The organism is Burkholderia sp. Ac-20349 (genome assembly GCF_017104865.1).
Classification (GTDB): domain Bacteria; phylum Pseudomonadota; class Gammaproteobacteria; order Burkholderiales; family Burkholderiaceae; genus Burkholderia; species Burkholderia aenigmatica.
Genome location: NZ_JAAGPM010000060.1, coordinates 1 through 48,726, shown reverse-complemented (window position 1 = coordinate 48,726; position 48,726 = coordinate 1). Strand labels below are relative to the sequence as shown.

39 protein-coding genes and 2 tRNA genes are annotated in these 48,726 nt (G+C 66.3%); 31 read left to right on the top strand and 10 right to left on the bottom strand.

Annotated features, from left to right (window positions below; translation table 11 throughout):
• From G3N61_RS20445 to G3N61_RS20390, 12 genes are all read left to right on the top strand, one after another.
• On the top strand, positions 1-1,459 hold a 1,459-nt coding region (locus G3N61_RS20445), incomplete at its 5' end, for a FimV/HubP family polar landmark protein (RefSeq protein ID WP_277405110.1).
• Positions 1,459-2,271, top strand: a complete 813-nt coding sequence (truA, locus tag G3N61_RS20440; protein ID WP_175025305.1) for a tRNA pseudouridine(38-40) synthase TruA — start codon at positions 1,459-1,461, stop codon at positions 2,269-2,271. The genes G3N61_RS20445 and truA, both read left to right, overlap by 1 nt.
• On the top strand, positions 2,268-2,969 hold the full coding sequence (locus G3N61_RS20435) for a phosphoribosylanthranilate isomerase (RefSeq protein ID WP_043177600.1): 702 nt from the start codon (positions 2,268-2,270) through the stop codon (positions 2,967-2,969). The genes truA and G3N61_RS20435 overlap by 4 nt, the downstream gene beginning before the upstream one ends.
• Before the next feature lie 55 nt (positions 2,970-3,024).
• A complete protein-coding gene (trpB, locus tag G3N61_RS20430; protein WP_043177597.1) occupies positions 3,025-4,218 on the top strand; it encodes a tryptophan synthase subunit beta in 1,194 nt (397 codons plus the stop codon).
• A 9-nt stretch (positions 4,219-4,227) separates the two neighbouring features.
• Positions 4,228-5,079 (top strand): site-specific DNA-methyltransferase, encoded by an 852-nt coding sequence (locus tag G3N61_RS20425; protein WP_089474484.1) that lies wholly within the window; start codon positions 4,228-4,230, stop codon positions 5,077-5,079.
• 89 nt (positions 5,080-5,168) lie between these two features.
• Complete coding sequence (gene trpA, locus G3N61_RS20420; RefSeq protein WP_089453358.1) at positions 5,169-5,984, top strand: tryptophan synthase subunit alpha; 816 nt, start codon at positions 5,169-5,171, stop codon at positions 5,982-5,984.
• Positions 5,985-6,048: 64 nt separating this feature from the next.
• A complete protein-coding gene (accD, locus tag G3N61_RS20415) occupies positions 6,049-6,921 on the top strand; it encodes an acetyl-CoA carboxylase, carboxyltransferase subunit beta (RefSeq protein WP_043177592.1) in 873 nt (290 codons plus the stop codon).
• A 100-nt stretch (positions 6,922-7,021) separates the two neighbouring features.
• On the top strand, positions 7,022-8,332 hold the full coding sequence (gene folC / locus G3N61_RS20410) for a bifunctional tetrahydrofolate synthase/dihydrofolate synthase (protein WP_043177589.1): 1,311 nt from the start codon (positions 7,022-7,024) through the stop codon (positions 8,330-8,332).
• Positions 8,333-8,361: 29 nt separating this feature from the next.
• Entirely contained in the window at positions 8,362-9,204 is an 843-nt protein-coding gene (locus G3N61_RS20405; RefSeq protein ID WP_205823429.1) for an SPOR domain-containing protein, read from the top strand.
• Between the two features lie 6 nt (positions 9,205-9,210).
• Entirely contained in the window at positions 9,211-9,705 is a 495-nt protein-coding gene (locus tag G3N61_RS20400; protein ID WP_027782633.1) for a CvpA family protein, read from the top strand.
• Between the two features lie 51 nt (positions 9,706-9,756).
• On the top strand, positions 9,757-11,289 hold the full coding sequence (gene purF, locus G3N61_RS20395) for an amidophosphoribosyltransferase (RefSeq protein ID WP_043177580.1): 1,533 nt from the start codon (positions 9,757-9,759) through the stop codon (positions 11,287-11,289).
• Positions 11,290-11,534: 245 nt separating this feature from the next.
• Positions 11,535-12,725 carry an O-succinylhomoserine sulfhydrylase gene (locus G3N61_RS20390; RefSeq protein ID WP_089453356.1) on the top strand — a complete coding sequence of 397 codons (1,191 nt, stop codon included), beginning with the start codon at positions 11,535-11,537 and terminating at the stop codon, positions 12,723-12,725.
• Between the two features lie 108 nt (positions 12,726-12,833).
• On the opposite strand, the gene G3N61_RS20385 is transcribed toward G3N61_RS20390, so the two are convergent.
• Genes G3N61_RS20385 through G3N61_RS20375 form a run of 3 tightly spaced genes read right to left on the bottom strand, consistent with a single transcriptional unit; the run spans position 12,834 to position 15,938 of the window.
• The gene (locus G3N61_RS20385) at positions 12,834-13,805 is read right to left on the bottom strand and encodes an NAD-dependent epimerase/dehydratase family protein (protein WP_205823428.1); all 972 of its coding nucleotides are present in this window, start codon (positions 13,803-13,805) and stop codon (positions 12,834-12,836) included.
• Positions 13,792-14,838, bottom strand: coding sequence for a GDP-mannose 4,6-dehydratase (gmd, locus tag G3N61_RS20380; RefSeq protein WP_043177574.1), 1,047 nt, complete (start codon positions 14,836-14,838; stop codon positions 13,792-13,794). The genes G3N61_RS20385 and gmd overlap by 14 nt, the downstream gene beginning before the upstream one ends.
• A gap of 35 nt (positions 14,839-14,873) precedes the next feature.
• Positions 14,874-15,938 carry an acyltransferase gene (locus G3N61_RS20375; RefSeq protein ID WP_205823427.1) on the bottom strand — a complete coding sequence of 355 codons (1,065 nt, stop codon included), beginning with the start codon at positions 15,936-15,938 and terminating at the stop codon, positions 14,874-14,876.
• A gap of 497 nt (positions 15,939-16,435) precedes the next feature.
• Between G3N61_RS20375 and G3N61_RS20370 the strand changes: the two genes are divergently transcribed.
• Positions 16,436-18,628: a hypothetical protein gene (locus G3N61_RS20370; RefSeq protein WP_205823430.1), complete on the top strand. Its 2,193-nt coding sequence runs from the start codon at positions 16,436-16,438 to the stop codon at positions 18,626-18,628.
• A gap of 26 nt (positions 18,629-18,654) precedes the next feature.
• The gene (locus G3N61_RS20365) at positions 18,655-20,121 is read left to right on the top strand and encodes an oligosaccharide flippase family protein (protein WP_043177567.1); all 1,467 of its coding nucleotides are present in this window, start codon (positions 18,655-18,657) and stop codon (positions 20,119-20,121) included.
• A gap of 13 nt (positions 20,122-20,134) precedes the next feature.
• Here G3N61_RS20365 and G3N61_RS20360 read toward each other — a convergent pair whose 3' ends face one another.
• Complete coding sequence (locus G3N61_RS20360) at positions 20,135-21,187, bottom strand: RNA-guided endonuclease TnpB family protein (protein WP_043177564.1); 1,053 nt, start codon at positions 21,185-21,187, stop codon at positions 20,135-20,137.
• 86 nt (positions 21,188-21,273) lie between these two features.
• Here G3N61_RS20360 and G3N61_RS20355 point away from each other — a divergent pair, with 86 nt between their 5' ends.
• Positions 21,274-23,739, top strand: a complete 2,466-nt coding sequence (locus G3N61_RS20355) for a glycosyltransferase family 4 protein (protein ID WP_205823426.1) — start codon at positions 21,274-21,276, stop codon at positions 23,737-23,739.
• 460 nt (positions 23,740-24,199) lie between these two features.
• On the opposite strand, the gene G3N61_RS20350 is transcribed toward G3N61_RS20355, so the two are convergent.
• Entirely contained in the window at positions 24,200-25,375 is a 1,176-nt protein-coding gene (locus G3N61_RS20350; RefSeq protein ID WP_205823425.1) for an acyltransferase, read from the bottom strand.
• A gap of 217 nt (positions 25,376-25,592) precedes the next feature.
• Between G3N61_RS20350 and G3N61_RS20345 the strand changes: the two genes are divergently transcribed.
• A complete protein-coding gene (locus G3N61_RS20345; protein WP_006479318.1) occupies positions 25,593-25,736 on the top strand; it encodes a hypothetical protein in 144 nt (47 codons plus the stop codon).
• 230 nt (positions 25,737-25,966) lie between these two features.
• Positions 25,967-26,854, top strand: a complete 888-nt coding sequence (gene galU, locus G3N61_RS20340) for a UTP--glucose-1-phosphate uridylyltransferase GalU (RefSeq protein ID WP_034185830.1) — start codon at positions 25,967-25,969, stop codon at positions 26,852-26,854.
• Positions 26,855-27,413: 559 nt separating this feature from the next.
• On the opposite strand, the gene G3N61_RS20335 is transcribed toward galU, so the two are convergent.
• Positions 27,414-28,532, bottom strand: coding sequence for an acyltransferase (locus tag G3N61_RS20335; protein WP_205823424.1), 1,119 nt, complete (start codon positions 28,530-28,532; stop codon positions 27,414-27,416).
• A gap of 257 nt (positions 28,533-28,789) precedes the next feature.
• Between G3N61_RS20335 and G3N61_RS20330 the strand changes: the two genes are divergently transcribed.
• The 3 genes from G3N61_RS20330 (at position 28,790) to G3N61_RS20320 (ending at position 30,312) form a co-directional block, all read left to right on the top strand.
• Complete coding sequence (locus G3N61_RS20330) at positions 28,790-29,239, top strand: HU family DNA-binding protein (protein ID WP_011355701.1); 450 nt, start codon at positions 28,790-28,792, stop codon at positions 29,237-29,239.
• Positions 29,239-29,391, top strand: coding sequence for a hypothetical protein (locus tag G3N61_RS20325; protein WP_179258824.1), 153 nt, complete (start codon positions 29,239-29,241; stop codon positions 29,389-29,391). The genes G3N61_RS20330 and G3N61_RS20325 overlap by 1 nt, the downstream gene beginning before the upstream one ends.
• Positions 29,392-29,499: 108 nt before the next feature.
• Positions 29,500-30,312, top strand: a complete 813-nt coding sequence (locus G3N61_RS20320; RefSeq protein WP_205823423.1) for an AadA family aminoglycoside 3''-O-nucleotidyltransferase — start codon at positions 29,500-29,502, stop codon at positions 30,310-30,312.
• A 139-nt stretch (positions 30,313-30,451) separates the two neighbouring features.
• On the opposite strand, the gene G3N61_RS20315 is transcribed toward G3N61_RS20320, so the two are convergent.
• The 3 genes from G3N61_RS20315 to G3N61_RS20305 all read right to left on the bottom strand — a co-directional run bounded on the left by G3N61_RS20315 (position 30,452) and on the right by G3N61_RS20305 (position 33,826).
• Positions 30,452-30,925 carry a VOC family protein gene (locus G3N61_RS20315; protein WP_205823422.1) on the bottom strand — a complete coding sequence of 158 codons (474 nt, stop codon included), beginning with the start codon at positions 30,923-30,925 and terminating at the stop codon, positions 30,452-30,454.
• A 387-nt stretch (positions 30,926-31,312) separates the two neighbouring features.
• Complete coding sequence (locus tag G3N61_RS20310) at positions 31,313-32,476, bottom strand: porin (RefSeq protein ID WP_043177552.1); 1,164 nt, start codon at positions 32,474-32,476, stop codon at positions 31,313-31,315.
• 402 nt (positions 32,477-32,878) lie between these two features.
• Complete coding sequence (locus tag G3N61_RS20305) at positions 32,879-33,826, bottom strand: YihY/virulence factor BrkB family protein (protein ID WP_089453332.1); 948 nt, start codon at positions 33,824-33,826, stop codon at positions 32,879-32,881.
• A 141-nt stretch (positions 33,827-33,967) separates the two neighbouring features.
• Here G3N61_RS20305 and fdnG point away from each other — a divergent pair, with 141 nt between their 5' ends.
• The 9 genes from fdnG (at position 33,968) to G3N61_RS20260 (ending at position 44,524) form a co-directional block, all read left to right on the top strand.
• Positions 33,968-37,039 carry a formate dehydrogenase-N subunit alpha gene (gene fdnG / locus G3N61_RS20300; RefSeq protein ID WP_080741410.1) on the top strand — a complete coding sequence of 1,024 codons (3,072 nt, stop codon included), beginning with the start codon at positions 33,968-33,970 and terminating at the stop codon, positions 37,037-37,039.
• 10 nt (positions 37,040-37,049) lie between these two features.
• Positions 37,050-37,964, top strand: coding sequence for a formate dehydrogenase subunit beta (gene fdxH / locus G3N61_RS20295; protein ID WP_043177545.1), 915 nt, complete (start codon positions 37,050-37,052; stop codon positions 37,962-37,964).
• Positions 37,961-38,587 carry a formate dehydrogenase subunit gamma gene (locus G3N61_RS20290; RefSeq protein ID WP_039370262.1) on the top strand — a complete coding sequence of 209 codons (627 nt, stop codon included), beginning with the start codon at positions 37,961-37,963 and terminating at the stop codon, positions 38,585-38,587. Before fdxH ends, G3N61_RS20290 begins: the two co-directional genes overlap by 4 nt.
• Positions 38,588-39,006: 419 nt before the next feature.
• A complete protein-coding gene (gene fdhE / locus G3N61_RS20285) occupies positions 39,007-39,942 on the top strand; it encodes a formate dehydrogenase accessory protein FdhE (protein ID WP_179258823.1) in 936 nt (311 codons plus the stop codon).
• Between the two features lie 75 nt (positions 39,943-40,017).
• Positions 40,018-41,457: an L-seryl-tRNA(Sec) selenium transferase gene (gene selA / locus G3N61_RS20280; RefSeq protein WP_205823421.1), complete on the top strand. Its 1,440-nt coding sequence runs from the start codon at positions 40,018-40,020 to the stop codon at positions 41,455-41,457.
• Positions 41,454-43,379, top strand: a complete 1,926-nt coding sequence (gene selB, locus G3N61_RS20275) for a selenocysteine-specific translation elongation factor (protein ID WP_205823420.1) — start codon at positions 41,454-41,456, stop codon at positions 43,377-43,379. Before selA ends, selB begins: the two co-directional genes overlap by 4 nt.
• A 32-nt stretch (positions 43,380-43,411) precedes the next feature.
• Positions 43,412-43,507: transfer RNA gene (locus G3N61_RS20270), tRNA-Sec, on the top strand.
• 56 nt (positions 43,508-43,563) lie between these two features.
• Positions 43,564-44,319: a Fic family protein gene (locus G3N61_RS20265; RefSeq protein WP_205823419.1), complete on the top strand. Its 756-nt coding sequence runs from the start codon at positions 43,564-43,566 to the stop codon at positions 44,317-44,319.
• Positions 44,320-44,427: 108 nt separating this feature from the next.
• Positions 44,428-44,524, top strand: a tRNA-Sec gene (locus G3N61_RS20260).
• A 479-nt stretch (positions 44,525-45,003) separates the two neighbouring features.
• On the opposite strand, the gene G3N61_RS20255 is transcribed toward G3N61_RS20260, so the two are convergent.
• A complete protein-coding gene (locus G3N61_RS20255) occupies positions 45,004-45,198 on the bottom strand; it encodes a hypothetical protein (protein ID WP_205823418.1) in 195 nt (64 codons plus the stop codon).
• A 214-nt stretch (positions 45,199-45,412) separates the two neighbouring features.
• Between G3N61_RS20255 and G3N61_RS20250 the strand changes: the two genes are divergently transcribed.
• Both G3N61_RS20250 and G3N61_RS20245 read left to right on the top strand, forming a co-directional pair.
• Positions 45,413-46,414 carry an FHA domain-containing protein gene (locus G3N61_RS20250; protein WP_043179519.1) on the top strand — a complete coding sequence of 334 codons (1,002 nt, stop codon included), beginning with the start codon at positions 45,413-45,415 and terminating at the stop codon, positions 46,412-46,414.
• A partial coding sequence (locus G3N61_RS20245) for a TOMM system kinase/cyclase fusion protein (RefSeq protein ID WP_205823417.1) occupies positions 46,411-48,726 on the top strand: 2,316 nt, incomplete at its 3' end. The genes G3N61_RS20250 and G3N61_RS20245, both read left to right, overlap by 4 nt.

The window sequence follows — 48,726 nt, the reverse complement described above, 5'->3', positions numbered from 1 at the left end:
CCTGATCCTGGTGCGCGTACCGGCGAGCGACGGGAAGCAGGCAGCGCGCGATGCGTTCTACTCGCTGGTGTCGATGGCCGGATGGACGACCGTGGCAGCCACGCTCGCGTGCGTGCTGGTGTTCGCGGGTGCGTCGCAGCCGCGGCCGTCGAGCCTGCAGCAACTGCTGGCGCTGAAGAACCGCGTGCTGATGGAATTGCAGAAGCACGGCATCGGCAAGCCGGCCACGACGAACGACGCCGCGCCGGCTCCGTCCCCGGCACGCGCGCCCGTCGCGCCTCCGGCCGCGAACGAGGCAGGTGCATCCGCTGCCGCGCCGACGGCAGGCGAAGCCGCGTCCGGCGTCGCCGCCAGCGCGGTGCAGCCGGCCTCGGTATCGGCGCCCGCGCAACCGGTCGCACCGGAGGCGGCGCCTGCACGCAGTAGCGAGATGGACTGGCGTCCGGCCGCGGTAGCCGGTGCGGCCGTGATCGTCCTCGCGGCCGGTTTCGCGTGGCGCAAGCGCCGGAAAGGCCGGGGCACGGAAGAGGCGGGCACGGGTGCGACGGCTGCCGCGTCCGTAGCGGGCGGTGCCGCGGCTGCGGAAGCCGCAGTCGCGCCGACCGTCGAACCTGAACTGCCGATCCGGCCTGAAATGCCGGTCGCGCGTGACGCGGCTTCCGACTTGAGCCTTGCTGCGGCGACCGCCGCGGCGGCGGAGACGGTCGAGCCGCCCGACACGGATGTGTCGCCGGTGCAAGAAGCGGCGAAGCCGTATGACGAGCCGCCCGCGCACGCCGCAGTGCCGCCCGCAAGCGAGGCGGCGCCGGCTCCGCGCGATGCCGAGCCGGTAGAGCAGATCGCTGCCGAAAAGCCGGCGGAAAAGGCTGCCGAGACGCCGCTTGCACCCGTGGCAGCCGAAGCGCAGCACGCGGCGTTGATGCAGAACGCGATCAGCGCGCTCAGCAGCCTCGACATGCCGCTGCCGCCGCGCACATCCGACGAGTCGGCGACGGACGAGCCCGCTGCACGGGCAGGGCAGTCCGACACCGATAAAATTGCAACTAACGGTCAAGCCGCGCGGCACCTGCCGATGGGCTCGACCACGCCGGCCCCGGAACATCCGGCCGACCAGGACGACGAGTTCGATTGGGATCCGGACGCGGCGACGCCTGCCGTCCACACGGGCAGCCCGTTCGCGACGTCGTCGCTGCCGCCGCTCGGCGGCGCGCAGTTCGGTGCGCTGAAGCTCGATTTCGATCTCGACCTGCCGTCCGCGCCGGGCGCCGCATTGCCGGCGCTGACGCCGGACGAGCTCGCCCGCATCGCGCGCAACAAGCTCGATCTCGCATCCGAGTACGTCGAGCTGGGCGACCTGTCCGGCGCGCGGACGCTGCTGCAGGAAGTGGTCGACGCGAACGACGCCGCGACGCGCGACGATGCGCGCGCGCTGCTTGCGAAACTGGCGGACGAGGCGTGATGCGGATCGCGCTCGGCATTCAGTACGACGGCGCCGCGTTCTGCGGCTGGCAGGCGCAGCCGCACGGCAAGACCGTGCAGGATCGGCTCGAGCACGCGCTGGCCGAGTTCGCGCGCGTGCCGCTGCATACGACGGTGGCCGGGCGGACCGACACGGGCGTGCACGGGCTCGGCCAGGTCGTGCACTTCGATACCGACCTCGATCGCGAGGTGTTCTCGTGGGTGCGCGGCACCAACGCGTTCCTGCCGTCGACCGTGGCGGTGCAGTGGGCGAAGCCGATGCCGGAGACGTTCCACGCGCGCTTCTCGGCGTTCGAACGCACGTATTACTACACGCTGTACGTCCATCCCGTGCGCTCGCCGATGCTGGCGGGGCGCGCGGGCTGGATCCACACGCCGCTCGACGACGATGCGATGCGTGCCGCCGCCGCGCACCTGATCGGCGAGCACGACTTCTCGTCGTTCCGGTCGTCGGAATGCCAGTCGAAGACGCCGGTCAAACACCTGTACCAGATCGACGTGCGGCGCGTGGGCCACTTCATTCATTTCCGCTTCCGCGCGAACGCGTTCCTGCACCACATGGTGCGCAACCTGATGGGCTGCCTCGTCGCGGTCGGTCGTGGCCGCTATCCGGCCGACTGGCTGGCCGACGTGCTGGCCGGGCGCGACCGCAAGCTTGCGGCGCCCACGTTCATGGCCGACGGGCTGTACCTTGCCCACGTCGGCTACCCGGCGGAATTCGCCGTCCCGCCCGCGCAGCTCGGCAGCGTGCCGTGGAGCAGCGTCTGGGCCGATCTGGACCCTCAATCATGACGGATCACGCCGTGTCTCCCTCGACTTTCGCCGCGGCCGGCCTGCCGCCGCGCACGCGCATCAAACTGTGCGGGCTGTCGAAGCCCGAGGACGTGCTGCACGCGGCCGCGCTCGGCGCCGACGCGATCGGCCTCGTGTTCTACCCGAAGAGCCCGCGCGCGGTGTCGATCGCGCAGGCGGCCGAGCTGGCGCGCCTCGCGCCGCCGTTCGTGTCGGTGGTCGGGCTGTTCGTGAACGCGACCGAGGCCGAGATCGAGGCCGTCGTGCGCGACGTGCCGCTCACGCTGCTGCAGCTCCATGGCGACGAGACGCCCGAGCAGTGCGACGCGCTTGGCCGCGCGGCACGCCTGCCGTGGCTGCGCGCGGTGCGCGTCGGCCCCTCGACGCAATCGGCCGATTTGGTAGAATCGGGTCTTCATTATTCGAAAGCGCGCGGCCTCCTGTTCGACACCCTGGTGCCGGATTACGGTGGTAGCGGCAAGGTCTTCGATTGGTCTCTTATTCCCGCAGAGCTCGCGCATCGGGCCGTTTTGAGTGGTGGCTTGAGCGCGCAAAACGTCGGTGATGCGATTCGCCAGTTGCGCCCGTTTGCTGTCGATGTCTCGAGTGGCATCGAAGTGGAGGGCGCGAAGGGCGTGAAGGATCACGCCCGGATGGCGGCGTTCGTACGCGCGGTGCGCGAAGCGGACGCCGGGTGATGCAAGCCGGCGCAGCCCCGAAAGCGGGGTGCACCGACCGATCGAGAGAGACACCATGTACAACCTTCCTGATGACCGCGGCCACTTCGGCCCGTATGGCGGCACGTTCGTCGCCGAGACGCTGATTCACGCGCTGGACGAGCTGCGTGCCGCGTATGAAAAATTCCAGAACGATCCCGATTTCGTCGCCGAATTCGAGCGCGAGCTGAAGCATTTCGTCGGCCGTCCGTCGCCGATCTATCACGCGCAGCGCTGGAGCGAAACGCTCGGCGGCGCGCAGATCTACCTGAAGCGCGAAGACCTGAACCACACGGGCGCGCACAAGATCAACAACGTGATCGGCCAGGCGCTGCTCGCGAAGCGCATGGGCAAGAAGCGCGTGATCGCCGAGACGGGCGCCGGCCAGCACGGTGTCGCGACCGCGACGATCTGCGCGCGCTTCGGGATGGAGTGCGTCGTCTACATGGGTTCGGAAGACGTGCGCCGCCAGGCCGCGAACGTCTACCGGATGAAGCTGCTCGGCGCGACGGTGGTGCCGGTCGAATCGGGTTCGCGCACGCTGAAGGATGCGCTGAACGAAGCGATGCGCGACTGGGTCACGAACATCGAGAACACGTTCTACATCATCGGCACGGTCGCGGGCCCGCACCCGTACCCGATGATGGTGCGCGACTTCCAGCGCGTGATCGGCGACGAGTGCAAGGTGCAGATGCCCGAGCTCGCGGGCCGGCAGCCCGACGCGGTGATCGCCTGCGTCGGCGGCGGTTCGAACGCGATGGGCATCTTCTATCCGTACATCGACGACACCTCGGTGCAGCTGATCGGCGTCGAAGCGGCCGGCGACGGCCTCGACACGGGCCATCACGCGGCGTCGCTGATCGCTGGCAGCCCGGGCGTGCTGCACGGCAATCGTACCTACCTGCTGCAGGACGACGACGGCCAGATCATCGAGACGCATTCGGTGTCGGCGGGCCTCGACTATCCGGGCGTCGGCCCCGAGCATGCGTGGCTGAAGGACAGCGGCCGTGCGCAGTACGTCGGCATCACCGACGAGGAAGCGCTGAAGGCGTTCCATGACTGCTGCCGGATCGAGGGGATCATTCCCGCGCTCGAGTCGAGCCACGCGATTGCGTATGGCGTGAAGCTCGCGCCGACGTTGCCGAAGGACAAGATCCTGCTCGTCAACCTGTCGGGCCGCGGCGACAAGGACATGCACACGGTCGCCGAGCGATCGGGCATCGAGCTCTGACCCCGACCGATGCGTGACCTGATCGAAGAACCGGGCGGCGGTGCCGCGAGCGAGGCGGGGGCGGTTCAGCCTGCCGCTGCCGAGCCGCGCGCGCTGCCGTCCGGTATCGAACTGCATAACCGCGATTTCCTGACCCATGCCGCGCACCTGCCGGACGCGTCGATCGACCTGATCGTCGCCGATCCGCCGTACGGGCTCGGCAAGGACTACGGCAACGACTCGGACAAGCGTTCGGGCGACGATTTCCTCGCGTGGACGCGCGAGTGGCTCGAGCTCGCGATTCCGAAGCTGAAGCCGAGCGGGTCGATGTACATCTTCTGCACGTGGCAGTACGCGCCGGAAATCTTCAGTTTCCTGAAGACGCAACTCACGATGGTCAACGAGATCATCTGGGACCGGCGCGTACCGAGCATGGGCGGCACGACGCGCCGTTTCACGTCGGTGCACGACAACATCGGCTTTTTCGCGGTTTCCAGGGCGTATTACTTCGATCTCGATCCGGTCCGCATCCCGTACGACGCCGACACGAAGAAGGCCCGCTCGCGCAAGCTGTTCGAAGGCAGCAAGTGGCTGGAGATGGGCTACAACCCGAAGGACGTCTGGTCGGTCTCGCGCCTGCACCGGCAGCACGCGGAGCGCGTCGATCATCCGACCCAGAAGCCGCTGGAAATCATCGAGCGGATGGTGCTCGCAAGCTGCCCGCCGGGCGGCCGCGTGCTCGATCCGTTCATGGGCAGCGGCACGACCGCGGTGGCCTGCGCACGGCAGGGGCGCGACTTCGTCGGCTACGAGATCAACGAAAGTTATTGCGCGATCGCGCATGAGCGCGTGAACGCGCTCGCTGCGCCGGCGTGCGCGTGAATCGCGCCGCCGCATCGCCGAACGCTACTTTGTATGGGACCGGAGTAAGCGCTAAAGCGCCAACTCCGGATCGACATAGGAAAATTGCCATGAATCGAATTCAGCAGACCTTCGCCGCGCTCGCCGAACAAGGCCGTAAGGGCTTGATCCCGTTCATCACGGCCGGCGACCCCGATCCCGCCAAGACCGTCGAATTCATGCACGCGCTCGCCGAAGGCGGCGCGGACGTGATCGAGCTCGGCGTGCCGTTCTCGGACCCGATGGCCGACGGCCCCGTGATCCAGCGCTCGTCGGAACGCGCGCTTGCGCGCGGCGTCACGCTGAAGAGCGTGCTCGCCGACGTGAAGCGCTTTCGCGAAACCGACCCCAAAACCCCCGTCGTGCTGATGGGCTATGCGAACCCGATCGAGCGGATGGGCGTCGACGTGTTCGCGGCCGAAGCACAGGCGGCCGGGGTCGACGGCGTGCTCGTCGTCGACTATCCGCCGGAAGAGGCGGGCGTGTTCGCCGAGAAAATGCGCGCCGCGCAGATCGATCCGATCTTCCTGCTCGCGCCCACGTCGACCGACGAACGCATCGCCGACGTCGGCAAGATCGCGAGCGGCTACGTGTATTACGTGTCGCTCAAGGGCGTGACCGGCGCGGGAAATCTGGATGTTTCGAGCATTGCGGGTAAAATCCCGGCCATCAAGTCGCGCGTGCCGGTTCCGGTCGGCGTCGGCTTCGGTATCCGCGACGCCGAAACGGCGCGCGCGGTGGCCGAGGTATCGGACGCCGTCGTGATCGGCAGCCGCCTCGTGCAGCTGCTCGAAAGCGCTGCGCCGGAGGGGGCTGCCGCCGCGCTGAAGACTTTCATCGCCGAGCTGCGCGCCGCCCTGGACGGCGCGGGCAAGACGGCGCGATAAACACAACACAGGAAGCGGGAGCGGGCCATGCGGCCCGGCCCGCCACGGAACAGGAAACCATACGATGAGCTGGCTCGACAAACTGTTGCCGCCGAAGATCAAGCAGACCGACCCGAAAAGCCGCAAGGGCATTCCGGAAGGCCTGTGGGTCAAGTGCCCGTCCTGCGAGGCCGTGCTGTACCGCAACGACGTGGACGCGAACCTGCACGTGTGCCCGAAGTGCGATCACCACATGCGCATCGGCGCGCGTGAGCGCCTCGACGGGCTGCTCGATGCGGAAGGCCGCTACGAGATCGGCCAGGAAATCGTGCCGGTCGACACGCTGAAGTTCAAGGACAGCCGCAAGTACCCGGATCGTCTGAAGGAAGCGATGGACGACACCGGCGAAACCGACGCGATGGTCGTGATGGGCGGTGCGATCCACACGCTGCCGGTGGTCGCGGCCTGCTTCGAGTTCTCGTTCATGGGCGGCTCGATGGGCTCGGTGGTCGGCGAGCGCTTTGCACGCGGCGCGCAGAACGCGCTCGAACAGCAAGTGCCGTTCATCTGCTTCACCGCTTCGGGCGGTGCACGGATGCAGGAAAGCCTGCTGTCGCTGATGCAGATGGCGAAAACCACCGCGATGCTGACCAAGCTGGCCGAAGCCAAGCTGCCGTTCATCTCGGTGCTGACCGACCCGACGATGGGTGGCGTGTCGGCGAGTTTTGCATTCCTCGGCGACGTCGTGATCGCCGAACCGAAGGCGCTGATCGGCTTCGCCGGCCCGCGCGTGATCGAGCAGACGGTTCGCGAGAAGCTGCCGGAAGGCTTCCAGCGCGCCGAATTCCTGCTGAAGACGGGCGCGATCGACATGATCGTCGACCGCCGCAAGATGCGCGACGAGATCGCGCAGCTGCTCGCGCTGCTGCAGCGTCAGCCGGCCGACGCGCTGGCTTGACCGGCGCAAGGTTGTGAATACTGCGCGTCGCCTGGCTTCAGCGCCAGGCGGCGCGCTTCGTTTTTTGGCGTAGTGGCGGTCCCGATCCAGATTTGATCCGATGAGCACTTTTCCCACTCTCGACGCGTGGCTTTCGCATCTCGAACGCGCGCACCCGGTCGGCATCGACATGGGCCTGACCCGCATCGGGCAGGTCAAGGCGGCGCTGCAGCTCGAATTCGCGTGTCCCGTCATCACCGTCGGCGGCACGAACGGCAAGGGCTCGACCTGCGCATTCCTCGAGACGATCCTCGTGCGCGCCGGCTACAAGGTCGGCTGCCACACGTCGCCGCACCTGCTCGAATTCAACGAGCGCGCGCGTGTGAATGGGCAGAACGTCACCGATGACGAACTGCTGCCGCACTTCGAGGCCGTCGAAGCCGCGCGCACGTCGCTGCCCGAGCCGGTGTCGCTCACGTATTTCGAATTCACGACGCTCGCGATCCTGCACCTGTTCGCATCGCGCGGGCTCGATGCGGTGATCCTCGAAGTCGGCCTCGGCGGCCGGCTCGACGCGGTCAACATCATCGACACCGACTGCGCGATCATCACGAGCATCGACATCGACCACACCGAGTATCTCGGCGACACGCGCGAGAAGATCGCGTTCGAGAAGGCCGGGATCTTCCGTCCGGGCAAGCCGGCGGTCTGCGGCGATCCGGCCGCGCCGCAGACGCTGATCGACCATGCGGAAGCGATCGGCGCGGATCTGTGGCTGGTCGGCCGCGATTTCCGCTACGAGGCGCAGGCAGGCGCCGAGCGCCAGCAGTGGAGCTACCTCGGCCGCGAGAAGCGCTATCCGGCGCTCGCGTATCCGGCGCTGCGCGGGGCGAATCAGCTGATCAATGCGTCGGCCGCGCTCGCCGCGCTCGAAGCGCTGCGCCCGGTGCTGCCGGTGTCCGCGCAGGACATCCGGCTCGGCCTCGCGAACGTCGAGTTGCCGGGGCGCTTCCAGGTGCTGCCCGGCAAGCCGGCGATCGTGCTCGACGTCGCGCACAACCCGCATGCGTCGGCCGTGCTCGAGCAGAACCTCGGCAACATGGGCTTCTTCCCGTACACCTACGCGGTGTTCGGCGCGATGCACGACAAGGACATCGATGGCGTGCTGCAGCACCTGAAGGGCGAGATCGACCACTGGTGCGTGACCGACCTGCCGCTGCCGCGCGCGGCCTCCGCGGAGCAGCTCGAAGCCGCGCTGCGCAAGGCCGGCGTGGAGGAGGGGCCCGATTCGAGCGTGACGCGTTATACGTCGCCCGCAGAAGCGTTTCGCGATGCACTAAAAAGAGCATCCGAGAATGATAGAATCGTGGTTTTCGGCAGTTTCCATACGGTTGCCGGCGTGCTGGCCTACCGTAAATCGCAGCAACACTGACTGACGGGCAGTTTCGGACTCAGCCATTCATGGGAATTTTCTCGTTCGGCAAAAAAGACGACGACGCGCCCCCGCGGCGCGGCGGTCGCACCGGGACCTCCCGGAACGTGCGCACGGAGCGCACTGAACGCGTCGAGCGACGCTCGCGCCGCACGGAGCGTCCGGAATCGGATGCCCTGCTCCTCGATCCGACCCTTCCAGAAAAGCAACGCGCGCGCCGTCGCCTCGTCGGCGCGATCGCGCTCGTCGTCGCCGCCGTGATCGTGCTGCCGATGGTGCTCGATTCGCATCCGAAGCCGGTCACGGACGACATCGCAATCGACATTCCGAACCGGCCCGCGCACCAGGCGGTCGCACCGCGCGACGATGACGCCTCCGACGTGCAGGCAGGCGTCGCGCACGACGAACCGCCGGCATCCGAGGTCGACGTTGCGGCTGCACCGGCTCCGGTGCCGAAGAGCGCCGACAAGCCGGCCGCGAAACCCGATACCACGACCACGGCGAGCGTGACGCCGCCGAAGCCCGCGCCGAAACCGGCTGCCCCCGTGGCGAAGCCGGCTGCGCCGAAGCCTATACCCGCGCCCGCGGCCGTCGCGAATGTCGACGCCGCGAGTCCGGACAGCGGCGATGCGTCGTCGCCGTCGTCGCCGGCCGGTGCGCGCTTCGCGGTGCAGCTCGGGTCGTTCAAGGACGACGCGACGGCCCGTTCGTGGGCCACCAAGTTGAAATCGGCGGGCGTGCCCGCATATGTCGAGCATCGCAAGCAGGCAGACGGCAGCACGGCTACACTGTTGCGTGCGGGCCCGTTCGCGGATCGCGCGGCGGCTTCCGCCGCGATCGCGAAGGTGCGCGAAGCCGGTCTGACGCAGTAACGCACGATGCTGACGGCTTTCGACTACGCTGTATTGGCGGTGATCGTGTTGTCGGCGCTGCGCGGTGCGTGGCGCGGCTTCGTGTCCGAGATTTTCGGGCTGATCGGCTGGATCGCGGCGATCGTGATCGCGGGCCGCTACGTCGGACTCGTCGTGCCGTATATTCCGGCGAACTGGCCGGGCGGCGCGCTGACGCAGTGGGTGATCGCCTTCGCGTTGCTCGTGATCGGCGTGGTGCTGGTCGCCGGTGTCGCAAACGCGCTGCTGTCGCGGATCGCGCAGGCGAGTGGCCTGGGCGGCGTCGACCGCTCGCTGGGCATGATGTTCGGGCTCGTCCGCGGCTGCGTGCTGGTGGTGCTGCTGGTCGCGGCGGCCGGGCTGACCGAGCTGCCCAAACAGGATTTCTGGCGCAATGCGCTATTGCGTCCTTTCGCCGAACAGGGCGTGCACGAGCTGAAGCAGCTCCTGCCCGACGGCATGGCCCAGTACGTACGCGTGTGACGACGCGGCCGGGCAGGACGGAACCGATTTTGTCATTCTGAAGGACATGCCATGTGCGGCATCGTAGGCGTTATCTCCCAATCCCCGGTCAACCAGCTGATCTATGACAGCCTGCTGCTGCTGCAGCATCGCGGTCAGGACGCGGCGGGCATTGCGACGGCGGACGGCAGCAATTTCCACATGTACAAGGCGAACGGCATGGTGCGCGACGTGTTCCGCACGCGCAACATGCGCAGCCTGCCCGGCACCTACGGCATCGGCCAGGTGCGTTACCCGACCGCCGGCTCGGCGTCGAGCGAAGCCGAGGCGCAGCCGTTCTACGTGAACGCGCCGTTCGGGATCATCCTCGCGCACAACGGCAACCTGACGAACTGGCAGCAACTGAAGGACGAGATGTTCCGGATCGACCGCCGGCATCTCAACACCAATTCCGACAGCGAAGTGCTGCTCAACGTGTTCGCGCACGAGCTGCAACTGTCGACCACCGGCCTGGAGCTCGATCCTGCGTCGGTGTTCAAGGCCGTCGCGGGCGTGCATCGCCGCCTGCAGGGCTCGTACGCGATCGTGTCGCTGATCGCCGGCTACGGCCTGCTCGCGTTCCGCGATCCGTTCGGCATCCGCCCGCTGTGTATCGGCAAGCTCGAAACCGAGCACGGCACCGAGTGGATGGTCGCATCGGAGTCGGTGGCGGTCGAAGGCATCGGTTTCGAATTCGTCCGCGACGTGCAGCCGGGCGAAGCGATCTTCATCGATCCGGCCGGTAACTTCCACAGCCAGCAGTGCGCGGAGCAGCCGACGCTGAACCCGTGCATGTTCGAATACGTGTACCTCGCGCGTCCGGATTCGTGCCTCGACGGCGTGCCGGTCTACAACGTGCGCCTGCGCATGGGCGACTATCTCGCCGAGAAGATCAAGCGCGAACTGCCGAACGTGCCGATCGACGTCGTGATGCCGATTCCCGATTCGTCGCGCCCGGCTGCAATGCAGGTCGCCGCGAAGCTCGGCGTCGAGTATCGCGAAGGCTTCTTCAAGAACCGCTACGTCGGCCGTACCTTCATCATGCCGGGGCAGGCCGTGCGCAAGAAGTCGGTGCGCCAGAAGCTCAACGCGATGAGCATCGAGTTCAAGGACAAGAACGTGCTGATCGTCGACGATTCGATCGTGCGCGGCACGACCTCGCATGAAATCGTGCAGATGGCGCGCGATGCAGGCGCGAAGTCGGTGATCTTCGCGTCGGCGGCGCCGCCCGTGAAGTTCCCGAACGTGTACGGCATCGACATGCCGACGCGCGGCGAGCTCGTTGCGCATGGCCGCACCGATGAAGACGTCGCGAAGATCATCGGCGCCGACCACCTGATCTACCAGGACGTCGACGATCTGCGCCGCGCGGTGCGCGACATCAACCCGAAGCTCGAAGGCTTCGAGGCGTCGTGCTTCGACGGCAACTACATCACCGGCGACGTGACGCCCGAGTATCTCGATGCAATCGAGCGCGCGCGCCTCACGCCGGCATCGCAGGCCGATCGCGATACGGCTGGCGATACCGAACGCTCGCAGATGAACCTGCAGCTGTCGGTCGAGTGACACCGGCGCACGCTTCTGACGAGGCGTGATAGGATGTGGCCTTGCGTCGATTTGATATCAGCTTGCGGACGCGGGGCGACTTCCCAAAACAGCTAAAGCGAAGGCCGGTGGCAACCGGCCCGAGTCGATCGCTGTCGTACCGCACCGAAGCCCGCTGATGCCGACGCATAGCGGGCTTTTTGTTTTGGCCTGGTTTTGACTGGGTTCGCGCCACTCGCGCGGCCATCGAATACGGAAAACGGAACATGGACGACTCCCTCAACTTCGACACGCTTGCCGTGCGCGCGGGCACGCTGCGCAGCGACTTCAACGAGCATTCGGAAGCGCTGTTCCTCACGTCGAGCTTCTGCTTCCAGAGCGCGGCCGACGCGGCCGAGCGCTTCGCGAACTCGGAAGACTACTTCACCTATTCGCGCTTCACGAACCCGACCGTCACCATGTTCCAGGAGCGTCTCGCGGCGCTCGAGGGCGGCGAGGCGTGCATCGCGACGGCGTCGGGCATGGCCGCGATCATGTCGGTCGTGATGGCCGCGCTGCAGGCGGGCGATCACCTCGTGAGCTCGCGCAGCCTGTTCGGCTCGACGCTCGGGATGTTCTCGCAGATCTTCAGCAAGTTCGGGATCACGACGACCTTCGTCGACCCGACCGACCTGAACGCATGGCAGGAAGCCGTGCGTCCGGAAACGAAGATGTTCTTCCTCGAGACGCCGTCGAACCCGCTGACCGAACTTGCCGACATCGAGGCGATCGGCAAGATCGCGAAGGCATCGAACGCGCTGTTCGTCGTCGACAACTGTTTCTGCAGCCCGGTGCTGCAGCAGCCGCTGAAGCTCGGCGCGGACGTCGTGATGCACTCGGCCACCAAGTTCCTCGACGGCCAGGGCCGCGTGCTCGGCGGTGCGCTGGTCGGCTCGAAGGAATTCATCATGGGCAAGGTGTTTCCGTTCGTGCGCAGCGCGGGCCCGACGCTGTCGGCGTTCAACGCGTGGGTGCTGCTGAAGGGGATGGAGACGCTGTCGCTGCGCGTCGAGAAGCAATCGGCGAACGCGCTGGAGATCGCGCGCTGGCTCGATTCGCATCCGGCCGTCGCGCGCGTGTTTCATCCGGGCCTCGAATCGCACCCGCAGCACGAACTCGCGAAGCGTCAGCAGAAGGCGGGCGGGGCGATCGTGTCGTTCGAGCTGAAGGGCGACACGCCCGAACAGCAGCGCGCGAACGCGTGGCGCGTGATCGACAACACGAAGCTGATCTCGATCACCGGCAACCTCGGCGATACGCGCACGACGATCACCCATCCGGCGACGACCACGCACGGCCGCATCACGCCGGAAGCGCGTGCGGCAGCGGGGATCAGCGAAGGGTTGATCCGCTTGTCGGTTGGCCTGGAAGATGCGGGCGACCTGCGCCGCGATCTCGCGCGCGGGCTGGAAGGCTGAGCGCGGCACGTCACGCCTGCCGTGACGTGATTTGACGTGACGATGGACGAAGGGCCGTTCGCTTGCGCGAACGGCCCTTCGTTTTGGTGTCGATGCCAATCGCCCGACTTACCCGGCGGGATGCCCGCCCGCATGCGCGTCGCTGCGCATCGCGTCCACCATCCATCGCAGCGTTTCGTCGAGCGGCGTGACAGGCAGCTCGCCCACCGCGCGCCGCAGCTTGTCGCGCGACCCGCTCAGGCTCTTCACCTCGTTGTGCCGCACGAAACGCGGATCGATCGTCACGTCGATCACGTAGCCGGCGATACGCGACAGCATCGCCAGCACTTCCTTCAGCGAATACGCGCGCTCCGAGCAGACGTTGAACGTCTCGCCGGCCGGCGCGGCTTCGACCAGCTTCAGGTACGCGGCCGTCACGTCGCGCACGTCGGAGAAATCGCGGCTCACGTCGAGATTGCCGAGCGAGATCCGTGGTGCGTTGCGCGCGTAGTGCGCGACGAGCTTCGGCAGCAGGAACGCATCGCTCTGGCCGACACCCGTGTAGTTGAACGGCCGCGCGATCACGATCGGCAGCCGGTCGGCCCACAGCTTCGCCGCGTATTCCATCGCGAGCTTGCTGACCGCGTAGTCGTTCGCCGGGGCGGGCGCGACGGTTTCGTCGAGCACGCCCGCCGTCGAATTGCCGTAGATGTTCGCGCTGCTGGCGAGCAGCACGGCCGACGGGCGGCGGTCGAGGCCCGCAAGCGCGGCCAGCAGGTTCCGCGTGCCGACGATGTTGACCGCGTAAGTCTGCGACGGCTCGTCCTGTGCGACATGCGCGCGGGCGGCGAGATGCACGACCGCATCGGGCCGGGCGTCGGCGGCCGCCGCGCGCATGGCCTCCGCGTCGAGCAGGTCGACCGGCAGCAGCGTGCAGTGCGCGAAGGCCGGATCGTCGGGCTGCGCCACGCCAGGCGCGACCGTGCCCCAGACGTCATAGCCGGCCGCCTGCAGGCGCTCGGCCATGTAGCGGCCCGTGAAGCCCGTCAGGCCCGTGACGAACGCACGGCGCGACGGGCGTCCGGCTTCAGAACGTGTCATGGTGTTGATTCCGCGTCAAATCCGCTTCGACCATCATCTGGCAAAGTTGTTCGAGCGTCGTCTTCGGTTCCCAGCCGAGTTTGCTTTTCGCCTTGTCGGCGCAGCCGATCAGCAGGTCGACCTCGGCAGGGCGGTAGAACTTCGGGTTCACTTCCACGAGCACGTTGCCGTTCGACGCGTCGAGGCCGCGCTCCTGCTCGCCCTTGCCGGTCCATTCGATCTGGTAGCCCGCGGCCGCGAACGCCATCCGCACGAAATCGCGCACGGTCTCGGTGCGGTTGGTCGCGAGCACGTAGGTGTCGGGTTCGTCGGCCTGCAGCATGCGCCACATGCCTTCAACGTACTCGAGCGCGAAGCCCCAGTCGCGCTTCGCGTCGAGGTTGCCGAGCTCGAGGCGGGTCGCCTTGCCGAGCTTGATCTTCGCGATGGTGTCGGTGATCTTGCGCGTGACGAACTCGCGGCCGCGCAGCGGCGATTCGTGGTTGAACAGGATGCCGCTGCTGCCGAACAGGCCGTACGACTCGCGGTAGTTCACCGTCATCCAGTGCGCATACAGCTTCGCGACACCGTACGGGCTGCGCGGATAGAACGAGGTCGCTTCCGTCTGCGGAATCGACTGCACCTTGCCGAACATCTCGGAGGTCGAGGCCTGGTAGAAGCGCGTCTTCGGGCTCACGACGCGGATCGCCTCGAGCAGGTTCAACGGGCCGATGCCGGTCACTTCGGCAGTCGTCGCCGGCTGGTCGAACGACACGCCGACGAAGCTCTGCGCGGCCAGGTTGTACAGCTCGTCCGCCTGCACGCGTTCGAGCAGGCGCAGGCTCGAGCCGGCGTCGGTCAGGTCGTGCTCGACGAGCGAGAGATTCGGGTGCGTGTCGACGCCGAGCTCGGCGATGCGCCAGAAATTCACCGAGCTGGTGCGGCGGTAGGTGCCGGTGACCTCGTAGCCCTTGTCGAGCAGCAGCTTGGTCAGGTAGGCGCCGTCCTGCCCCGAAATCCCGGTAATGATGGCCTTCTTGCGAGTTTGGCTCATGACGTTGTCCTGGTAGAAACGATGGATGATGAAATTCAGGCGGTCGTGCTGGCGGCGGCCGGCAGCACGCGGCGCGCGGGGCCGCGCGTCAGGCGCCGTTCGAAGCCGTACCAGCTCACGGTTGCGTACGCGAGCGTGATCGCAAGCGCCAGCGCGGCCGTGACGAAGCGGTTCAGGTGCAGCGGCCACAGCGCATACAGCACGCTGAGGTGGATCAGGTACACGGTGTAGCTGACGGTGCCCACGTAGACGAGCATCGGGTTCGTCAGCACGCGCTGCACGATGCCGCGGCCGCGCAGGGCGATCACGACGATCGACGTGCACAGCAGCAGCGAGATGCTGTAGAGCGCGGCATTCGACAGCGGCGTGTTCGCGGCGCGAAAGCGCGGGAACGACAGGTGCAGCCAGCCGAGGATCGCGAGCGACACGAGCGCGCCGACGATCGCGAGCGGGTAGAACGGCTCCAGCGCGCGCCGGTCGCGGCGCAGCACGATCGCGAGCAGCGCGCCCGCGGCGAGCAGGTCCATCCGGAACGGCGTCAGGTAGTAGATCGGCCAGAACGAGTCGAACCACGGCGTCGCGATCGCGCGCAGCACGGGCGCGGCGACGATCAGCGCGGCGGCGACCCACAGCAGCGCGCGCTCCGAACACCACAGCACGACGAACGGCCAGAAGATATAGAACTGCTCCTCGACCGCGAGCGACCACAGCACGTTCAGGCTGTCGTGGCCGATGCTGCCGAGCGACAGCCCGATATTGGTCGAGAAGAACGCGAACCATGGCCAGTGCGGCAGCCAGCTCGCGCCGAACAGGATCGTCGACACCACCAGCAGCAGCACGTACGGCGGCAGGATGCGGCGCACGCGGCGTGCGTAGAAGTGGCTGAAGTACGACTGCCCGCGCGCCTTGCGATCGAGCAGGATGCCGGTGATCAGCAGGCCGCTCAGCACGAAGAACAGGTCGACACCCATCCAGAGCGGCGCCTTCAGCGCGTGCTGCAGGAACACGGCGCCCACCGCGATCGCGCGCAGCCCGTCGAGCTGCACGATACGGCCGTGTTGCGGCGGGGTGAGGTTCGCGGGTCGCGAGATGCCCGTCATCGCGCCGCTCCTTCGCGACGCGCGGCGTGAGCCGGGGCGTGTCGCACATCCGATGCGTAAACGTGAACGTAATGCATGCCATTAAATGAAATATCGAATCGAAATCGATTCTAGGGAAAAGAAATCGGTAAAAAAACGCGCGTCATTTATCTGATGGAAAACATTCAAATGCCGATTATTCCGGTCGCGGAATGAAAGGTTGCCGCCCGGACAGCCCCGGCAGGCGGCGCAAAGCGGCATTTTCTACGGGCTGGAAAGCGAAAGGCGGTCGTTATTGCCGCTTTTGAGTGTTTTTTCGACCCTGTTCCGGCTCGATATTTCAGGCGGAAACATCCCCAAATATTTCCAAATTTCTTGTGATTATTTTTGCTTGTAACCTGCATCGCGACGTTTGAAACCCACACGCGACAGGACGGTCGGGCGGCCATGCGCCGCGGTCCCGGTCGCTTATGCATCGAGTCTGGAGAAGCGCATTGCGACGTCTGATTCTGGTAGGCATGACGGTAGGTGCGGCGCTGCTGGCGAGCGCCGCATCGGCCGAAACGGTGTTGCCCGCGACGACGTCGTGGATCGGCAACACGTTCGGCTATGGCGACGGCAGCTGGACGCAGATCGACATCCGCGCGATCGCGGTGACGCCTGAAGGCAAGGTGTATACGAATGCGCCGTGGGACGAGAGCGGGGCCGAGGCGAGTGTCTACCAGGACGGGAAGATGCTCGGCTTCGCCGGCGGCACGCACGGCTGGGGCAACCTCGGCGGCAGCGCGATCGCCGTGAACAGCAAGTATGTGTACGTCGCGATCGGTGTCGGCAACGAGCGCGGCCACCTGCAGTCGCCCGGCATCTGGCCGGACAAGGGCAAGCAGTGGTTCGGCATCTCGCGCCGCACGATCGGCGACATGAAGCAGCCCGCGCCGTTCCGCGCGGCGCCGCAGGTGGCGCCCGGCGGACGTGCCGATGCCGGCCGCGCGCGGATGGCCGCGAGCTTCATGATGATGAACGAGGTGCCGGCGCCCGCGCGCTCGGAAGTGGGCGAGCAGAAGGCGGAAGTCGGCGGCCTCGCGGCCGACGACAAGACGCTGTTCGCGACGAATCCGTCGCGCGACGCGGTGGACGTGTACGACGCGGAGACGATGCAGCAGAAGGGCACGTGGAGCGTCCATGAGCCGGGCCGCATCGCGCTCGCGGGCGACGGCACGCTGTGGCTGCTCACGGACACGATCAACGGGCCCGCGCACCTGGTGCACGTGCGTGCCGACGGCCGCAAGCTCGACGACGCGCCCGCGCTGCCGGAAGGCACCGATGCGGTGGACGTGGCCGTCGACGCGAAAGGGCGCGTACTGATCGCGGACAACGGGCCGCGCCAGCAGATCCTGATCTTCTCGAAAGGCGGCAAGGGCTATGCGCAGTCGGGCACGCTCGGCGAGCGCGGCGGCATTTTCGCGGGCCCGGTGCCGGGCCGGCCGGGGCCGCAGCGTTTCAACGGGCTGACGGGCGTCGGCGTCGACCGTGCGGGCAACATCTATGTATCGATGAACGGCATCGGGCCGCGTCACGCCACGATCGGCGCAGGGCTCGGCGCGGTGCTCGACAGCTACACGCCCGACGGCAAGCAGCGCTGGCAGGTGCAGGGGCTGCTGTTCGTCGATGGCGCATGGCTCGACCCGGCGCGGCCGAACAGCGTGTACACGGGCAACAAGCGCTTCGAGCTCGACCTGTCGAAGCCGCCGGGCCAGGACTGGAAATACGTCGGCTTCCTGTCGAACCGCTTCAAGTATCCGGACGACCCGGTGTTCCATACGGACCAGTGGCCCGGCATGCCGATCGCGCGTCGCCTCGACGGCCGCACGTTCCTGTACCTGACCGACATGTACGCCGATCACCTGAAGATCTACCGCTTCGACGCGAAGCGCGACGGCGAAGTCGCGATTCCGTCCGGGCTGATCGCGGGCCGTGCGCGGCCGGTCGACAACGTGCCGAACAAGCCGCCGGGCGGCGACTGGCTGTGGCGCGATGCGAACGGCAACGGCCGGCTGGATGCCGACGAGTTCACGATCAACACGACCGGCAAGGCGAAGGCGGGCGGCTGGGGCTGGTGGGTCGACACGAAGGGCGACATCTGGCGCACCAGCGACGTGCGCGGGATCCACCGCTTCCAGTACGGCGGCGTCGACAAGGCCGGCAACCCGATCTACTCGTATGACAAGGTCACGACCTACCCGATGCCGCAGCCGTTCACGCAGCTGCGCCGCTCGATCTACGACGCGCAGACGGACACGCTGTACGTGACCGGTTACACGGCCGACGCACCGCCGCAGCCGGGTATCAACAAGGAAGTGGGGCGCGTGCTGGTGCGCTTCGACAAGTGGTCGACGGGTTCGCCGGTCGTGCGCTACCAGGTCGCGCTGCCGTGGCAGCTCGACGCGAAGCCGATCTTCGACCTGATCGGGCTCACGGCCGAGGGCCGTTACCTGTTCGGGGTGGAGCCGGTCGGCAAGATCCACGTGTACGACAAGGAAACCGGCAAGGAAGTGGGCGTGATGAGCCCGGGCACCGAGGTCGGCAAGGCATCCGGCTGGGTCGACGTGCCATTCGGCATCAGCGCATTCCGTCGCGAGAACGGCGAGTACCTCGTGTTCGTCGAGGAAGACGCGCGCGGCAAGGTGCTGATGTATCGCTGGAAACCGTGACGAGCGGTGTCACACAAGGCAGAAGCATGGACAAAGGCATACTCAAGAACGTTTCGATCAACTTCATCGGGCTGATCCTGCCGACCTTCGTGTCGCTGGTGACGGTGCCCGCCTATATCCACGCGCTCGGCGTCGAACGCTACGGCGTCGTCAGCCTCGTGTGGACGCTGATCGGCTATTTCGGGATCCTCGATCTCGGGATGAGCATGGCGGCGCAGAACCACATCTCGAAGGCGCTCGCGAGCGGCAACGCCGACGAAAGCGCACGCGTGTTCTGGAGCGCGTTCTGGCTGAACCTCGGCACCGGCATCGTGGGCGGGCTGCTGATCTATTTCGGCGCGTTCATCTATACCGCGTACTTCACGAAGGTGTCGGCGGCGATGCAGCACGAGGTGTATCTCGCGCTGCCGTGGCTTGCGCTCGCGATTCCGCTCGCGAACGTGTCGTGGGTGTTCGCCGGCGCGATCAACGGCGCCGAACGCTTTGGCGTGTTCAACACGAACCAGACGATCGGCACGTTTCTGTTCCAGCTGTTGCCGCTCGGCGCCGCGTGGTGGATCGCGCCGAACCTGCAGACGGTGCTCGCCGCGGCGGTCGTCGCGCGCCTGGTCGCGGCGGTGATGCTCGGCCACGCCAGCATCAAGGTGCTCGGGATCCGGCGCATCGATCCGCCGCAGTGGGGCACCGCGAAAGGGCTGTTCAACTTCGGCGGCTGGATGCTGATCGCGAGCACGACGAGCATGATCGCCGACACGCTCGACCGCGTGATGCTCGGCGCCGGCATGGGCGCGAAGTTCGTCACTTACTACACGGTGCCGCAGAACCTCGTCACGCGCCTGAACATGCTGCCGAACGCGCTCGTGCGCACGCTGTTCCCGCGCCTGTCGGCCGTCGGTCGAGACCACGCGGACACGCTTGCGCGCCAGTCGCTCGAATTCCTGAACGGCGTGTTCACGCCGGTCGGCATCGTCGCGATCTTCGCGCTCGCGCCGTTCCTCACGTTGTGGGTCGGCTCGGATCTCGCCGCCCATTCGGCGCCGGTCGGCCGCGTGCTGGTGATCAGCGTGTGGCTGGTCGGCCAGGCGAGCGTCACGCGGATCCTGATCCAGTCGCAGGTCAACCCGGCCCGCGCGGCGTTCGCCGGGCTCGTCGAGATGCCGTTCTTCGTCGGCGGCCTGTGGTACGGCATCCATCACTTCGGGCTGATCGGCGCGGCGGTGGTCGTCGCGGCGCGCGCGCTCGTCGACTACGGCGTGCTGCTGTATCTGTCGGCGATCCGGATGCGCGCGATCGTGCTCGACATGCTCGCGCATCTCGCATTCCTGCTGGCGAGCCTGTTTCTGGCGCAAGCGTGGCCGGGGCTCGTCGAGTCGATCGGCATGTGCGCGGTCGTGCTGCTGTTGAATGTTGCGTGGTCGCTCACGATGACACCGGGGTTGCGTGCGCTGGTGCGCGACCTGTTCGTCCGTCTCAATGCGAGGAAAACTGCTTGACGTCCTCCCCCAACTAACGGCGGGAGATTCCCACACCTGGCGATGCACGTCCGCATCGGAGAATGTTCAAAGCAGCGTTGGTATCACGATCATGTACGACACCACAGTCACCGCATGCCCACTCTCTTATTCGCAGTCCCGCGATACCTTTCGGCCGCGTTGTGCTGTCTTTCGACCCGCACGCCGAACAGGACTGGGTAGAACCGCTTTCGTCGACTTCCTCGAACGTGGCTCCGTGCGCGATCGCCTTGTAGCGGAGCTTGTTTCGGAAGGACGACCAGGCTGCGTCGTAGACGCTCTTCGCCATCCTGGTTCTGGCGAGCGTGGCAGCCGACACGTTGCCGACCGCGATGTAGTCGAAGCGTCTAATCAGATCGAGCGCGAGCTTGTGCTGGAAATCAGCCCGGGCATTCACAACTTTGGCGTGCAGCTTCGCGATATGCCGCTTGTGCTTTCGCGCGCGTTGGGCTTTCGCCAGCTTTTCGGCCGCACGGTGACCAAACCGGTCGTTGGGCAGCTTTTCGCCGGTCGAAAGTGTGGCGAAATCTTTCAGGCCGAGATCGATACCCACGCCGGCACCGATCGGGCGCGCCCGGACATCGGGCATTTCGATCGCGATATTCAGGAACCAGTTGCCGCGCGCGTCCTGTGCGAAATTGGTTCCGTCCTTGATCTTGCCGTCGGGAAGCGGGCGACTGTTGAACACGCGAAAGGTATTGCCGGCAAAGCGAAACGCGTCACCCTCACGCTTCAGGTCGCGGCCCTTCAGAGGCACCCAGCCAAGCGATTTCTTGCCGCGATAACGCAGGTAAGGCCGACGGTATTGGTTGCGCGACTTCGCGAATTGCTCGCACGTTGCGTTGACGGTGCCCGAGTGGATACCGAGCTCCTTGCTGCTACCGGTCGTCAGCACGTTCAGGTCGAAACCCGTCGGCCACTTCTTGCGCCACTTGAGCGCGTGCTTTTGCGTGTCATTGCAGAAGTTCCAGACGTAGTTCACCGCACGGCTCTGCTTGTTAAGCAGTCCGTTAAGCGATTTCACCCGGTAGCGGTAGACAAGAATCATACCGGTCACTCTAACGTTGGATTGCCGCCTGTCAACGGCACTCCGTTCCTTCCCGCCATCAATGGCAGGGTTTCATGGAGCGACTGATGAATCGCGATCTGGCGGAACACGCCGTATTGAATCTCGCCACCGCCGATGCGGCCGTGGCCGAAGCGGGCGACGCCGCCGCGCTGCGCCGGTCCGTGCCGGCCGAACGCGCCGGCGCGCGCCATGCGTCGCGCACGCTGCGCGTGGCGATCGTCCACGACTGGCTCGTCACCTATGCGGGCGCCGAGCGCGTGCTCGAACAGATCGTCGCGTGCTTTCCCGACGCCGACCTGTTCAGCCTCGTCGATTTCCTCGACGATCGCGCGTTCGTGCGCGGCAAGCCGGTGACGACATCGTTCATCCAGAAGCTGCCGTTCGCGCGCACCAAGTACCGCAGCTACCTGCCGCTGATGCCGCTCGCAATCGAGCAGCTCGACGTATCGGAGTACGACCTGGTGATCTCGAGCAGTCACGCGGTCGCGAAGGGCGTGCTGACTGGGCCGGATCAGGTGCATATCAGCTACGTGCATTCGCCGATCCGCTACGCGTGGGACCTGCAGCACCAGTACCTGGAACAGTCGAACCTCACGCACGGGCCGAAATCGCTGCTCGCGCGGATGATCCTGCATTACATCCGCAACTGGGACACGCGTACCGCGAACGCTGTGGACGGCTTCGTCGCGAACTCCGCGTTCATCGCGCGGCGCATCAAGAAGGTCTATCACCGCGACGCGGCGGTGATCTTCCCGCCGGTCGACGTCGACGCGTTTTCGCTGAATGCGGAGAAGGAGGACTTCTACCTGACCGCGTCGCGGATGGTGCCGTACAAGAAGATCGACCTGATCGTCGAGGCATTCTCGCGCACGCCGGAACGCAAGCTCGTCGTGATCGGCGACGGCCCCGAGATGCAGAAGATCCGCGCGAAGGCCGGCCCGAACGTCGAGATCATGGGCTACCAGCCGTTCGCGGTGCTGCACGACCGGATGCGGCGCGCGAAGGCGTTCGTGTTCGCGGCCGAGGAGGATTTCGGGATCTCGGTCGTCGAGGCGCAGGCGTGCGGCACGCCGGTGATCGCGTACGGCAAGGGCGGTGCGCTCGAAACCGTGCTCGATCCGCAATCGAACCTGAACCCGACCGGGCTCTTTTTCGAAGAACAGACGCCGCACGCGATCGTCGCGGCCGTCGACGATTTCGAGCGCGCGCCGCAGCGCTTCACGCCGAACGCATGCCGCACGAATGCGGAGCGATTTTCTGCCGATAAATTCCGCCGGCGCTTTCTTGATTATGTGGAAGCGGCGCTGCCCGGCTCGACCGCGCAGCGCGGCACGGCCATCGCGCCGATGCCGGCCGCGCGCGGCCCGGCGACGCTCGTGCTCGACCAGAGCGGTGTGCTCGGCGGCGCCGAGCTGTCGCTGCTCGAGATCATGAAGCACATGCGCGCGAACGCCGACGTGCTGCTGTTCGACGACGGCCCGTTCCGCGCGGCGCTCGACGAGATCGGCGCGCGCGTCGATGTGGTCGACCAGGGCGCGCTCGCGGGCGTGCGCAAGCAGGGCGGCGTGTCGGTCGGCGCGGTGAAACAGCTCGTGCGGCTGGTGCGCGACGTCGCGCGGCGCGCGCGCCGCGCCGAGGTGATCTACGCGAACACGCAGCGCGCGATGGTGGTCGCCGCACTGGCCGGGCGGCTCGCCCGCAAGCCGGTGGTGTGGCACCTGCGCGACATCGTCAGCACCGACCATTTCGGCAGCAAGCAGTTGCTGGCGATCAAGTACTGCGCGCGGCTCGGCGTCGCGCGCGTGATCGCGAATTCCGACGCGTCCGCGCAGGCGTTCCGCGCGCTGACGGGCTTCACGCCGCAGCACGTCGACGTCGTGTTCAACGGCATTTCGGCCGAACCGTTCGACGCGCTGGAAGGCGTCAGCCAGGCCGCGCTGCGCGCGCGGCTGGGGTTGCCCGAGCACGCGTGGCTCGTCGGCTCGTTCAGCCGCCTCGCGCACTGGAAGGGGCAGCACGTGCTGCTGGAGGCCGCCGCGCGGCATCCCGACATGCACGTGGTGCTGGTGGGCGCGCCGCTGTTCGGCGAGGACGAATATGCCGCGCAGTTGCGCGAATACGTCGCGCGGCACGGGATGGGCGGGCGCGTGCATTTCCTCGGGTTCCAGCGCGACGTGGCCGCGTGCATGACGGCGGTCGATGTCGTCGCGCACACGTCGATCACGCCGGAGCCGTTCGGGCGCGTGATCGTCGAGGGGATGCTCGCGCGCCGGCCGGTCGTCGCAGCCCGTGCGGGCGGCGTCGTCGAGATCATCGAGGACGGCGACAACGGGCTGCTCTGCGCGCCGGGCGATGCGACCGCGCTGGCCGATGCGCTGGATACGCTGAAGCGCGACGGCGCGCTGCGCGAGCGGCTCGTCGCAAGCGGGCGCGCGACGGCGGTACGCCGGTTCGGCACCGAAACCTACGTGGAGCGGGTCGAGAAGATCCTCGCGGATACGGCGAAGGCCGCGAAGGCGAAGAAGCAGTAGCCGGCGCGAGCCGGCGGGAAATTGGCCCTCATGCGGCGGTGTGCTGCGTGGGGGCTTTGTTTTTTGGCGCCGGGGGCCTTTGTCGGGCGGGTGGTGGGCAGGTTGTCGCGTGCGGTGTAGGGCGCGTGCTTGACCGGTCATCGGTTGGAGGGGAGCGGTTGGTGACGCGAGAGGGCGATGCCAAGAGGCGATGCCAGAAGGTGATGCCAGAAGGTGACGCCAGAAGGCGATGCCAGAAGGCGATGCCAGAAGGCGATGCCAGAAGGCGATGCCAGAAGGCGATGCCCAGGCAGTCCCGGTGGTGAAAGTCGGTCGAGGACGGCTCATGCGGGCTGTGGCGCGGCCCGATGCCGGAAGGCTATCCCATCCGCCAACCCGGCATACCAACGCGCTCAGGCCATGAAAAAGCCCCCGCGCAGCGGGACGCCGCGCGGGGGCTCGGGAAAGCGGACCTGTCGGGTCAGATGGCCCGTTCGGGCGCCGGCGTGACGACGTGGGCGGGGCGGGTCGGCTTGAAGCTGGCCGACCACGTCATCGCGGGCCGTTCGAACATCCGGTAGAACAGGTACGCGACCGGGATCGCGGCGGCCATGAACGCGAACGACGGCCAGATCGACAGCTGCAGCTCGGAATGGAACAGCACCGAGCCGAGGCAGACGAACAGCGGCAGGTGGATCAGGTACAGCGAGTAGCTGAAGTCGCCGAACCAGCTCAGCACGCGCAGCGGCGGCGTCGGCCGCGGCGGGCGGGCAAGCGCGCGGTACAGGAAGCACGCGAAGCCGGCCGACCAAAGCTGGAACGCGCCGTACTGGCCGAAATGGAACGCGCCGCAGCCGGCGGCGAGCAGCACGGCGGCCGCGCCGTACCACGCGCGCGACGGCACGGTGGCCGCGCCGCGCGCCTGCTGCGCGCGCACGTCGGCGATCCACGCGCCGATCGTCCAGGACAGCCAGTACGACGTGAAGAACTGCAGGTCATGCCGTTCGAGCAGCCACGCCGACGCGACGTTGACGAGCGCGACCGCGGCCACGACCGCCGGCATGCCGATGCGCCGGCGGATCGCGAACAGCAGCGGATAGATCGCGTAGAACTGCACTTCGAGCGACAGCGTCCACAGCGCGCCGTTCGACCCGTACGTGTAGCCGGCGACGCCCTGCAGCGAGAACAGGTTCACGAGGAACGCGATCAGGCCGACGTCGCGGATCTTGTGGCTGACCGGCTCGATTTGCAGGCTGACCGAGTCGAGCGCGAGCGTAAACAGCAGCGCGGCGAGCAGCACCGGGTAGATGCGCGCGAACCGACGCACCCAGAAGTTCGGTGCGTCGAGCCGGTACGCGGGATTGGCCGAGAGCTTGAGCGCCGCGTTGCGGTGGATGCAGTAGCCGCTGATCACGAAGAAGATCGGCACGCCGGCAGAGCCCCACGCGAACGGGAAGGTCAGGTAGCCGGCGATTGCGCTCGGCGTAAGCGCATGACCGTAAGCGTGATGGAAGCTCTGCATGCCGACCCAGACGACCTGGCGGCAGTGGAAATAGGCGACGAGCAACGCCGCGAAGCCGCGCATCGCGTCGATCACGTGTTCCTTGTGATCGGCGACGGGCGGCGCGGTCAGAGACGATCCGCTGAAAGCTTGCATGCGATTCGATTCCTTGCGACGGATGGACGGGAAGTTTCATCCAATCGTAATGCGCAAGAATTCGATCAATGAATAAAAAAATCTCGCCGGGAAATATCGGAATTCCACATCATGGTTTTATCGCGTTCCGAAAGCGGTTCCGCGAGGCGGGTCAATTATTTGCCGATTTTTTTCTGATAGTTTGAAGCTCCAGTTGATTGATGCAAGGAGCGGCAAGATGGACATGCATTGGATCGCGAGCGCTGCAGTACTGCTGGTCATGGCCGTGCTGTCGGCGTACCGCGAGGCGCTGAAGAACGAACCGATTCGCCCGGGTCTCGAACGGGGCGGCGTGCCCTATATCGAGGAATTCGAATCGTAAGAATTTGTATCTGGAAAATCGGTAATTTGTTTCTGCTTCGATACTCGGTTCGGCAATATCGACCGGGTTGAAGGGATTATATTTTTTCCGGAATCATTGGGCAATCAGTCCATATCGAAAATGAGCGGAGTCGAATTGGCAGTACCGTCGATTCTCGATATGCCGTTCGGAACACAATCGCGCCGGGTCGCTGGTCGACGCGGCGTAGTCAACGCAATCAGGATGCGAACATGTTGAAAGTCACCAAGGCCGTGTTCCCCGTTGCCGGTCTCGGCACGCGGTTCCTCCCGGCAACGAAGGCGAGCCCGAAGGAAATGCTGCCCGTCGTCGACAAGCCGCTGATTCAGTACGCGGTCGAGGAAGCGATCAACGCCGGTATCACCGAGATGATCTTCGTCACCGGGCGCAGCAAGCGCGCGATCGAAGATCACTTCGACAAGTCGTACGAGATCGAGGCCGAGCTCGAGGCGCGCGGCAAGGAAAAGCTGCTCGAGCTCGTGCGCGGCATCAAGCCGAGCAACGTCAACTGCTTCTACGTGCGCCAGCCGGAAGCGCTCGGCCTCGGCCACGCGGTGCTGTGCGCAGAGAAGCTGGTGCACGGCGAGCCGTTCGCGGTGATCCTCGCCGACGACCTGCTGCACGGCGAGCAGCCGGTGCTGAAGCAGCTCGTCGACGTGTTCGACCACTATCACAGCTCGGTGATCGGGGTCGAGACGATCGCGCGCGAGGACAGCCGTTCGTACGGCGTCGTCGAAGGCCGCGAATGGGAAGAGGACGTCATCAAGCTGTCGGGCATCATCGAGAAGCCGGCACCCGAGGATGCGCCGTCGAATCTCGGCGTGGTCGGCCGCTACGTGTTCATGCCGACGATCTTCGATCACCTGCGCAAGCTCAAGCCGGGCGCCGGCGGCGAGCTGCAGCTGACCGATGCGGTCCAGTCGCTGCTCGCGAACGAGCAGGTGCTCGCGTATCGCTACTTCGGCACGCGCTTCGACTGCGGCAGCAAGATCGGCTATCTCAAGGCCACCGTCGAGCTCGCGCTCCAGCATCCGGAAGTGAGCCGCGAATTCGAGGCCTACCTGCGTACCTGCTTGCCCGCGCTGGCTGCTGTCGCCTAAGCAGCCGCGCGCTCCGTTGTTTCAGGTGGTGGTTGTTCCGTTGGCCCCGGCCGCTCGCGCGCCGGGGCTTTTTTGCGTGTGCCGGTGCCGGGTGCGTGATCGTGGTGCGCGCCGTCGGCGAGTTTGCGGTGGCGGGTTTGCTTCGAGAGCGGAGCGGGGCGCTCCGACAAGAACGGGCGCAACGTCTGAAACCGGTGCCGCGGCGATCGACCGGATCGGCGGTTCGGTTGCGCGATGCGCACCGACAGTCGTGACCGCACGGATTCTGTCGGCGCCGATCGACGGCGCGACGCCACGTCTCATTGGCCGAGTGTCAGCTTCCGCGCGTGGCCAGAACCGCGTTTTTCCGTTCGACTGTTGCCGCGTCCGTGCAGCGTTCAACGCGCCGAGGTGCTTGGCCGCCCGACGAAATGCCGGGCCAGTGTCGCGGCAACCGGTTTCTTGAAGTCGAGCAGCCGCTTTATGACGCGACGCCGCGTCTCGTCCGCCGAGTGTTGGCTCCCGGTTGTGGCCTGAATCACGGTTTCCCCGTTCGATCGTTGCCACATCCGTGCAGCGCTCAACGCGCCGACGTGCTCGGCCGCGCGACGAAATGCCGGGCCAGCCTCGCGGCAACCGGTTTCTTGAAGTCGAGCAGCCGCTTTTCAAGATAGCGCCAGGACAGGTGCGCGAGCAGCACGGCGAGCGCGAACTGCAGCATCTCGGATAGCGCTTCGCGGGCGATTTCCGGAATGGCCACGTGCGCGACGTGTGCGGGCAGCAGGCCGAAGCGCGCCGGAATCAGGTTGTGGAACAGGTAGAAGCCGTAGCTGATCGTGCCGAGATAGACGAGCGGCGCCCAGTCGAGCAGCGCCACGACGGGATGCTCGGGTTCGCTGACGATCCACAGCAGCAGCGCGCCGAGCGATGCGGACAGGCCGAGATCCGCGAGCCCCGCGATCGCGTCGGGCAATGCCGTGCAAGCGGGCAGCACGAGGAAGAACACGACGCCTGCGGCGCCGAGCCAGCCGGGCGGAATCCGCCGCAGGGCGGCCGCGCCGCGATCGGCGAGCGCCATCGCGCCGACGCCGCCGAGCGCGATCAGCGCGAAATTCCACGGCGAAAACGCATAGATCAGCACCGGCGACGCGTCGGACAGGTAGAGCGCGAGATGCGCGACCGCGCACAGCGCGACGGCCGCGATGCCGAGCGCGACATGTCGCGCGGCGGGCACCGCGAGCAGCGCGAGCGGTGCGATCAGATAGAACTGCTGTTCAACCGCGAGGCTCCAGAAGTGCGACGTGGAACCCGGCCAGCCGTCCTTGACGACGCCGATCCAGTAATTCGACAGGAACACCGCGTGCCACGCGAGCCCGAGGTTGACGCCGCGCTGGTAGAACAGCGTGTGCGCGATCGCGAGCGCGGCGAGCAGCAGGTAATACACGGGAAAGATCCGCAGCGCGCGCTTCGCGAGGAACAGCGCGAACGCATGGCGGCGCGTCATGGTGCCGCACTCGACCGCCTGACGATTGCGATGCAACTCGCCGACGATCAGGAATCCGCTGATGAGGAAAAACGTCCACACGCCAAGCTTGCCGACGTCGACGGCAAGGACATGGCCCTTGTGGGACAGGAAAACGAGGATGACGGCGAGGGCTCGCAGGCCGTCGAGTCCTTTGACGTATCTGGCTTCGCGCATGGCGGCATCCGGGCATTGAGCGAGCCCAGTATAGGTGCGCAAATATCGAACGTAATTCGCATTTGGGTGCCTACGTGAAGGCGTTTTTTGATGCTGGAGCGTCGATGAAATCGGTCGCATGCAAAAAAACCTGCGGGAAACCCCGCGAAAACGCACAAAAGTACTCCACGAAGCGTCAAGGCGCTTGTAGAATCCGGCGTTGAAGCGCGCGCGTTGCACGCTTCGTGTATCCAACGACCACACCTGGTAGGAGAAACATGGCGACTTCCGCAAAAAAGGTGGCCAAGAAGGCTGCCGCACCGGCCACCAAGAAAGTGGCTGCCAAAAAGGCTGCGCCCGCGAAGAAAGTAGTGGCCAAGAAGGTTGTCGCGAAGGCGGCACCGGCCGCTCCGACGCCGCTGAAGGACAAGTTCACGAAGGCATCGCTCGCAACGCACATCGCTGAGCGCGCAGCTGTCGAAGTGAAGGCGGTCAAGGCAGTGCTCGTCGCACTCGAGAACGTCGTGCTGGGCTCGGTCCACAAGAAGGGCGCGGGCGAGTTCACGCTGCCGGGTCTGCTGAAGATCACGGCACAAGTCGTGCCGGCGAAGAAGAAGCGCTTCGGCAAGGATCCGTTCACGGGCGAAGAGCGTTGGTTCCCGGCGAAGCCGGCCAGCGTGCGCGTGAAGGCACGTGCGCTGAAGAAGCTGAAGGACGCAGCAGCGTAATGCTGCGCAACGGCGCCGAATGCATGTCGGCAGCCGTTGCGATGTCCGACGATCCCCGTACGCGAAAGCGTGCGGGGATTTTTATTGCGCTGCGCCAATCGCGCGGCAGCGACCGTGCAGCAGCGCAAGGGCGCATGCCCGTCGACGCGTGATGCACGCGGGATGACGAACGGCAATCCTCGTCCGTGCTCGCGGTCGATCCGTCGCGGCCCGTCACGCTCGCTGCACGGGTTGCGCGACCATCGCGAGACACTCGCATCGTGACTGACTCCATTCCCGACGAAATCGCGGTGCAGGTTGCCGCCGCATGCGACACGATCGAGCGGCATCTCGGCACGACGCTGAAGGCGATCCACCTGTTCGGATCGGCGCTCGATGGTGGACTGAAGCCGCGCAGCGACATCGACCTGCTGGTGACGGTGTCGGCCCGGCCCGACGACTCGACGCGGCGCGCGCTGATGCTCGACCTGCTCGCGGTATCGGCGCCGCCTGGTCGCGCCGGCGGCCTGCGCGCACTGGAAGTGACCGTCGTCGCGCACGATGAAGTCGTGCCGTGGCGTCATCCGGCGCGGCGCGAACTGCAGTTCGGCGAGTGGCTGCGTCTCGATCTCGAAGCCGGTATCGTCGAACCGGCGCTCGTCGATCACGATCTGGCGATCCTGTTGACGAAGGTGCGACAGCACAGCGTCGTGCTGGCCGGCCCGTCGGCCGCCACGCTGCTCGAGCCGGTGCCCGCACTCGATTTTGTCGCCGCGCTGCTGGCGACCGTTGCGCAGTGGGATGCCGAACCCGACTGGCGCGGCGACGAGTGCAACGTGGTGCTCGCGCTCGCGCGCATCTGGTACAGCGCCGCGACCGGCAGGATCGCGCCCAAGGACGTCGCCGCGGCATGGGTGCTGGCGCGCCTGCCGGACACGTACCGGCCGGTCGTAGCGGCGGCGCGCGCCGCCTATCTCGGCGGCGAGGAACACGCGGCGATCCTGTCGGGCGAACCGCTCGCCGCATTCATCGGCTATGCGCGGCGGACCGTCGAATCGATGCTGTCGACGTCGCGACAGATGCCGCGAACGTGATCGGCTTGCGGGCGACACCGATGAGGATCACGAGCCCTTACCCGGCAGCCGCACACGCACACGCATGCCGTCGAGCCGGACGTTTGTCGGCGGCCCGGTGCGTCATCGCGCAGGCGCTGTCGTCGTGCCGCGTGCTTCGTCAGCCCGCCGTACCGGCATAGGCGGCTTTCAGCGCGGTGTCGTCGAGCTTGATCATCTGCATCATCGCGGCGGCCACGCGCGCGGCCTTGACCGTGTCCCGGTCGGACACCATCGGGATCAGCGCTTCCGGAACGATCTGCCACGAGACGCCATAGCGGTCTCGCAGCCAGCCGCAGGCGTCGGCCGTGCCGCCGTTGTCGAGCAGGGCGCTCCAGTAGCGGTCGAGTTCCGCCTGGTCGGCGCAGCTGACCAGCAGCGAGATCGTGTGATTGAACGTCTCGGTGCGCGGGTGGCTCATCGCGAAGAACGGCTGCCCGAACAGCTCGAACTCGACCATCCGCGTGCCGTCGGTGCCGGGCACCGCCGTGACGCGCACGACGCGCGAATCCGGAAAGATGCCCGCATAGAAGGCGGCCGCTTCTTCGGCTTCCGCCGCGTACCAGAGGAAAGGCGTGATCTTCTGAATCGTCATGGCGAATCTCCTGTCTGTATGGGCCGGGGCGCACATCGCGTGCCGACCTCGATACGACGGATGAAAGCCGTCGAAATCGACACGCCGGGGCGAACGGCCGTCGCACCGGATTCGTGGCACCGACAGTGCGGATGGTAGTCGTCCGGCGCGCAAACAGCGAGAGAGGCCGGCATCGGGAAAGCGCGTTTCCGGCGCATGGCGGTCGTCAGGCGCCGCTGCCGGCCGATGGACATGCATCGTGTTCGGCGATCGACCGGCGGCCGCTGCAGGCCGTGCCGGCCCGCGGGCGACGGACGAAAAAAAGCCAGCCACGGCCGAAACCGATGACTGGCTTTCCAGTTCGGCGACAAGGCGTCGGAGACGCCATGCACGCCGGGTACGTCGTTTTTAGAACTTGTGACGCAGGCCGAGTGCGACCAGCTCTTGCGAGCTCTTGCCGGCGATACCGTACGAGCCGATCGACGCTTGTGCATCGCTGCCGTCCGCGTTCTTGCCGCTTGCGTGCTGGTACGCGCCAACCAGGTAGATGTCCGTGCGCTTCGACAGCGAGTAGTCCGCGCCGAGCGAAACCTGGTGGTACTTGCCGTTGTTGTCGCCGTTACCCTTCGTGTAGATGTAGCCGAGGCCCAGCAGCAGCGGTGCCGATGCCTGGTACGTCACGAATGCGCGACCGGTGTTGTACTTCTGGTTCGTGCCGAACGTCGAGTTGCCGTCCGCCTTGTACTGCGCGTTGCTGTAGCCGAGGCCGAACGTCACCGGGCCGAACGCGTACTGGCCGGCCACTTGCGCGATGCCGATCGACGTCGACGACGTGAACGCGTTGTTGATGAACGTCGTGCCCGTATCGCCGTCGAAGATTGCGTCCGACGAGCCGGCCCAGCCGCTACGCGTGCCGCTGGAGGTGAGCGCCGATGCGTTGTTTGCGTGGAAGTAGCCAGCAGCCACGCCGAGCGGGCCGTTGTTGTAGGCCGCAGCAGCTGCCCACGTCTGGCCCTTGCCCGTCGAACCGGCAACGCCGCCGAATGCGTACATTGCTTCGACTTGCAGGCCTGCCCAGACCGGCGACGTGTACTTCACTGCGTTGCTGACGCGCAGGCTGTTGTCGTTGTTGTCGACGTCGCCCGGCGTGGCGAACACGCTGCCGAAGTAGTTGTCAGCCGTGACTGCCTGAACCATGTCGACCAGCGGGTCATATTGACGACCCAGCGTGACCGTACCGTACTGGTTGCTTTGCAGGCCGACGAATGCCTGGCGACCGAACATGCGACCACCCTGGCCCAGTGCGCCCGATGCCGAGTTGAAGCCGTTTTCCAACTGGAAGATCGCCTTCAGGCCGCCACCGAGGTCCTCGGAACCCTTCAGGCCGAAACGGCTGCCTTGCAGGTTGCCGCTACCCATCGACCACGAATTGTTGCCTTGACCTGCGTTACCGTGAACATAGGTGATCGACGTGTCGATCACGCCGTACAGCGTCACGCTCGACTGGGCCTGAGCAGCGCCGGCGGCGCCCAGCAGGGCGAGCGAGAGGGTCGAGAGAGCAAGTTTCTTCATCGTTGAGTTTCTCCACGCAAGTGATTCATCGTTATTTGTTGCGGATTGGAGAATAGCTCAGTGCCATAGACGCAAGAAAGCTTAAAAAATAAAGTGTCTCGAAAAGGTAACAGCGTGAAAAAGTCCATATATATCAAGCACATCAACGACTGTTCCTGTTTTTGAAATAGTTGACAATTGCTGCGACGCGATTGTTTCAATAGTTGATGCGCATGGCAGCATCTCGCCTGTTTCGGCCCGTTGGCATACGAAAACAATGGCTGGCAAACGTTTGCGATTGCGGCGACGAATGCGCGGTCATGCAAAGAGCGCATCAACGCCACGCGAATGCGTGGCGGGCAGCGTGGTTGCAACGACGCGGGCAGGTGTGCGGGGTGTGCGGCGGTGCGGCGAAGGGGCGAGTCAGTCGTCGCGCAGGCGATCGGTGGGGCGATCGGTGGGGCGATCGGCTTGCGCGGAAGCGGCCGGTGCGGTGGTGCCGGCGAGCCGATGCGCGTTGCCGCGCGCCGCCGCGAATTCCGCGCCGAGCAGCAGCACGATCGCGGAGAAGTACAGCCACATCAGCAGGACCGCGAACGATCCGGCCGCGCCGAATGCGCTGGCCGTGCCCGCATGCGCGAGGTACAGCGCGAACAGCTTCTTGCCGCCGGAGAACAGGATCGCGGACACGATGCCGCCGATCGCGGCGTCGCGCCACGCGACGCGCGCATCGGGCAGGAACTTCATCAACGACGCGAACGCAGCCGCGAGCACCGCGATGCCGACGAAGAACTGCACGAGGTTCGTGACGATCACGTACGGCGAATTGCCCAGCAGCCAGGTGCCGACGAACGTGATCGCGGTGTCGAGCACGAGCGACACGATCAGCAGGAACGCGACGCCGAGCACGAGCCCGAACGAGATCAGCCGCACGCGCACGAGCCCGAGCATGCTCGACCAGCGGCTTTCGGTGGCCGGCCAGATCACGCTGAGCGCGGCGCTGAGCGACGCGAAGGTGGCCGACGCGCCGATCGCGAGCGCAGCGAACGAGATCAACGTGGCGAGGCCGCCGCGCTCGCCCGCGCGGTGCGCGTTCTGCACGATCGTCTGGATGCTGGCCGCCGCGTCGTCGCCGATCAGCTGGTGCGCCTGTTCGAACACCTGGCCGCGCGCGGCATCGTCGCCGTAGAACCAGCCCGCCACCGCGATCACCATCACGAGCATCGGCGCGAGCGAGAACGCAGAGAAAAATGCGATGCCCGCGGCCATCGCGGAGCAGCGGTCGGACGAGAAGCGCTTGAACGCGGTGAGGGCCCAGTTGGCCTGTTGTTGCGCAAGGCGGGTGGCTTCGGAGGTGATCTGTCGTTTCATGACGGTTCGGTTGCGCGCGGAACGCGGATCATCGTGGGTAATCAGACAATTCAGTATTGATCCGAGGATTCGAACATAGTTGCGCGAACTGTCTATAATTCCTTTCAGTTTCCCCACCCCCACAATAACGCCGAGACCGCCATGCTACAAATGTCCCGGCGCCAGTTCCTGAAGGTGACGGCTACGTCGCTTGCCGGATCGAGTCTAGCCCTGCTGGGCTTCTCTCCATCCGAAGCGCTCGCCGAAGTCCGACAGTACAAGCTGGCGCGCACAGTCGAAACGCGCAACACCTGTCCTTACTGTTCAGTGGGTTGCGGCATCTTGATGTACAGCCTCGGAGACGGCGCGAAGAATGCGCAGCCGAGCATCATCCACATCGAAGGCGATCCCGACCATCCCGTCAATCGCGGCACGCTGTGCCCGAAGGGCGCAAGCCTGATCGACTTCATCCACAGCCCGAGCCGCCTGACGCACCCCGAGTATCGTGCGCCCGGTTCGGACAAGTGGGAACCGATTTCGTGGAATGATGCGCTCGACCGCATCGCGAAGCTGATGAAGGCCGACCGCGACGCGAACTTCGTCGAGACGGCGGAAGACGGTGCGAAGGTCAACCGCTGGCTCACCACCGGCATGCTGGCCGCGTCGGCGGGCAGCAACGAGGTCGGCTACCTGACGCACAAGACTGTCCGCAGTCTCGGGATGCTCGCATTCGACAATCAGGCGCGTGTCTGACATGGCCCGACGGTGGCAGGTCTTGCCCCGACGTTTGGCCGTGGAGCGATGACGAACCATTGGGTCGACATCAAGAACGCGGACGTGATTCTCGTGATGGGCGGCAATGCAGCCGAGGCCCATCCGTGCGGTTTCAAGTGGGTGACGGAGGCGAAGGCGCACCGCAAGGCGCGGCTGATCGTCGTCGACCCGCGCTTTACGCGTACGGCCTCGGTGGCCGATTACTACGCGCCGATCCGCACCGGCACCGACATCGTCTTCCTGGGCGGCGTCATCAACTATCTGCTGACGAACGACAAGATCCAGCATGAGTACGTGAAGAACTACACGGACTTCTCGTTCATCGTGCGCGAGGATTTCGCGTTCAACGACGGCATCTATTCCGGCTACGACGCGGAGAAGCACGCGTACCCGGACAAATCGAGCTGGGACTACGAGCGCGGCGACGACGGCTTCGTGAAGGTCGACCCGACGCTGCAGCATCCGCGCTGCGTGTACAACCTGCTGAAGCAGCACTATGCGCGCTATACGCCGGACATGGTTCAGCAGACGTGCGGCACGCCGAAGGAGAAATTCCTGAAGGTGTGCGAGATGCTCGCGACCACCGCCGTTCCCGGCCGCGCCGGCACGGTGCTGTACGCGCTCGGCTGGACGCACCACTCGATCGGCGCGCAGATCATCCGCACCGGCGCGATGGTGCAATTGCTGCTCGGCAACATCGGCATCGCCGGCGGCGGGATGAACGCGCTGCGCGGCCACTCGAACATCCAGGGGTTGACCGACCTCGGGCTGATGTCGAACCTGCTGCCGGGCTACATGACGCTGCCGATGCAGTCCGAGCAGGATTTCGACGGCTACATCAAGAAGCGCGTGCAGCTGCCGCTGCGGCCGAACCAGTTGAGCTACTGGAAGAACTACAAGGCCTTCCACGTCAGCTTCATGAAGTCCTGGTGGGGCGACGCGGCGACCGCCGAGAACAACTGGGGCTACGACTACCTGCCGAAGCTGGACAAGCAGTACGACCTGCTGCAGGTGATCGAGCTGATGAATGCCGGCAAGATGAACGGCTACATCTGCCAGGGCTTCAACCCGCTGGCGGCGTCGCCGTCGAAGGTGAAGACGGCAGCCGGTCTCGCGAAGCTGAAGTGGCTCGTGATCATGGATCCGCTCGCGACCGAAACTTCCGAGTTCTGGAAGCATCACGGCGACTACAACGACGTCGATGCGTCGAAGATCCAGACCGAGGTGTTCCGTCTGCCGACCACGTGCTTTGCGGAGGAAAACGGTTCGCTCGTGAGTTCGAGCCGCGTGCTGCAATGGCACTGGAAGGGCGCGGAGCCGCCGGGCGAGGCGCGTAGCGACCTCGAGATCATGTCGGGGCTGTTCCTGCGCATGCGCACGATGTACCAGAAGGACGGCGGCAAGTATCCGGATCCGATCGTCAACCTGACGTGGCCGTATGCGAACCCGGAAAGCCCGACACCCGAAGAGCTCGCGATGGAGTTCAACGGGAAGGCGCTCGCCGATCTGCCCGATCCGAAGGATCCGGCCAAGACGCTCGTGAAGAAGGGCGAGCAGCTGGCCGCGTTCGCGCAGTTGAAGGACGACGGCACGACCGCGAGCGGCTGCTGGATTTTCTGCGGTGCATGGACGCAGGCCGGCAACCAGATGGGGCGGCGCGACAACTCCGACCCGACCGGCATCGGCCAGACGCTGAACTGGGCGTGGGCGTGGCCGGCGAACCGGCGGATCCTGTACAACCGCGCATCGTGCGACGTCGCCGGCAAGCCGTTCGACCCGACCCGCAAGCTGATCGGCTGGAACGGCAGCGCGTGGAAGGGGGCCGACGTTCCCGACTTCAAGGTGGACGAATCGCCCGAAAACGGGATGGGGCCGTTCATCATGAACCCGGAGGGCGTTGCGCGCTTCTTCGCCCGCGCGGGGATGAACGAAGGTCCGTTCCCCGAGCACTACGAGCCGTTCGAGACGCCGCTCGATGCGAACCCGCTGCACCCGAACAACCCGCAGGCGCTGAACAACCCGGCCGCCCGCGTGTTCCCGGACGACCGCGCGTCGTTCGGCAAGGTGGCGGACTTCCCGCACGTGGCGACGACGTACCGGCTGACCGAGCATTTCCACTACTGGACCAAGCATGCACGGCTGAACTCGATCATCCAGCCCGAGCAATTCGTCGAGATCGGCGAAGACCTCGCGAAGGAAGTCGGCGTCGCGCATGGCGAGCGCGTGAAGGTGTCGTCCAAGCGCGGCTACATCATCGCGGTCGCGCTCGTCACGAAGCGGATCAAGCCGCTGACGGTCGACGGCAAGAAGGTCCAGACGGTCGGCGTCCCGTTGCACTGGGGCTTCAAGGGTCTGACGAAGCCCGGCTATCTCGCCAATACCCTGACTCCGTCCGTGGGCGACGGCAACTCCTATACACCGGAATTCAAGTCGTTCCTGGTGAAGGTCGAAAAGGCGTAAGGGGGAAGAGATGGCATTGCAATCGCTGGATATCAAGCGCGTCTCGGCCACCACGACGCCACCGCCCACGGTGCGCGAACCGGTGACCGGGAGCGTCGCGAAGCTGATCGACGTATCGAAGTGCATCGGCTGCAAGGCATGCCAGACGGCATGCATGGAGTGGAACGACCTGCGCGACGAGGTCGGCACCAACGTCGGCGTGTACGACAACCCGGCCGACCTGACCGAGCATTCATGGACGGTCATGCGGTTCTCCGAATACGAGAACCCGGCGGGCGACCTCGAGTGGCTGATCCGCAAGGACGGCTGCATGCATTGCGAGGATCCGGGTTGCCTGAAGGCGTGTCCGTCGCCGGGCGCGATCGTGCAGTACAACAACGGGATCGTCGATTTCCACGAGGAGAACTGCATCGGTTGCGGCTATTGCGTGACCGGCTGCCCGTTCAACGTTCCGCGGATCTCGAAGAAGGATCATCGCGCGTACAAGTGCACGCTCTGTTCCGACCGCGTCGCGGTCGGCCAGGAACCGGCCTGCGTGAAGACCTGCCCGACGGGCGCGATCGTGTTCGGCACCAAGGAGGACATGAAGCAGCACGCGGCCGAGCGGATCGAGGACCTCAAGGAGCGCGGCTTCGAGCATGCGGGGCTGTACGACCCGCAGGGCGTCGGCGGCACGCACGTGATGTACGTGCTGCACCACGCGGACAAGCCGTCGCTGTACCACGGGCTGCCCGACAACCCGTCGATCAGCCCGATGGTGAAGCTGTGGAAGGGCATCGCGAAGCCGCTCGCGGTCGCCGGTATTGCGCTGACGGCGCTCGCCGGGTTCTTCCACTACGTCCGGGTCGGCCCGAACGAGGTGAGCGACGAAGAGGAATCGGCCGCGCGCGACGAGGCGCGACGCATCAAGGAGGACGCGAAATGAAACACGACGACCCCAACCTGATCGTCCGCTACTCGGCGAACGAGCGCACGAACCACTGGATCACCGCGATCACGTTCGTGCTGCTCGCGCTGTCCGGGCTCGCGCTGTTTCATCCGTCGATGTTCTGGCTGACCGCGCTGTTCGGCGGCGGCCAGTGGACGCGGATCCTGCATCCGTTCGTCGGCCTCGTGATGTTCGTGTCGTTCGCGATCCTGGTGGTGCGCTTCTGGCACCACAACGCGCTCGACGCGGACGACCGGCAGTGGCTCAAGCAGATCGGCGACGTGCTGACCAACCAGGAAGACAAGCTGCCGCCTGTCGGGCGCTATAACGCCGGGCAGAAGCTGCTATTCTTTACGCTGGTGGCGTGCCTGCTGCTGCTCCTGCTGTCGGGAGTCGTGATCTGGCGGCGCTACTTCTCGTTCTACTTCCCGATCGGGGTGATCCGCGCGGCCGCTGTCGTGCATGCCGTGGCGGCCTTCGTGCTGATCGCGAGCATCATCGTGCACATTTACGCGGCGTTGTGGGTGAAGGGCTCGATCGGCGCGATGGTGCGCGGCACCGTCACGCTGGGCTGGGCTCGCAAGCATCACCCGAAGTGGTTCCGTGAAAGCGTGAAGTAACGCACCGGAGCGGGGCGGCTCGCCGATCACGGCGGGCTGCGCCGATCCTTCGCCGGAACCGCCCGAAAGCGCCGATGCGTCGGCGCTTGTTTGGGGGCTGTTTGCGCATGGAACGCGCATGCGAATGCCCGAAATCGCTCGCCCCCCAAGGGGACTTCCTTACGGGGCGCAGGCAAGGAGTGAGGAGCGCCGTTTGGCCGAGCCAAACAAGCGACGAGCGACGCCGCCATGCGGGCGATTTCGGGCATTCCCGTGGACTATATTTTAAAATTTGGGGTTGCCACGAGAAGGGCCGCTCGCTGCGTTGCGCTCCTTGCGAATACGTCAGTATTCGCGGCGTCGCGCGCCTTGCGAGCGGCCCTTCTCGTGGCAACGCATGCGCGTTCCATGCGCAAACAGCCCCCTTGGAAGACATTTTTGTGACACAACGCATCCTCGAACCGACCGAGATCTCGACCCTCGATCATTCGGCCATCCCGCGCTTTCGCTTGCCGGAGCGCGCCACCGCGTTCTCGGCGCGCGCCGCGCGGCTGCGCAAGCTGGCCGACCTGAACCCGATCAGCGGCTACCTGCGGCTGATGGCCACCGTCGCCGATGCGCAGCACGCGACGCTGCAAACGCTCGAACTGCCGCTGCCGTCGAAGGAAGCGATCGCGCGTGCGCAGCAGCATTCGATGCCGCTCGTGCCGGCGCTCGACGGCGAGCGCGATCCGCGCTGGCGTGCCGTGCTGTACGAACTGCTCGACCGTGTCGACGGCGCCGGGCTCGTCAACCCGTCGCTCGCGAAGCTGCTCGACCGGCTGCGCCTGATGGCGCCCGCCGAACTCGACGCGCAGGCCGACGCGATCCTCGCGCTGCGCTTCGCGGAAGTCGACCCGGCCACCGCGCCGTTCCTGATGGCCGCGCTGCAGGTCGTCTGGACCGATCTCGCCAGCCGTGTTGCGCCGGCCGACGTCCCGTATCTCGACCAGCCGGGGCTGTGCCCCGTGTGCGGCACGCATCCGGTCGCGAGCGTCGTGCGGGTGGGCGGCCAGTACCAGGGCTACCGTTTCCTGCAATGCGGGCTGTGCACGACCGAGTGGCACATGGTGCGCACGAAGTGCTCGCACTGCGATTCGACGAAGGGCATCGCGTATCACGGGATCGAAGGCGGCAGCGAAGCCGTCAAGGCCGAGTCGTGCGACGAGTGCAAGACTTATCGCAAGATCGGCTATCAGGAGAAGGACTACGAGTTCGAACCGCTGGCGGACGATCTCGCGAGTCTCACGCTCGACCTGCTGATGAACGAGGCCGGTTATCAGCGCAGTTCGCCGAACCCGCTGCTGTGGCCGGATGTTTCGCGGGAAGCGGAGTGACGACACGGGGCCGGAGGCGGTGCGTGAGCGCCGGCTTCGGCCGACTGCGAAGCATGAGACTGGAGCCACCACGACGTGACCGAACCGGGTTTGAATGAACTGAATGCCGTGCTGGCACGCGTACCGTCGGTCGAGCGTGTGCTGTCGTCGGTGCCGCTGCAACCGCTGCTCGCCGACTACGGCCGCACGCGCGTGCTGAACGCGGTGCGCGCCGAGCTCGAACGCTGGCGTGCCGCCGCGCAGCATGATCCGGCGGCGGCCGAGCCGCTCGACGAGCCGCGCATCGCCGCGGCCGTCGCGCGCACGCTGGCCGCGCAGAGCGCCGGTGCGGTGCGCGTCGTGTTCAACCTGACCGGCACCGTGCTGCACACGAACCTCGGGCGCGCGCTGTTGCCCGACGACGCGGTGCGCGCGGTGGTCGACGCGCTCACGTGCCCCGTCAACCTCGAATTCGACCTCGCCACGGGCCGCCGCGGCGATCGCGACAGCCTGATCGACGATCTGCTGTGCGAACTGACGGGCGCCGAGGCGGCGACCGTCGTCAACAATAACGCGGCGGCCGTGCTGCTGACGCTGTCGGCGCTGGCGGCGAAGCAGGAAGTCGTCGTGTCGCGCGGCGAGCTGGTCGAGATCGGCGGCGCATTCCGCATTCCCGACATCATGAGCCGCGCCGGCGCAAAGCTGCGCGAAGTCGGCACGACCAACCGCACCCATCTGCACGACTACGCGGACGCGATCGGCCCGCGCACCGCGATGCTGATGAAGGTGCACTGCAGCAATTACGCGATCAGCGGCTTCACGAAGGAAACGACGCTCGCCGAACTCGCGCCGCTCGCGCGCGAGCACGGGCTGCCGGTTGCCGTCGACCTCGGCAGCGGCATGCTCGCCGACCTGTCTCAATGGGGCCTGCCGCACGAGACGACCGTGCAGGAAACCGTCGCCGCAGGCGCAAACGTTGTCACGTTCAGCGGCGACAAGCTGCTCGGCGGGCCGCAGGCCGGCCTGATCGTCGGCGATCGCGCGCTGATCGCGAAGATCAAGAAACATCCGCTCAAGCGCGCGCTGCGCGTCGGCAAGCTGACGCTCGCCGCACTTGAGCCCGTGCTGCGCCTCTACCAGTCACCCGAATTCCTGCGCGACCGGCTCACGACGCTGCGCCTGCTGACGCGCCCGCAGCGCGAGATCGCCGAGGCCGCCGAACGCGTGCGTCCGGCGCTGCAGGCCGCGCTCGGCAGCGGTTTCGACGTGACGGTCGAGCCGATGTTCAGCCAGATCGGCAGCGGCGCGCTGCCGGTCGACCACTTGCCGAGCGCCGGCCTCGTCGTACGCACGGCGGACGGCAAGCGCGGCGGCCGTTCGCTGGCGCAACTCGAGAAACGGCTGCGCGAATGGCCGCGCCCGGTGATCGGCCGCGTGGCCGACAACGCGCTGCGGCTCGACCTGCGCTGCCTCGAAGCCGCCGACGAGGCGGCGTTCGTCGCGCAATGCGTGGCGCTGGCGGGGGCCGCTGCATGATCGTCGGTACTGCCGGACACATCGACCACGGCAAGACGACGCTGGCGCGTGCGCTGACGGGCGTCGATACCGATCGCCTGAAGGAAGAGAAGGCGCGCGGTATCTCGATCGAACTCGGTTACGCGTATACGCCGCTCGACAACGGCGACGTGCTCGGCCTGATCGACGTGCCGGGCCACGAGAAGCTGATTCATACGATGGCGGCCGGCGCGTGCGGGATCGACTTCGCGCTGCTCGTGATTGCCGCCGATGACGGCGTGATGCCGCAGACGCGCGAGCATCTCGCGATCCTGCAACTGCTCGGCGTCACGCATGGCGCCGTTGCGCTGACGAAGTGCGATCGCGTCGACGCCGCGCGCGTGGCCGAGGTGCGCGACGAAATCGCCGCGTGGCTGAACGACTCGACGCTCGCCGGCGTGCCGATCTTCGAAACGCGCGCGACCGCCGCGGACGACCCGGGCGTCGCCGCGTTGAAGCGTTACCTGGCCGATGCGGCGATCGCGTGGCGTGCCCGCCGCGACGACGGGCTGTTCCGGCTCGCGGTCGATCGCGTGTTTACGCTCGCGGGGCAGGGTACCGTCGTGACGGGTACCGCGTTCGCGGGGCGTGTCGCGACCGGCGATACGCTCACGATCGTGCGTAGCGGCGGCGCGGCCCGCGTGCGCAGCATCCATGCGCAGAACCGGCCGGTCGAGGCCGGCCGCGCGGGCGAGCGTTGCGCACTGAATCTCGCCGGCGTCGACAAGGCCGATGTCGAGCGTGGCGACACCGTCGCCGATGCGCGGCTCGTCGCGACGTCACCGCGTCTCGACGTCGAACTGACGCTGCTCGCGGATGCGGGGCTCACGCTGACGCACTGGGCGCCGCTGCACGTGCATCTCGGCACGCTGCATCGCGTCGCGCATGTCGCGCTGCTCGACGGCGACACGCTCGCGGCCGGCCAGCGGATGCGCGTGCAACTGGTATTCGATGAGCCGGTGTTTGCGCTGCCGGGCGACCGGTTCATCGTCCGCAATCCGCAGGCGACGCGCACGGTCGGCGGCGGTCGCGTGCTCGACCCGTTCGGGCCGGCGCGCAAGCGTCGTACGCCCCAGCGCCGCGCGTGGCTCGACGCGCTGGCCGAATGGCTCGACGAAGGACGTCTCGATGCGCTGCTCGCGCAGGCGCCGCTCGGCATCCCGCGCGCGATGCTCACGCATCTGACGGGTTTTGCGCCGAACGCGCTGACGTTGCCGGACGACGCGCTGGCGATCGGGCAGCGCGACGCCGCGTCGAACGACGGTGCGGTGATTGCGCATGCGCACTGGCGTGCATTGCAGACCCGGGCGATCGATACGCTGCGCGCGTATCACGAGCGCATGCCCGACGAGCAGGGGCTCGACGCCGCACGGCTGCGGCGGATGGCCGCGCCGCTCGCCGGCGATACGCTGTGGCGCGCATGCGTCGATGCGCTGGTGGCCGGCGGCGAAGTCGCGCGAAGCGGGCCGTGGCTGCATCTGCCGTCGCATTCGGTGAGCCTCGAACCGCGCGAGGAAGCGCTGGCGCAGCAACTGCTGCCGCGGCTGGAGGCGGGGCGCTTCGATCCGCCGTGGGTGCGGGACCTGGCCCGCGACACGGGCGCGGCCGAGGATGCGGTGCGGACCTTGCTGCGCAAGCTCGCGCGGCGCGGTGACGTGCACCAGGTCGTGCGCGACCTGTTCTATCACGCGGACGTCGTGCGGGAGCTTGCGCAACTGGTCGCGCATCTCGCGCCGTCGCGCGGCGGCGGGCTCGATGCCGCGACGTTCCGTGACGCGACGGGGCTCGGCCGCAAGCGCGCGATCCAGATTCTCGAGTTCTTCGATCGGGTTGGGTATACTCGCTTCCACCGCGATCTTCACTTCCTGCGGCCTGACAGCGGTTGGGCGGGTAATCAGGCGTAGGCGCTCGTCGTTTCTTTGGTTCTTTTCCCCACGGAAGGCATTCGTATCCGGTGGTACGGCCGGGCTTCAAACCCGGTTGGGGGTGTCAGACACTCCCGGGTCGGTTCGACTCCGGCTGCCTTCCGCCAGTTGCCATGCCCGACGCGGAGTAAAATGGCGCGCATTGGTCGATTTTGGTGATTTCATGGATTCGTCCGTATCGCTTCTACTGGAAGCCGTCGATGCCGACAAGGCAAAGCTGGACGCAGCACGCCCGCTTCCGCCGCACACGCTGGCGTCATTGCGCGAAAAGCTGATGCTGGAGTGGACGTATCATTCGAACGCGATCGAAGGCAATACGCTGACCTTGCGGGAAACGAAGGTTGTGCTCGAAGGCATTACGGTCGGCGGAAAGTCGCTGCGCGAGCATTTCGAGGCCACCAATCATCGCGACGCGATTCTCTATGTCGAAGAAATCGTCGGCAAGCAGGAGACGCTGTCCGAGTGGCAGATCCGGAATATTCACGGGCTGGTATTGAAGGGGATCGACGACGGTGAGGCTGGCAGATATCGCCGGGAGAACGTCGTGATCGCAGGCGCCAGCACGACGCCACCGGATTTCCTGCATTTGCCAGCTGAAATGGCCGCGCTCATCGATTGGGATACGCACGCAGGAACAATGCACCCCGTGGCACGGGCCGCCCAACTGCATACGCGGTTCGTGAAGATCCATCCGTTTGTCGACGGCAATGGTAGAACGGGGCGGTTGCTGCTGAATTTCGAACTGATGAAATCTGGCTATCCGCCTGCGGTCATTCGCAAGGAAGATCGGCTGACTTACTACGATACGCTGGACGACGCGTGCACGACTGGTGATTACAGCGGCATTACGCGTCTGGTGGCCGAGTCTGTTCAGCGCTCGCTCGATGCCTACCTCGGTGTGCTTGGATTGCGCAAGTAAGGACGGCATCCGGAACGCTAGTCAAGGCAGCCTGATCGCTGGGGCGTCCTGCCTCGGCCGGTGGCCGGGACGCCGGCAACAAACGTCCGCCTGCTGTTCCTTTCTCCGGGAACGGTAGTCGTATCCGGTGGTACGGCCGGGCTTCAAACCCGGTTGGGGGTGTCAGACACTCCCGGGTCGGTTCGACTCCGGCTGCCTTCCGCCACAGCAGTTTTCCGCGATGTGTGCGCTCCGGGTGGTGTGCCGCGTATCGCTCGGCCGACGTGGTCGATTCGTGCGCCAGCACGCGACCTGCCATGTCGAAGTCAATTCCTCCGTCGATCCTTTTCGACACGGCGCGATGCCGCCGGTCGTGACAGGGACATCCTTCCCTCCCGAGTAGCAGGTGCGAAATTCTTCAAATTCGTATTCCGAAGTAAAAGGGCGGCGTGAACTGCCGTGGGTCTGGTTCGGACAGCAGGATTTCAGCGATTACATAATAAAGGGGGCTTGATTGTGCATTGCAGAAATTTTCCGGTTTACATCAACTTGATCGATGATCCGCGCGCCGAATCGGAATGCCTGAATAAATGAATAAGTGAATTAACGTGGCGATTAAAACGCTGGCGCGATTGTGTGATTTCCAGAAATTATCAATCTGATTGCTGAGCGTATTTCGATTGGGAATGTTTTGTGACATCGGCTTTACAAATCCGATGCATCATCCGGCTGGACGGCAGTCTGGCGGCGCGTGAACCCCGATGCACCGCGTGCAGCGAGATTTTCGACCACCTGGATTTTTCCCTCGAAATCTGTCGAAAATGTAAGGCGATTACAAACCGAAATCGTGGGCTGATTATTCCAGTTGCTGTGCGTGACTTTATTTGGCAGGATTTTCATCTGGTTGCTTGGTTCAAAAACAACAAAGCGGTCGACAATTCAATTAACCGAAATGACACGCTTCCGGAAGAGCAACGGTTTGAAAGACGGATGACAAAAACAGGTGGCGAGGCGGCGAACAGGCGACATTGTTCGCAATTGGTGAATCAATCGCTTGCCCGGCAGTGTCGATGCGTCACTGCATCGATCCGGGCGAATCCGACGCGGGGCGGTCATGGCGATACTCAAGAACGGTTCTTCCGGAGAAGCGTGCCTGCTTCGCGCATATCACGTGTTCGGTCGCGATGCCGCGCGCTGCGACACGGTCATCCGGGATGCGTCGGTGTCCCGCGTCCATGCCCATATCCGCTGGAGCGGCGGGCAGTGGGAACTCCACGATCACAGCAGCAACGGCACGTTGGTTTCGGGCGTTCCGTTGCGCGACGGCGAGCATGCGGTGTTGCAACCCGGCGACGTGATCCGGTTCGGCCGGGCCGGTCTCGCACCCTGGCATGTCGATGCGCTCGACGATCCGGCCGATACGCTGTGGCCGATACGAGGCGCGGCGCCGCCGATCGTGCTCGCGCCGAGCCAGATCCTGCCGGCCCGCGCCGCACGGCCGGTCACGATCGTCCGGTCGGCGGCCGGCGAATGGCTGTGCGACGACGCGCTTCCGCCTCGCACGCTCCACGACGGCGACGAAGTGTCGACCGGCGACTTCACGTGGCGCGTGGCGCTCGTGAGCAGAGGCTCGACGATGATGCTTGCCGTGCCCGCCGACCCGGTCGCGCCGGCGCAACTGCTCGAATTCTTCGTCAGCCGTAACGAAGAGCACGTGCGCATGCTGCTGCACGTTCGCGGCGGCGTGGTCGACCTCGGCGAGCGGGCCCATCACTACAGCCTCGTCACGCTCGCGCGCGCACGCTCGGCCGACATGCAGGCCGGTTACGACGCCGCCTCGCAGGGCTGGATCGACCTCGAGCGGCTGGCGCACATGCTCGGCATCGATCCATCCCATGTCAACGTGCAGATCCACCGCGCCCGGAGCCAGTTCGCGGCGCTGCCGGGGCTCGACGCGAGCCAGCTCGTCGAGCGCCGGCGCGGCAGCGTCCGCTTCGGCGATTGGCCGTTCCGCGTGATGCGCGGCGAGCATCTCGAATGCCAGTCGGTGCCGGGCGTCGAGCTGCGGATCGGCGCGCATCGTCCGGTGCCGGGCCAGGTCGTCCATTACTCGTGAACGCGGACGAGCCGGCCGTGATGCCGACCGTGTCCCGCGCCCCCGTCGTGCCGGGAATGCCTGAATCGTGGCAGCCCGCCGCGCCTTTCGCGGCGCTTGCCGGCAAGTGGCATTACCGGCTCGGCGCGCTGCTCGGCGAAGGCGGCAACGGCGTAGTGTTTCGCGCGACCTGCGGCGAAACGGGGCAAGCGGTCGCGATCAAGCTGATGCGCGACGACGCCGGGCGGACGGCGGCGGAGCGCGCGCGCCAGCGTGCGCGCTTTCGGCGCGAGACGAGCCTGTGCGAAGCGCTGCGGCACCCGAACATCGTGGCGCTGCTGGACCAGGGGGAAGCGCCGGACGGGCGGCTGTTCGCGGTATTCGAGCTGGTGCAGGGCCGGACCCTGCGCGACCGGCTCGCGGCGGAAGGGCCGCTGTCGGCGGTCGATACGGGGCGGCTGATGACGGAGGTGCTCGACGCGCTCGCGGCCGCGCATCGGTGCGGCATCGTGCATCGGGATCTGAAGCCGCAGAACATCGTGATCGCGATGGCCGATGACGGCCCGCACGCGAAGCTCCTCGATTTCGGCATCGGCGCGCTGTTGCCCGGCACGCAAGACATCGCGCGCCAGACCGCGACGCTGGAAACCGAGGTGCTCGGCTCCCCGTCGTATTGCGCGCCGGAGCAATTGCGCAACGAGTCGCCCACGCCGCGCAGCGACCTGTATGCGTGGGGCCTGGTCGTGATCGAATGCCTGACGGGCGACGTCGTGATGCACGGTGCAAGCGTGGCCGACATTCTCTATCAGCAGCTCAGTCCGGTGGATGTCGCGCTCCCGCCTTCGATCGCGTCGCATCCGCTCGGTTCGGTATTGCGGCGCGCGCTGAACAAGAATCCGGAGCAACGCGCCGCGTCGGCCGACGAACTCGCGGCGCAGTTCCGCGCGCTCAACTTCGCGGCGCTCGTCGGCCGGTTCGAGGCCAGCCGGGCAAGCGCGCGGGTGCATCAGCACCCGTTCGCACCGCGCAGCGAGACGATCGAAGCGGCCGACGAGTACCGGCAGGTCACCACGCTGTGCTGCTGCGTGACGATCGCCGGGGAGGGCAGGCAACGCCATGCGGGGCCCGATCACGGCGATTTGCTCGACGGTTACGAGGAGCAATGGCTGACGAAGTGCGCCGACATCGCCGTCGGCTATGGCGCGCACGCCGGCGGACGGCTCGGCGACACGCTGTTGTTCCACTTCGGCTTGCAGGGCGACATCGACCGGCCCGAGCGCCGCGCGGCGCGCGCGGCGCTCGACATGGTACGGGTGGCCGAGCGCGCGCGGCTGCCGGTGCCGATGACTGCCGGCGGCATCGGCGGCGGCGAAGGCTGGCGCGTCGAAGTGGCCGCCGCGATTCACGTCGGGCAGGTGCTCGCGCACGCGTCGCACATGTCGGGCGTCTCGACGCCCGCCGCGGCGTCGCGATTGCTGAGGCTGGCCGGCCCCGGGCAGATCCTGATCAGCGACGATGCGCGGCTCGCGCTCGAACGGCATGCGGACCATCGGCCGACCGCGATGCGGTTGACGCGCGCCGGCCTCGTGCCGCAGCCGGTTCACGAATTGCTCGGCGAACGGCGCGCCGATACGCCGTTCGATGCGCTCGACAGCGGCATGCGGGCGCCGATGGTCGGACGTGCGCGCGAACTCGACGCGCTGTTGCGCGCATGGCAGGAGACGCTCGCACGGTATCGCCGCGCGATGCGCGGCGAGCCGGCACTGCACGGCGTGCCGCGGCTGGTCGTCGGCGACGCCGGCATCGGCAAGTCGCGCCTCGTGCACGAGCTGTGCGAGGCCGTGCGGGGCCAGGGCCACGCGTTCGCCCATTGCGGGTGCCTGCCCGAGCGCGAGAATCATGCGCTGTTTCCGATCCTGAGGTTCATTGGCGCGCACTGGCATATCGATGCCGACAGCCAGGCCGGCGGCGCGCTCGCGGCGATCGACGCGATGATCGCGCCGCTCGAATGCGATCATGCGGCGGCCCGCGCCGCGCTCGCGACCTGGCTGGGGGTGCCCTGCGATGTACAGGGGTTCCTGTGGTCGAGCGCGCGCGAACAGCACGCGCTGTTCGACGTCCTCGAGCAGCTGATCGTGTCGCTCGGCAACGGTGCGCCGGTGTTGCTCGTCGTCGAGGACGTCCAGTGGCTCGACCGCTCGACCGAGGATTTTCTTGCGCACCTGCAGCGTTCGCCGCGCGCCGCGGCGCTCGCCGTCGTGTTCACGTCGCGCCCCGCCAGGCTGGAGCGCTGGCGCGGCGCGACCGAACGCCTGGTGCTGCGCCGCCTGCCG

What these genes read in the sequence shown, in the direction of transcription:
- truA (WP_175025305.1), top strand. Translation starts at nt 1,459, where the DNA reads ATGCGGATCGCGCTCGGCATTCAGTACGACGGCGCCGCGTTCTGCGGC.
- G3N61_RS20435 (WP_043177600.1), top strand. Translation starts at nt 2,268, where the DNA reads ATGACGGATCACGCCGTGTCTCCCTCGACTTTCGCCGCGGCCGGCCTG.
- trpB (WP_043177597.1), top strand. Translation starts at nt 3,025, where the DNA reads ATGTACAACCTTCCTGATGACCGCGGCCACTTCGGCCCGTATGGCGGC.
- G3N61_RS20425 (WP_089474484.1), top strand. Translation starts at nt 4,228, where the DNA reads ATGCGTGACCTGATCGAAGAACCGGGCGGCGGTGCCGCGAGCGAGGCG.
- trpA (WP_089453358.1), top strand. Translation starts at nt 5,169, where the DNA reads ATGAATCGAATTCAGCAGACCTTCGCCGCGCTCGCCGAACAAGGCCGT.
- accD (WP_043177592.1), top strand. Translation starts at nt 6,049, where the DNA reads ATGAGCTGGCTCGACAAACTGTTGCCGCCGAAGATCAAGCAGACCGAC.
- folC (WP_043177589.1), top strand. Translation starts at nt 7,022, where the DNA reads ATGAGCACTTTTCCCACTCTCGACGCGTGGCTTTCGCATCTCGAACGC.
- G3N61_RS20405 (WP_205823429.1), top strand. Translation starts at nt 8,362, where the DNA reads ATGGGAATTTTCTCGTTCGGCAAAAAAGACGACGACGCGCCCCCGCGG.
- G3N61_RS20400 (WP_027782633.1), top strand. Translation starts at nt 9,211, where the DNA reads ATGCTGACGGCTTTCGACTACGCTGTATTGGCGGTGATCGTGTTGTCG.
- purF (WP_043177580.1), top strand. Translation starts at nt 9,757, where the DNA reads ATGTGCGGCATCGTAGGCGTTATCTCCCAATCCCCGGTCAACCAGCTG.
- G3N61_RS20390 (WP_089453356.1), top strand. Translation starts at nt 11,535, where the DNA reads ATGGACGACTCCCTCAACTTCGACACGCTTGCCGTGCGCGCGGGCACG.
- G3N61_RS20385 (WP_205823428.1), bottom strand. Translation starts at nt 13,805, where the DNA reads ATGACACGTTCTGAAGCCGGACGCCCGTCGCGCCGTGCGTTCGTCACG.
- gmd (WP_043177574.1), bottom strand. Translation starts at nt 14,838, where the DNA reads ATGAGCCAAACTCGCAAGAAGGCCATCATTACCGGGATTTCGGGGCAG.
- G3N61_RS20375 (WP_205823427.1), bottom strand. Translation starts at nt 15,938, where the DNA reads ATGACGGGCATCTCGCGACCCGCGAACCTCACCCCGCCGCAACACGGC.
- G3N61_RS20370 (WP_205823430.1), top strand. Translation starts at nt 16,436, where the DNA reads ATGACGGTAGGTGCGGCGCTGCTGGCGAGCGCCGCATCGGCCGAAACG.
- G3N61_RS20365 (WP_043177567.1), top strand. Translation starts at nt 18,655, where the DNA reads ATGGACAAAGGCATACTCAAGAACGTTTCGATCAACTTCATCGGGCTG.
- G3N61_RS20360 (WP_043177564.1), bottom strand. Translation starts at nt 21,187, where the DNA reads ATGATTCTTGTCTACCGCTACCGGGTGAAATCGCTTAACGGACTGCTT.
- G3N61_RS20355 (WP_205823426.1), top strand. Translation starts at nt 21,274, where the DNA reads ATGAATCGCGATCTGGCGGAACACGCCGTATTGAATCTCGCCACCGCC.
- G3N61_RS20350 (WP_205823425.1), bottom strand. Translation starts at nt 25,375, where the DNA reads ATGCAAGCTTTCAGCGGATCGTCTCTGACCGCGCCGCCCGTCGCCGAT.
- G3N61_RS20345 (WP_006479318.1), top strand. Translation starts at nt 25,593, where the DNA reads ATGGACATGCATTGGATCGCGAGCGCTGCAGTACTGCTGGTCATGGCC.
- galU (WP_034185830.1), top strand. Translation starts at nt 25,967, where the DNA reads ATGTTGAAAGTCACCAAGGCCGTGTTCCCCGTTGCCGGTCTCGGCACG.
- G3N61_RS20335 (WP_205823424.1), bottom strand. Translation starts at nt 28,532, where the DNA reads ATGCGCGAAGCCAGATACGTCAAAGGACTCGACGGCCTGCGAGCCCTC.
- G3N61_RS20330 (WP_011355701.1), top strand. Translation starts at nt 28,790, where the DNA reads ATGGCGACTTCCGCAAAAAAGGTGGCCAAGAAGGCTGCCGCACCGGCC.
- G3N61_RS20325 (WP_179258824.1), top strand. Translation starts at nt 29,239, where the DNA reads ATGCTGCGCAACGGCGCCGAATGCATGTCGGCAGCCGTTGCGATGTCC.
- G3N61_RS20315 (WP_205823422.1), bottom strand. Translation starts at nt 30,925, where the DNA reads ATGACGATTCAGAAGATCACGCCTTTCCTCTGGTACGCGGCGGAAGCC.
- G3N61_RS20310 (WP_043177552.1), bottom strand. Translation starts at nt 32,476, where the DNA reads ATGAAGAAACTTGCTCTCTCGACCCTCTCGCTCGCCCTGCTGGGCGCC.
- G3N61_RS20305 (WP_089453332.1), bottom strand. Translation starts at nt 33,826, where the DNA reads ATGAAACGACAGATCACCTCCGAAGCCACCCGCCTTGCGCAACAACAG.
- fdxH (WP_043177545.1), top strand. Translation starts at nt 37,050, where the DNA reads ATGGCATTGCAATCGCTGGATATCAAGCGCGTCTCGGCCACCACGACG.
- G3N61_RS20290 (WP_039370262.1), top strand. Translation starts at nt 37,961, where the DNA reads ATGAAACACGACGACCCCAACCTGATCGTCCGCTACTCGGCGAACGAG.
- selB (WP_205823420.1), top strand. Translation starts at nt 41,454, where the DNA reads ATGATCGTCGGTACTGCCGGACACATCGACCACGGCAAGACGACGCTG.
- G3N61_RS20265 (WP_205823419.1), top strand. Translation starts at nt 43,564, where the DNA reads ATGGATTCGTCCGTATCGCTTCTACTGGAAGCCGTCGATGCCGACAAG.
- G3N61_RS20255 (WP_205823418.1), bottom strand. Translation starts at nt 45,198, where the DNA reads ATGAAAATCCTGCCAAATAAAGTCACGCACAGCAACTGGAATAATCAG.
- G3N61_RS20250 (WP_043179519.1), top strand. Translation starts at nt 45,413, where the DNA reads ATGGCGATACTCAAGAACGGTTCTTCCGGAGAAGCGTGCCTGCTTCGC.